The following is a 57,671-nucleotide window of genomic DNA, read 5'->3' as shown; positions in this document are numbered from 1 at the left end:
AGGGCTTAATGAGCAATCGTTACCATCGCTTAGGGCCAGATCTGCCCCCGACCCCAGAACCCCCCCCCGCCCCTCCGGCGGCTCCCCCTTCCCCTCCCATCGGCCATGGCTCCTAAACACCGCCCATGAGTATGGTAGGGAAACGCTCATTTGATCGCCCTTGTGGCATTGAGAATGGCTAATAATGCCACGCCCACATCGGCAAATACCGCTTCCCAAAGCGTGGCAACTCCCATAATCCCCAGGAGAATAAAGATTGCTTTCACGCCCATGGCTAAGGCAATATTTTGGAGGACAATTTTGCGAGTTTTTTGGGCAATTTGAATCGCTTCAGCAACTTTTGAGGGGGCATCAGTCATAATCACCACATCAGCGGTTTCAATGGCCGCATCGGAACCCAATCCACCCATGGCCATGCCAATATCGGCTCTGGCAATTACTGGCGCATCATTAATCCCATCCCCCACAAACACCACTTTACCCTGACCGGAACGGTGCAATATCCGCTCAATGGCCTCGACTTTCCCCTCCGGTAACAGTTCAGCAATATAGGCATCTAAACCTAATTGTTGGGCGACCTCTTGGGCAACCCGCTCGTTATCCCCAGTGAGCATCACGGTTTGTGCAATCCCCAGGTGTTTCAGATCCCCAATGGCTTGGGCAGCATCGGGTTTGATTTCATCGGCAATGAGGATGTAGCCAGCATAGGATTGATTAACAGCAAGATGCACAATGGTTCCTGAGGCAGCGCAAGGATCAGGGTTAATCTTTTCGCGTTGTAGGAGGCGATCGCTCCCTACCAGTAGGATTTGCCCATTGACCTTGGCCCGAATTCCATGGCCGGCAATTTCTGCATAATCTGTTACCTCTGGATCATTAATGCTCTGACCGTAGGCCTCGCGAATGGATTGGGCAATGGGATGGTTTGAATGGGATTCAGCTTGTGCTGCTAGGGTGATCAGTTCTGATTCAGAAAAACCCTTTTTAGGGACAATGGCCGTAACCTTGAAAACCCCTTGGGTGAGGGTTCCGGTTTTATCAAAAACAACGGTTTTTACAGTCGTTAGGGCATCTAAAAATGTTGAGCCTTTGATGAGAATGCCCCGTTTAGCTGCTCCGCCCACACCGCCAAAGTAACCCAAAGGAATGCTAATCACTAACCCACAGGGACAGGAAATCACAAGCAAGATTAAGGCTCGATAAACCCAGGCTTGATGGGTAGCACCGGGAATCAGGAGGGGTGGGAGGAGGGCAATGAGCAAGGAGAGAATCACTACAATTGGTGTGTAATAGCGGGCAAAGCGGGTAATCAACTTTTCCGTGGCCGCTTTTTTATGGGTGGCGTTTTCCACCAAATCGAGAATTTTGGCAATGGAGGATTCCCCAAACAGTTTGGTCACGCGCAGCGTGAGTATGCCGGTTTGGTTGATCATCCCGGCTAAAACTGTGCTGCCGACGTTAACCCGGCGTGGTATTGATTCTCCGGTTAAAGCGGAGGTGTCCACTTGAGAAGTCCCGGCTAATACCTCTCCATCGAGGGGAATTTTTTCCCCAGGTTTGACGACAATAATCTCGCCTACGGCAACGGTTTCCGGGGCAACCGCCTGGATAGAACCTTCGACTTGGCGATGGGCGATGTCCGGGCGCACGCCTAATAATGCCTTGATGGAGCGGCGCGATCGCCCCACCGCAGATTCCTGAAACAGTTCGCCAATCCGATAAAACAGCATCACCGCCACCGCTTCGGGGAGTTCGTGAATGGCGATCGCCCCTAGGGTGGCGATCGCCATCAAAAAGTTTTCATCAAAGAATTGCCCCCGTAAAATATTGCGGCCTGCCGCCTTCAAGACAGTCGAGCCGCTCACCAGGTAAGCGGGGAGCAAAACGGCGTACTCCCCCCAGCCATAGGGCGTATTTTGCAAAGATTCCCCAAAAATCATGCCGCCCGCTAACAGCGCCACCACAAAAAGCACAGGGATGATTTCTGCTGGGAGATCAAACTCCCCTGAGCCTGGCTTCAGGTCTTGGGGTTCACCATCCCCTTGGGGGGTAGGGGCGATCGCCCGATAGCCCAAACTAACTAACCGCTGGTTAATCTCTGCCTCGGTGAGAGATGCGGGATCATAGGAGATGGTCAACCGTTCCGTTGCTGCACTGACAGACACCGCCGCAACACCCGTTAGACCGGCTAACGCGGTCTCAATCTTGGCGGCGCAACTTGCACAATCCATGCCGCCGACCTGGATTTGCTGAGTTTTGAGCAAGGGAGTGGAGGCCATAGGGGGTTTGATGGTGGGTATAGTGGGATGATCAAAGCGATCCTAACAATAGCCATCGAGCCAATAGGTCGTCATTTCTCCCTTGCCTTTAATGGGAATGACACCCCTCGGTGTGAGGTAGTAGGCCGCCTTCAGGCGGTCGTAGGTGTTGGGGGTGACTTGTATGCGGCCCGGTAGCCCTTGGGATTCCATGCGGCTAGCCATGTTCACCGTATCTCCCCAGAGATCATAACTAAATTTACTCGTGCCAATTACCCCCGCCACCACCGAGCCGGTATTGATGCCAATGCGCAGGGCAAAGGGTTCGCGGCGATCGCCGTTGAGTTGCTGGATCACCTCCTGCATTTCGAGGGCTAGGTTGGCGATCGCCTCCGCATGATCCTCCCGTGGCGTAGGCAACCCCCCCACCACCATATAGGCATCACCAATGGTTTTGATTTTTTCCAAACCATACTGGGCGGTCAGTGCATCAAACCGAGAAAAAATCACATTCAACTGCTCAACAATCGCAATGGGGGGAAGCGTCGCCGCCAATTGGGTAAATCCCACTAAATCCGCAAACAAGACCGTCACTTCTTCAAAACTATCAGCGATGGTTGTCGTATCTACCTTGAGGCGTTCTGCTATGGGTTGGGGCAAAATGTTGAGCAATAACTCCTCCGTTTTCACCTGTTGCTCCTGAAGCGCCACCTCCGCCTCCTTACGCTTCATAAACTGCCCCAACTGGTTTCCCGTCGCCGCCAACATTTGCAATAAATTTTGATCCGGCGGTAATTGTTCCCGACGAAAGAACGTCATCACCCCCAACATTTCCCGACCACTTTGGAGGGGAAAACCCAAAGCTGTGCAGAGGTTAGCCTGACGAGCAAAACAATGGGGGCCAAAATCCGGATCATGGTGAATCGTTGTGATCCATTCCGGCAGCCCTGCCCCCCACACTCGCCCCGCAAACCCCACCCCTTCAGGAAAAGCGATCTGCTCTGTGGCTTGTAAAAAATCATAAAAGGCGGCGGTTGGGCTGGATTCTACCCAGAAATCTACCCGTTGTAGTTTAGGAATGGGCATGGGGCAAGGTTCCCCTGATTTTTGCCAAATCATGTCATCCCCTAGGGGGATGGCGGATTTGCGCTCGGCGGCGGTGGAAGGTAGCCACAGTTCCCCCACATCCCAATCGAGGTTTTCGCCAATGGCTTGGAGGATTTGGTGGGTGGCGGCTTCGAGGGTGTTGGCTTCCGAGAGGATGCGGGCGATCGCATATTGGGCCGCTAACCGTTGTTGTGTGCGCTGTCGTTCCGTCACATCCCGGCCAATGTAAACAATATCGGGAATCAAATGATGATCATTTTCCCCTTGGGCTTCAGTGTGAATCAGGGAACAGGAAAAAGCCACCGTTAACTTTACGCCGCTTTGATGTTGACAAACCACCTCTAAATTTCGCGATAATTCCCCATGGTTTTGAATACTGTCAAATAACTCTTGAAACAGCGGTTCAGCATCGAGAATTAACAGCGATAAAGATTGGCCAATTAACTCCTCTTGACGATAGCCAAATAGCTTTTCCGTGGCTTCATTGACGGTTTTAATAATTTGGTGAGGGGTGGTGACAATTAAAGCATCAGCAATGGCAGTAACAATGCGATCAATGTATTGTTTCGAGGCAGTGAGGGCATTGAGCAACAGGTTTGCTTCATTGGTACTCTGCACCAATACCTGTTCAAGGCGCATTTTTTCCGTAACATCTTCAATAAACAAAATTAACAGGGTTGATTGCTCTTTCCCTAGGGAATCAGGAGCCGCTTGGAGGTGAAGATCTAAATAGAAATTCTCACCGCTTGCCGTCGTGCGGGTCATGCCATTGAGGGTAAAGAGGGGCAAATTTCCCGCTAAAATATCACTAAAAATTTCTTCACAACCGAATAATTCTGGAAAATGATCGCGAATATCGCTAGCCTGCAAGGGAATATCGGAGTCCAGCCAATGCCCAAAGGCAACGGGGGGAGAATGGTCAAGAATTTGCCATTCACCATCGAGCACCACATAACAAATATGTGGTGGCACAATTAGGGTTTGGGCAAAGGCATTCATGGCAAAAAAAGACCGTAATAATTTAGGGGTCTGTGAGCATGATCGTCGCTAAGGATTGGAAGATGGTCTGCACCGCCTCGCCGGTTTTGGCCGAGGTGCTGTAGGTGGCAATCACTTGGCGGTGTTGCTGCTCAAAGGTGCAACGGGCAATTAAGGCGGCCTGTTGCTCAGGGGGCAGTAGATCAATTTTATTGAGGGCAACAATCACCCAACCCTTGGCGTTAATCTTAAAAAACAAATCGAGATGATCCTGAATATGGACGATAGTTTCTTTGCGCTTGACATCGGCGACAATAATTGCACCCTTGGCTCCCTGAAGATAGCTAGGGGCGATCGCCTTGAATTGGGTTTGCCCTTCAATATCCCAGATCAGCAATTCAACTTCTTTGCTGCTTTGGGCATCGGTGGCTAAGGTCATCACCCGTTTGCGCGACAGCTTAACCCCCACAGTGGAGAGGTATTCATCACTAAATTGATCATCCACAAAACGACGAATTAAGCTGGTTTTGCCAACACTAAAATCACCGACAAGACAAATTTTTTTCGCGATCGCCATTTTTTTTACAATTCTTGTGGTGAGAGCAATTCAAACCGTACACAACGGCTTAACCAAGCCGCCTCATTATCCGTAACACCGGGGGGACGCTCCACTGTGCCAACAACTTCCATCCGATTGACATCAATGCCTTGAGCGGCGATCGCCTCTTTCACCATATTAGCCCGCTTAAACGATAGCTCCTGATTCTGCTCCATCGGGCCACTGGCATCGACATAGCCGGTAATCCGAATCTCAATATCGGGATTATCCCGTAAAAACTGACTAATGGGAATAATTTTATCCATTTGTTCCGTTCCATTCAGTTCAGCGGAATCGCGCTCAAAGTAGATCCGTCGCGCCAAAGCTTGGGGCAGCAAATCCTGCTCGATCAGATTTTCAATCCCCGGTAGGGTTTGAAAGGCTTCAAGAATGTCCGCATAATCCTCCGTCGTGCGATAGCTCCCCGTTAAGATCACCCGTTCGGGACTGTAGGAGGCGCGAATATCCACCCCCGGATTACGGTTGAGCAACCCCGTCACCAGTTGGATCATACTCGCCACCGCCGCCGGATCCGGGGGAGCCGTCACCACTTGAATTTGATTATCCAGGGTTTTGCCCGGTGCTAACCCCTGGGCAATGGTGCTGGCCTCTTCTTTAAACCGTTCAGCGGGAACCCGGCCCGCCAAATGCACGCGCCTCCCCTCCACTTCTGAAGTGAGGGGACTATAGGCGATATCATCCAACTCTGTGGTTAACGCCGCTGCAATGCGGGTGGAGAGCCGCTGATCAAAAAAGCCCCGCACCTGGAAATAGAGCCAAGGCATGAAGATCAACAGAGCCACAACCCCCAATAAAAACAGTAGGGTTTTGGGAGACTTTCGGGGTCTGGTGGTGACGGCGGATTCTCCCAAACGCTCCAGTAACACTGTGAGCGCCGTCGGAACCGTCTCGGAATCCCCCTCGAAGCCTTCAATTAACGCACCATAGTTTTGAATGATCTGGCTGAGGGTGCGGCGGATATTTTTCAGCAAACCCGCGTTAGCACTGCCCTTCACCACCACCGCCAAATAGCAATAGCCCGCCACTTCGAGAATAATCCGCGCATCGCCGTATTCAATTTCACTCAACTCTGAAATCGTCCCACTTTGGGCAATGCAGTCATTGACAAAACTGCGGATCGCGGTGAGCATCCCCGCTACCATATTCGACTCCAGCGGGTTTTGCTCCCGGTTGGGCTGAATTTCGGCAATCACCAAACCAGAGGTTTTTTGAATCAGGAAAATCGCCTGCACCGTTACGGGGATCGACTCTTGCAAAATGAGTTCTGCTTCTGTCACCCCCTGCATCCGCGCCCGGACTTTCCGGGTTAAACCATCGACACTAAAGGCAGTTTCCACCTTGGTGTTAATCGTATTAATCGCCTCCCCAATGTAGCGGTTGACCGTGCCGCCAATCACCGGATAAAGGGCATCGATCATTGAATCTCGTTCCAGTTCAATTTGGTTTTTAATCGCCCGGCCAATGGTGGGGCCGAGGGATTTGGCGATCGCATCCCGCTCCACTAACATCTGTTCCTGCATTGCCGCCGCCACCTCTGGGCCGATAGCCTTGGCAATCCTTTGGGGATGCTTTTGAATTTCCTGCTCAATGGCAAGGGGAACCAGATCGGCGATCGCCATCGCCATCCCCGCCCGATTATCCCTCGCCCGATCCGTAATCATCTCCTCTAAAATCGGCGTCGCCATCGCCCGCACCATCTCCTGAGATGTACCCACCTTCATCTTCAGCAACTGCACCATCAACGGCACTAACGGATTAATCACCTCCGTCGGCTCATACACCTGTTGCTCTAAGCTCTCTACCTTCGTCATTAATTGTTGGAGCATCTCTGGCTCAGAGCCGTTGAGATCCAGCGGAACCGATGGCCTTGGGGGAGGCTGTGGCGGAGAAATCAATTGGGCGAGGATCGCCGCCTCTGTTTCGGTGGCCCCAACATCCGCCAGTGGCAACAGTTCCGGCGCAGCCGCTTCTGGCTCCGGTGTAGCCGGGGTTGGCGATTCTGCAACCGTGACCGGCTCTAGCTGTTCAACGGGGGGCAATTCAGGGGATGACATGGTGAGGGAATCAGTCAACGTTGCGGCCTCTGCTGTGGATGGTGGGGTGGGTTCCGGATCTGGGTCTGGCCTCAGACCCAAGGACTGCAATAAATCCTCAGTCCCAAAGGCATCCACATCAGCCCCTGGCGATGGCGCGGAATTGGCTGCCGCCTTCGTCGGGGAAGGTTTCGGTCGATCTAAGAGAAAATCACGCAACTCCCGCAGGGGGTCATCCCGCTCCAAAACAGGGCGACGGAAGAGATCCGCCAAAGCCGGATCATTCTTCAACGTTGCCACCTTGGCCTCCCCAGAATCCACTACTTTGGGGCGACGAGGCGGCGGGGGGGGTGGTGTTTTACGGATCACAGCCCGTTTCCGGGCGGGGGGCGGCGGGGTAATTTCCGGCTGAATCATGGCCGCAAACTCATTGAGGGCCGCTTCCACCTCAGATTCAAATTGATTGGGATTGGGATTGGGGTTGATCTCGGCTGGCTCTGGGGTTGCGATGGGTTCCGGTGCTGCGGGTTCTAAGTCATCAAGGGCGATCGTCGCTTCTGGGGCCTCCACGGGGGGCAGATCGGAGAAATCGATCGCCGTAAAATCCCCATGACTAAGCTCTGAGTCAGCGAAATCTTGAGCCGGGAGATCCGAGGTATTGAGATCCTCAACAGTAAAATTCTGAGCCGGGAGATCCGGAGCATCGAGATCCTCAGAACCGAAATCCTGAGCCGAGAGATGCCGAGCATCGAGATCCTGAGCATTGAAATCCTGAGCCGGGAGATCCTCAGCATCGAGATCCTGAGCATTGAGATCTAGCAGAGAAGCGATCTGTGGGAGAACATCCGTCACCTCTGACCCTGGGAGAGTCACCATTTCCGGCTCTAGTTCTGAGGGGGGCATAGCTGTTACAGGGGCTAACTCACCCACCGGCTCACCCATGGGTTGCGATGTCATCCTGTGGCCCTCCGGCAGTTCGAGGGCTTCTAAATCAACATCAACATCCTCCACCTCGGGCAGCGATTCAGAGGGGGCAGCCGGGGTCGGATCTAACTGAAGTGGGGTATCAAAATCATCCAAACCCAACATAGCTCGCAAATCGATGGATAATTCCGATACCAGGGACGGCGTTGGGGCAGGGGGGGGAACCGCTGCGTTGGGCTGAAGATGATTGTCCGATGCCAATAACTCCGGTTCATCTCCCTCTACATCATCTGGAGTCGATATTGAGGGTTGATCAAGGGTATCCACAAAGAAATCCATAATGTCCCCAGACTGCCCTTGCTCCTCCAGTGGATTAGACTGCCCTTGCTCCTCCAATTCAGGGGGAGTTAACTCTAGTGCAGGGGTGGGATCTGGGGATTTACCGTTGGTTTTGGCGTGAGCGTTGCTATTGCTGCTGGCGTTGCCCTGGTCTGCGAATCCCCCACTGGCGGCGGCTTGGGGGGTGATGGGTTCAAACTTGCTGATCCGCTGGGTGAGGGTCGCGGCAGCATTGTCGTCAATGGTTTCGAGATCATCGGGATCCTGGCCGAGCGATCGCGAATCATGATGGGTCAACAGTTCATCGAGATCAATCAATAACCCTTTAAAGAGATCTTGCGTTTCTGGATCAGATTCCGGTTCCGGTGTTGGGGGAGGCGGGAAATCAAAGGGTTCATCGGCGGCAAAAGCTTGATCCGGTGTATGGTTGCTGGGGGCCTGTTCCCCATCCCAAGGGTCAGGAAGGGGGGAAAATGCGTCAGTTGAGCGATCAGAATCGGGATGTTTTGAGGAACTCATACACCACCATGGGTACAGCAACAATAATCACGGGCTTTACTCCAGTTGACCATCTTAACATCCAGTAAAGCTATGCCCATGGTAGTGGAGAACTTTAAAGACAGACAAGGAAAATCAGCGGCGCTGTGGGATCTGGATTTTTAGCCCGGCGCACCCACGGATTGAAGTGATCTGTGGACTCAGAAGAGGCCAGGGTTAGCAGGGGAAACCCCCACCCGCAGACAGGTGGGGAGAAACTTGATGAGAGGACTAGGGGTGCGTCAGGGTGTAAACCTTAGCTTCCCAAGGAAAGATCGGCTCGCGGCCCACCCATTCCGGCAAAATAGCCCGGTCTTGGCTGACTTCGTGCCAATGATACCCCTCAGGGGTGGGGGGCCAATTGTGTACTTGATATTCTGTCACCAAGCCAAAGGGATCTGGTGTGCCATAGTCGGAAAAATTCGCCACGACGACGACGGCATTTTCCCCTAGGCCCCGCTGCCACACGATCACCTGTTTGCCTTCGTTGTAGTCTACCTGTAAAAACTGGGTGTCATTGACCGCGAGGCCAGGGGCTTGGGTGCGGAACTTCACCAACCGGGCGACATAGTGGAATAATCGCTGTCGCCAGGGATCGGCGAGGCGATCGAAGGCGACGGGATCCACCTGTTTATGGTGGCTATGTTCATCGGAGAGGTCAAAATCATGTTGATCACCAAATTCATCGCCAGCGAGGATCATCGGAATCCCGACAGCGGTGAGCAGGCAGACAAAGGCTAACTTGAGCCGCCGTTCGAGATCCGTGATCCCTTGATGCACCAGGTAATCATGGAGCCGTTCATTGCCGTAGCCCCCCACATCATGGGAGGTGAGGTAATTGATCACCTGAGTGCCATCGCTAAAACCGAGGTAGCGACAGTCGATTAATTTGCGTACTGTCCATTCAAAGCTGCGATCGCCTCCCCCCGGTTTCCCTAAAATCACCTGGCGCACCATCTGTTTAAACGTCTCATTCCACAAACCATCGAGGCGATTTTGATGGATCAGGGCAATGGGGACGCTGAGTTCTTCCCCGACGACGAGGAAACGGTCATCTGCGCCGCCGCGATCGCCCCAATCGCCCCGCGCACAATCCCGCAACTCCCGCAAAAAGTCATAATTGCCGACATTATTGACACTATCGAGGCGCACCCCATCAATACGAAAATACGCCATCCAATGGGCAATATAAAGCTTCATATATTCCCGTGCTGGCACAAACCAGTCCCTTTTTCCTGTGAGGGGATGGTAGCCCTCCACCCAATAGTTGTATTTGAATAAATCCCCCCCAAAGCCATCGCGATCGCCCTGTTCGGGATCCCCCACGCCCCACTGCACCAAAAAATCCAAAAAATTCACATGGGTATAGGGGGTATTGCGCCCAAAGGCCATCACCGCATCAATCACAAAGCGCATCCCCAACCGATGGCAAGCCGCCACCACCGCCCGCAAATCTGCCATGGCCGTGGCCACCTCCTGCCCCACAGCCTGGCCCAAATCATAATCAGGGGCAAAAAAGTTCGCCGTCCCATAGCCCCATTCCAGCACATCATCACTATCTGCCGGGGGCAATAATTCCAAGCAATTTACCCCCAAAGCCTGAAGATGGGCCTGGCCCAACCCCAAACTGGCCACCTGGGGAAAATCCGGGGCCGCCATGTCTGGATCTAACAACGCCAAAATATCCCGAAAACACCCCACCCCCATGCCATGCTCCCCCGCCACTGTCCACCGCGTCGGCAACTCATAGATCACCAATTGGTGATTGGCAGGCAAGTTCGGATCGGGATGGGGTTGGAGCCAAGGGGACGGTTCCCCGGTAGGATCGCAGGGGATTAATTGCCCATCGCGATAGCAGATCACACTGGCGGGATCTCCACTATTCACGCCCCCCACTTCCGGCGGAGTCGGGGCAGTACAGGCGGCCCGGCGGTCTACGGTGGTCGCCAAGGGGTCGGTACAGTAGAGAATTTCATGCTCCCCCGTGAAGGGATAGGGGTTAGTATTTTTGACCTTAAACCAGTAGTAATAAATCTCACCGTTAATCAAGCCACAATCCGCCGCTGCCACCTGCCAAAGTTCGGGAAACTCAGGATCGGGGCTGAGGGGGATTTCCCGGAGGCCCGCTGGGGTAGGGTAAAGGCTGGAAAATAACCCTAAAACCAATGTGGGGGCGGGGTCAACACAACCCGGCCGCCAAAGGACAAAATGGGTTTGGCGGCGACGGAGGAGATCGGGAAGCATAAGTGGGAGGGCCTAACGGGGGGGATGAGAAAATTCTACGGGAGGGAGGCTCAAATGTTGCCGGGTTTGCGGACTGAAGTCTGGACTACGAACGATCAACGATTTTGGCAGTTGTGGTTGTCCTCAATATTGGTGGGTTTTGCGTAGGATGAACGATTTTGGGGGCTGGTCTTGGCCTAACGGGTTGATTTGATCTATACTGAAGGGACATACGGGGCCGTAACGGTTTCGACGGGTTGGTGAAAGCCGCCCTGTGATGCAGGTCGAGAGCGAACTCCCTCTCGTAAATCAAGAGTTCAAAACAAAAAGTAACTGCGAACAACATCGTTCCTTTCGCTCGTAAAGCTGCACCTGTTGCTGCTTAATCTTCAAACCGGCCCTCGGGCTATTTAGGATTAAAACGAGTATTCATTAGTTGACTCCGTTAACGCTAATGAATAACCCCTAACGGATATGCCCGTGGCGTGCATCTGGTCACAAAACGGTGCGAGAACCCTACTAGAGACTCCGTGCTTACCCGGAACAATTGGTAGCTCCCGCCTTGAGGATTAGAAAGGATAAACCTGTGAATGAACAGAAGGTCAATAGCCAGTTCGGACAGCAGTTCGACTCTGCTCGGCTCCACTTAAAAAGATCCCCCCTGCCCCCCTTAAAAAGGGGGGTTCTTTTTTTGCTTAAAGTTTGAGTCGCCATTGGTGGAGTTTTTGGGGGCGATCGCCACTCACCAAAGCCTTAATTAATTCCTTGAGCAGATGGGGAATGGCCAGAAGGCTACCGAGATGAACGCGCCATTTACTCCAAGAGGTGAGGCCTCGCCCTAGGGGGACGTGCCAGAACCGATTCACCGAACAGGTGACATCCTCTGGAGTATAGAGGGCATCCCCCCTTTCCAGGAGAACATCGTAGCGGTGATTGAGGGCTTCCTGAAGGCGGGGGAATTGGTCAAAATCCGGCTGATCGGGGTAAACGCGGCTATGGCCGGCCCGGAGTTTGGGGCCATGGATCAGTTGTTTAAATAGCGAGAAGGGGTAAAGGTTATAGAGTTGGGAGGGAGGAAAGAGAATGACCCGCTTTGCGCCGTGGAACTGCATTAACACGATAAAAACTCGGGAGCTTGGTAGCCCCGTCTCTTTAGATCGGGGCGGAAAAGCGACTCGGCGGCTTTAGCCGCAATGACTATGATAGAATGGTATCACCTTCTCTATGACCCAAATGAAAGGGGCTTAACATCCCGTGAGGGCAGACTTGCATCATGCAGAAATGTCGGTAGCAAAGACGTTTCATTGGCGAGAGACAAAAGGTGGTTAAAGGAAAATAAGTAAAAGGAAGCCTTCGGGCAACCTATAGAGGCGTATTTGACTTCGCCTAAGAGTCCGACTTGTCGGAAGTTCTGAAATCCCTCCAGGGAATCCCCGTCTCTTTAGAGCGGGGACTAGTCAAATCCCCCTCCAGTTCCCGCAATCGGGCTTCTAAGGCCTGAAGACGGGCCTCAGCGGTTTCTGCCCGTTGGCGTTGGCGATCAGCTTCCTGGCGTTGGCGTTCGGCTTCTTGGCGTTGCTGTTCGGCCTGTTTCGCCAATTCCGTCGGGGTCAAAAACCGTTGACCATCGGGCCGGTAGATGGTGAACTGGTCTGTTTGGAGTTCAAAGCGAATCCCTAACCGGGGACTGGTGAAGTTTTCCGGCTGTTCAATGACCTCTAAAACACCGGCTTGATTGCGCATCCAGCCATGAAAATCAAGGCGATCGGGGTCGAAAACATAATATTCTTCAACCCCATAGCGGTTATAAAATTGTTGTTTTTTAGCCATTTCCTTGAGGCGATTACCAGGGGAAAGGACTTCAAAAACAACTTGGGGCGGTAGATCCGCCTCTTCCCATTGTCGATAGGAGCCGCGCTCTCCTTTGGGTCGTCCGATGGCAACCATCACATCAGGGGCTTGTCGGAGTTTATTGTTGCCTTGTTCGGGATACCACAGTAAATCTCCAGCGACGAAGATATTCGGATCAGCATCGAAAAGAATTTCTAAATTTTCTTTGATAACGACAATCCAACGAAATTGGCGGGTATTATCAGCCATTGGATTTCCATCAGAATCGGGGTAGATAATAGTGGAAGTTTGAGCGGCAGTAACCATGGTTGAATCGGGTGAAATTGCCTAGAATTTGGATAGGGAAGCGGACTAAAGTCCGCACTACGAACGTTTTATGAAGGTTTTTCGTAATGACTTTAGTCGTTCTACCGAAGCGGACTAAAGTCCGCACTACGAACTATGGTTATCTTCCTTGGGGGTTAGATCTAATGTAGCGTAGATTTCGCTCAGGGGGGCGTTGAGGTTGAGGCTTTCGATAGAGGCGATCGCCTCTATCCCTGCATAGGTACTTAACAACCAACGCTCGCCTTCGACACGGTGAAATACTTCCACCATATAGGCTTGGGAACTGACTAAAACATAATCTTGTAAACTGGAAATCTTACGATAACATTGGAACTTTTCACCCCGATCAAAGGATTCTGTCGAGGGGGATAGTATTTCAATAATTACCTGGGGTTGATCAACATAGTGCAGAGTCCGATCATCATTGGGATCACAATTCACCAGTAAATCTGGATAAAAAAAGCGCCGCCCTTGCTCAATCCTGACCTTTAAATCTGTGAAGTAGGTGCGACAGGGAGAGTTTTGGAGAGCGTTACGCAACAGCAGGTAAAGGTTGCCAACAATCAAATTATGGTCTTTACTGGTTCCTGCCATGGCGTAAACTTCGCCATCTATGTATTCATGCTTGATCTGGCTCTCCAACTCCATCGCTAGATATTCATCCGGGTTGAGGTAATGATCAGACTTGACAGCAATCATGGCTTTTTGTAGTTATTAGTTACTACAAATGAGTTTAGCACAGCACAACTGCACTAATAGTCTCAATTCCCCGATCATTTTTCCCGCCGCCTCCGGCTAACGTCCTCCCCACGGCGATCCATGGGCGATCGCCTCCGCCCCGTCATGATTCCCCCTTAAAATCCCTGTTTTGTGCTCTAGGCAGCATCACCACAAGCTAGACTAGGGTAAGGTGAACACAAAATGTAAAATTTTGTAACCCATTGGAGGTACAAATGCCTAACACAACCATCCCATCTTTTGCCAACGACCAAGAAGTTTGGGCCAGCCTCAAAGAGGCGATCGCCGCCAGTTCTGGTTTCGGCCGCTGGCAAAACCTCAAGGCGGCCACTGATGCCCCTTTTCCCACCAGCCTCGACGATCAAGTCACCTCCTACCTGCGGGAAACCCTCGCCACCTTAGCCTACTAAGAAGCCTACTCGGATCAATCCCAGCAATGGGTCTGCTGTCGTCAATCGGGACATTGATCATTTTGGTGTGAGGAACCCGATTACGCCCTTTCCCAACATTTAATCCATGGTTAAAATTATCCAGCGTCGCGCCCTGCCCCCCCAATCGGTTTACGATCTCGGGGTTGTGCGCGATCATAACTTTTTACTGGCCAACGGCACGGTTGCCGCCAACTGCTTCAATAAATCCCACTCCACCGCCTACGCCTACGTCACCTACCAAACCGCCTATCTCAAGGCGAACTATCCGGTGGAGTATATGGCGGCGTTGCTCACCAGCAACAGCAGCAATAAAGATAAAGTCGAAAGCTATATCAACACCTGCCAGCGGATGGGGATCAAAATTGAACCCCCGGATATTAACCGCTCTGATATTGACTTTACCCCCGATGGCGAGGCGATTTTATTTGGCCTCTCCGCTGTGCCGAGTTTAGGGGAGGGGGCCATTGAGAGCATTTTACAGGCGCGGGAAAAAGCTGGGGGCAAATTTAGCTCCTTTGCGGATTTTTGCTATCAGGTGGATAATCGCGTTGTGAATCGTCGTTCTTTAGAAACGTTGATTAAATGTGGCGCGTTTACGGCCTTTAGCACCAATCGTAATCAACTCCTGGAAAGTATTGATACGATGCTCGCTTGGGCCCAACAGCGCAGCAAAGAGCGGGATAGCGGCCAAATGAATCTGTTTGGCCAGATCCTCGGCGGCGCAACCAACGAATTTGATGCGGCCCCGGGCCTTCCTGATGTGCCGGATCTCCCAGCGGCGGAAAAACTGAAGATGGAGAAGGAACTTTTGGGTTTCTACATTTCCGAGCATCCCCTCGATGGGATGAAGCCAGCGATGAAACTGCTGGAGCCGGTGAATTTACTGGATTTGAGCAATTATAGCAAGCGCACACCCTTGAGTGCGATCGCCGTGGTGAATACGATTCGGGTGATTAATACCAAAAAGGGCGATCGCATGGCCTTTTTAGGGTTAGAAGACCGCTCCGGGGAGGCGGAAGGGGTGATCTTTCCCCGCACGTTTGAATTACTCGAAGCCTTGATTCAGGAAGATATGACGTTTATTTTTTGGGGGAAAGCCGATCGCCGCGATGATAAAGTGGCGCAATTGCTCATTGAAGATGCGGAACCCGTGGAAGCGGCGCAAATGATTCTTGTGGAACTCACCCCCCAACAGGCCAGCAATCCCCAAGCCCATAACACCCTATGCAGTATCCTCAATAGCCACAGTGAAGGGGAGAAAAAACAAGCCAAAGTCCCCATCGTGGCGGCGATCAGCAATGGCCAAGACCGCAAATTCATTCGCTTGAACCGCAAATTTTGGGTGAATAGCCCAACGATGGCGATCGCCGACCTCCAAAAACACCATTACCACGCCCAAGCGCAACCCCTGATCCCCCAACGATCTCCCCAGACCGTCTAACCCCATGCTCACCGAAATTAAAGACCTCACCGCCCAACTCACCCCCCGCCTCATCGAAATCCGTCGCCACATCCATGCCCACCCGGAACTGAGTGGCCAGGAATATCAAACGGCGGCCTATGTGGCGGGGGTGCTTTCCTCCTGTGGGTTGCAGGTGGAGGAGGCGGTGGGGAAAACGGGGGTGGTGGGCCATTGGCCCGGAGCGGGAACCGATGAGCGGGTGTTGGCGATTCGCACCGATATGGATGCGTTGCCGATTACCGAGCGCACCGGCCTGCCCTATGCCTCCCGGCAGCCGGGGGTGATGCACGCCTGCGGCCATGATATTCATACGACGGTGGGTCTGGGGACGGCGATGGTGTTGGCGCAATTGGGGGAAAAGTTACCGGGAACGGTGCGGTTTTTCTTTCAACCCGCTGAAGAAATTGCCCAAGGGGCGGGGTGGATGGTGCGCGATGGTGTGATGCGGGAGGTGTCCCATATTTTGGGGTTACACGTTTTCCCCTCCATTCCGGTGCGATCGCTCGGTATTCGCTACGGGGCCTTAACGGCAGCGGCGGATGATTTAGAAATTTTTATCCAGGGGGAATCGGGCCATGGCGCAAGGCCCCACGAAGCCACCGATGCGATCTGGATTGCCGCTCAGGTGATCACCACACTCCAACAGGCCATCAGTCGGACGCAGAACCCCCTGCGGCCTGTGGTGCTGACCATTGGCCAGATCAGCGGCGGCCGCGCCCCCAATGTGATTGCGGATCAGGTGCGGTTAGCGGGAACGGTGCGATCGCTCCATCCCGAAACCCACGAAAAACTCCCCGGTTGGATTGAAACCATTGTCCAAGGGGTCTGCCAAACCTATGGCGCGAGGGCAGAGGTCAACTATCGGCGGGGCGTGCCTTCGGTGCAAAATGATCCCGGTTTAACCCAACTGATCGAACAGGTGGCGGTGGAGGCTTGGGGGCGCGATCGCGTCCAAATCCTCCCTGAACCCTCCCTCGGGGCAGAAGATTTTTCCCTTTACCTCCAAGAGGCCCCCGGTAGTATGTTTCGCCTTGGGGTAGGCCACCCGGATCAGGCCAATCCCCCCCTCCATCATCCCGAGTTTGAAGCCGATGAGGGGGCGATCGCCACTGGGGTTGTCACCCTCGCCTATGCCGCCTGGCAATATTGGCAGCAGCGGCTTTAGAGCACACTTTCAGCCCTCACCCTAAACCCCTCTTCCAGGGTGGACTACTAAGTACGCATAAGCATGAAACCCTTTCCTAGCATTGATTTCAGCGACTTATAGCTTCTCTCAATAAATCTGGTTTATTGAGAGAAGCTAACGACTTATCAAGATTCTCAATCGTGAAATTTTGGGAAAATTAGGTTAACGATCAAGTTGTGTGTACGTAGTAGCAAACTGTGAGAGAGGGGTTGGGAGTGAGTGCTGACTCTAGGATTGATCTAGGATCGCTGTATGACACTTGCACTTCTTTAAAAAAATACCTATAGTGATCCTAAGATTTTCAACAACCCAAATAACTATGAGTAATTTACCTCAAGACGCGGTAGAGGAATTATTTGATAGAGTTGCACATCGATACTTTGAGCTTTCTCTTCCTGATGAACCCACATCAAACCAAAAACTAACTTATCAAAAGCAATTAGATAAAATTGCCAGAGAATTTATTCGTATTCAAAGGAATTTATCTGATCGGTCTGAACAAAAGTTTTTTGCTCTCTATTTTGCTGGAACGATTCGCTTCAATCAAGGAAAGTATCAGGCTGCCTATCGATATCTCACACAAGCTAAACAGCTTTATCCTGAGAAAGCTTATATATTTATGGATATGTATGCAGGATGTGTACATATTATTCTGAGTCGTAAAGAACAGTATGTAGATGCAATCAATGCAGCGCATAATTGTTTTCGTGAAGGCATTCTAGCGGCAAAGTCTAATGCCGATCAAGAAACGTACCAACGTATTCAAGAAGCATATGAATACTTTTTTAATCAAAAGTGTCCTTTCTAGATTCTAACCGGGTGCATCCCAGTTTGCACAATTTGTCCACTCTGAGAGAAGCCGCTTCGTGTGTACATCCCCACCTCCCCTTCGCCCATTTTGGGAGAAGCGGCGGGGGGATGAGGGCTAGGCTTCGAGGGGAACCGCCACAAAAGCCCGTTTAATCGGGATATCAAGGATAAATGTTGCTCCCGCGCCGGGTTGAGATTCGCAAATCATCTGGCCGTTGTGGTTTTCCGTAACAATTTGGTGACTAATCGATAGCCCTAAACCCGTACCTTTGCCGACGGGTTTCGTGGTGAAGAAAGGGTCAAAGAGGCGCGATCGCGTCGTTTCATCCATCCCCAAACCATTGTCCGCAATGGCCACACGCACCCAATACCGATCCCAAAGGGCTGTGGTGATCTGAATGACACTGGGTTTTACCTTTTGTTCAGTAAAGGAGCGGTCACGATCGCGCTCTTCGAGGGCATCGAGGGCATTGGCCAGGACATTCATAAACACCTGATTGATCTGCCCTGGGTAACATTCCACCAGGGGAATCTCCCCATAATCCCGCTGGATATGGATGGCGGCACGGTCGGGCCGGCTCTTGAGGCGATGGCCGAGGATGCTAATCGTACTTTCGAGGCCTTCATGGAGATCCACCTCTTTATAATCCGCCTCATCCAGGCGGGAAAAATTCCGCAGCGATCGCACAATTTCCCGCACCCTTTCCGCCCCCGATTTCATCGAATTCAATAACCGGGGTAAATCTTCGGCAATAAAATCCACTTCGAGATCTTCAATTTCTCCCCGTAAATCCGTTGGGGGATCGGGGTAGCAGCGTTGGTAGGCCGCAATCCCGGTTAGGAGGCTATCGGTATATTCTTGGGCCGGTTGGAGGTTGCCGTAAATGAAGTTAATCGGGTTGTTGATTTCGTGGGCCACCCCTGCCACCAATTGGCCCAGGGCAGACATTTTTTCACTTTGCACCAATTGCAATTGGGTGGATTGGAGGGCGTTGAGGGTTTCTTGTAATTGGATTTCAGCAGCTTCGGCCCGCTGGCGATCGCGGGTTTCCTGCATCAGCCGCTCGTTGGTTTCCGTTAGTTCAAGGACTTTGGCTTCCAAATCGTGGTAGAGGTGTTTTAAATGATCCTCCGCCCGATGGCGATGGCTCTCGGCTTCATTGAGGGATTTGGCTCCCCAGAGAATCGTTGCACCCATGGCCAGCACACTGGAAACGGCAAACAGGGCTAACCCCACCTCGGAGGCATAAAACTGATGACGGTAGCCCGTTAACACCAACCAACCGAGGGCAAGAAGAACAAATGTACCATTGAGTAAGAATTGCCGAGCCATGATCCCCCCGGCGAGGGGCGAGGTGAGAATGGCCTTGATGCCGCGATTGGGGCGGGCGAGGAGGATGCCAATGGCGAGGTAGAAAAAGGCGATCGCCGTATGCACCGCCATTTTCGTATAGGCCCCAACCCCATAAAATTCTGAGGTGTTGTAGGCATAGCCCACCAACCCCAGGCCGGCGATCGTCCCAAAGGCCAGGGTCAACCCCTGCACTAGACCCACGGGGGAACGGCGGTAGGGAAAGAGGGTGAGGGCAATCCCCAGCAGGATAAAGTTAAATGCAGTATTGGCGGCCATCCGGCCGGGGTTGGCGGTTCCCACGGCGGCGGTATTGTCGAGAAAAATGGCTTCGTCAATGCCGAAATTGACATTGAAGAGATATTGCGCCAGCGAGAGCGCCCCAATCATCACCACCACGCCCCCTAAGCCGGTGGCGATGATGGTATGGTGACGACGGCGGCGGGGCAGGCAAAATAAATAAAGGGATAACCCACTGGCCACAAATCCCAGGGCCGTATTCACCTTCATACTCACCCAGATCGGCAGGATGCTTTTGAGGAGGGCCAGATCAAACATCCAACCGAATAACACCGCAATCCCCGTGAGGGCAATGGTGGCACCACAAAAGCGCGATCGCGCTAAGTTGCGATCGCGCCACCGACGACTCTGAGCTAGGGAGCGTAAGCGAGCAAAGCCGTTGAGTTGTCCTGGTTGCCAAAACGCCACGGGCCAAATCCTCAAGCTGTAAAGTGTAGCCGCAACGCTAACAACTTTTCAAGGGATCGACAATGGTATTGGTCAGGGGATCTTGATAATTTTAGATAGCTGACGCTTTGGGGAGTGGGTAGTGGGTAGTGGGTAGTGGGTAGTGAGGGAGAATGTTAAATATTTCTCTCTTCTCTATGCTCTTTCCTTCCCCGGAGGAGCCGGATTCAAAGTCCCTCTCCCGACCTAAAAGAGGGATTGAGGGTGAGGGAAGACTTAACCCAAACTGGCTAAGACATCTTCGGCGTGGGTGGCGGTTTGTACCGCTGCATCCACATGGCTGATCACGCCATTGGCATCGATGATGTAGGTGACTCGTTTGGCATAGCCGCCGCCATCCACATCGTAGGCTTGAGTAATCGCCCCATCTACATCGGTGAGCAGTGTAAAGGGCAGACCATATTTTTCTTTAAATTTCGTGTGGGAAGCCTGATCATCTCGGCTCACCCCTAACACCACCATGTCTTTTTCTTGATAGGTGGTGTAGTTATCCCGGAAGCTCTGGGCCTGTTTCGTGCAGCCGGGGGTGTCGTCTTTGGGGTAAAAATACAGGACGACAATTTTGCCCGCGAAATCACTGAGGGAGACCGTATTGCCTTGGTCGTCGAGGGTGGTGAATTGGGGTGCGGTAGTGCCAACAGTTAAAGCCATAATTTTCGCTTGTGAATCCAAGGTTCTAAACATTCTGCCTCCTGATTTTAGAAGATTCCGCTCCGGGTTGGGAATTGCGCCCCGTTACCCTCGGCCGCTCTGGGTGGGATCATGGCACAATGGTCTCTGAGATCCCCCCCCATGGAGCGATGAACCTATCCACCGCCGTTGTTTATCCCCCCAAAACCTGCGATCGCGCCGCCCGCGCCCTGCGCTGCTCCCCCTTCACCATTGCCCTCCTCCTGGCCATGGAAACCGCCGGTATTCCCCTCCAAGCCCTGACGGGTCAGGCGGCCATGGCTCAAGGCTACACCCGCAAACCCCTGTTAGATGTGTGGGCAGAAAGTGAAATGTTGTGGTTGATTCAGGTGGGGTTGGTACGTCGAGAAGTCGATGGCCAGGGCATTACCGATAGTTTCCGCCTCACCCCCTTGGGGCGGCAATTTAGCCAAGATTGGCAACAGCAGGGGATTCCGGCGGCCAGTTGGGGCGATCGCCTCCTCAACTTCCTCCAGCGTTGGCTGCGGTGGCCCGCATGAAAGCGATCATGGTAGTGGGAACCACCTCCCACGCAGGCAAATCGATGTTAGCTACCGCCTTATGCCGCATCCTCAGTCGGCGGGGCAAACGGATCACCCCCTTTAAGGGGCAAAACATGGCCCTCAATGCCTACGTGGCCCCCTCCGGCGGCGAAATGGGCTATGCCCAGGCGGTGCAGGCCTGGGCAGCGGGGATCAGTCCTTGGGTGGAAATGAACCCGATTTTGCTCAAGCCCCAAGGGGACAGTACCTCTCAAGTGATCATCCGGGGCAAGGCCGTCGGCACAACCACCGCTGCGGCCTACTATGAACAATATTTTGAGCGGGGTTGGCAGGCCATTACCGAATCCCTCCACCGATTAGCGGCGGAATTTGATGTCATTGTCTGTGAAGGAGCGGGCAGTCCAGCGGAGGTCAATCTCAAGCACCGCGACCTCACCAATATGCGCGTTGCCAAATACCTCAACGCGGTAACGGTTTTAATTGTCGATATTGACCGGGGCGGTTGCTTTGCCCATGTGGTGGGAACGTTGGCGTTATTAGACCCCGAAGAACGCGCCCTGATCAAGGGGATTGTGATTAATAAATTTCGGGGACAACTGTCGATTTTGCAGCCGGGGATTAATTGGTTAGAAGAATATACGGGCATTCCCGTCTTGGGTGTGCTGCCCTGGAGCGAGAACCTACTCCCGGCGGAGGATTCCCTGAGTTTGTTGGAGCGCAAAGCCAGGAAGGATCAGCAGGAGGTGAGCCTAGCGATTATTCGCCTCCCCCGCATTGCCAACTTTACGGATTTTGATCCCCTCGATGCGGAGCCGACGGTGGGGGTGAAATATGTGGGGTTAGAGGATCGTTTAGGCTATCCCGATGCGGTGATTTTACCCGGCTCAAAAACCACATTAAGTGATCTCAAAGCTCTCCATGACAGTGGTATGGCCAAGAAAATTCAAGATTTTGTCGCCGCTGGGGGAACGGTGTTTGGGGTTTGTGGCGGCTTCCAAATGTTGGGCGATCGCATTGCCGATCCCCAAGGATTAGAAGGAGAAGCGGGGGAGCAAATCGGCTTACAGTTATTGCCGGTGAAAACGACCATCACCCCTGATAAAGTCACCCGCCAACGCACCTGTTTATCCCACTATCCCCACGAAGGGCTAGTGGTGGAAGGCTACGAAATCCACCAGGGCCAAACCCAATGGCTCACCCATCGCCGCACCAAACCCGTCGATCTCCCCCAAGCCCTCTTTGATGATCTCAGCTTGGGGATGGTGGATGCTAGCCATTCCGTATGGGGCTGTTACCTCCATGGCATTTTTGACAATGGCCCCTGGCGACGCACCTGGCTCAACCATCTCCGCCAACGGCGGGGGCTGCTCTCCCTCCCGACCGGCGTTCCCAACTACCGAGAGCAACGGGAAATCATGCTCAATAGCCTTGCTAATTTGGTGGAAGAGCATCTCGATCTCACACCGATTTTAGGTTGATGGGTTCGTACTGTGAATTGGAATCCGCTCCCTCAACAGTGGGTTAAAACTGTTAGCACCTTCACTATCAGAGAGCATCAAACCGAGATTTTGATCCGACCGCGACAGGCATGATTGGACAACGTTGGTATACGACCCTGTGGAGCACAGCAACGGCCCAGAAGTTAACCCAGTTATTGCTGTTGTCTGTCACGATCGCCACCCTCAGCATTATGGGGCTGGTGGTGGGGAGTTCGTTGTTTTTAACAACGGTGGGGCCCCAGGGGTTGCCGGTGGCCTATGTGGCCATGGGCATTGTCTCCCTACCCATTTATCTCGGCCTCTCCCAAATTGTCGATCGCATCGATCGCCCTCGGTTGGTGCGCAGGGTCTTGGGGATGGCGATCGCCCTAACCCTCCTCCTGCGCCTCCTGTTATGGTGGGGCAAAAATCCGGGGCATTGGCTCGATTACCTGCTTTACATTGGCTTTTATATCCAGTGGATTTTGCTGTTGGAGGTGCTCCTCCCCAGCTTGGTGACGGACTATTTCACCAGTTTAGATTGGAACCGCTATGCCTCCTGGCTACGGATGGCGATGGCGGTGGGGGGGGTCATCGGGGGCGGCTTGGCCACGGGGTTGGCCCGTTGGTGGGCGACGGTGGATCTGCTCTGGATCTTGCCCCTATTGGCGGCATTGGCAGCGGCTCAGGTGTGGGGGATGGAGCGATCGCTCCATCCCATCGAAAACCCCAAGGATGAATCAACCCCCGAAGGGCCCCGCCTCAGTTGGGCCGCCCTGGGGGCCTATCCGATTATTGTCTTTCTCGCCGCCAGTACATTCCTCTTCATCCTGCTTTACTGCATGGCGGAATACCTCTACTTCGCGGTGTATCTCGATTACTTTGACATTAGCGCCGCCTCTCCCCAGGAGAACCGCGACGAACTCACCCAATTCATCGGCACAGTGCGGATGATCAATAATGTGATCCCCTTCGTCGTCCTCTACTTGGTGACACAACCCCTATTGAATTATTGGGGCGTGGGCGTGATGAACCTGGTCTATCCCCTGCTGACGTTGGGGGCCTTTGGGGGATTAGCCTATCAGTTCACGCTACCTTGGGCATTGTGGGCCAATGTCAATAACGATGGGTTAGATGATAGCCTCAACCAACCCATCCATAGCCTCAATTACAATGCTGTACCCTACGGTTGGGTGGGCCAGGTGCGGGCGATTAGTAATGGTTTGGCCTATGCCTTGGGGTTGGCGGCGGCGGGGTTGCTGTTGATGGCGGCCCAATGGGGGCTAACCCCGCCCCAAATTGCCCGTGGGGGAGTGGTGTTAAGTGGTGTTTTTGTTCTGGTGCGCTACGGCATGGGCCGCAGCTATGTGCGATCGCTCCTGCAAATGTTGCGTACCGGCAGGGTGCAATGGGAGGAAGTGGGGGCAGGGATGGGCCGCCTCCCCAAACAATACAGTGGCGAGATTGATGAACTCCTCACCAGTGGCGATCGCTCCAGTCAAATCCTCGGCCTTGCCCTCGCTACCCGCCTCCACAATCCCCAGAACTGTTTCCCAGAAGTAGAACCCCTCCTGGCCACCGCCGATCCCGTCTTACGGCGCAACCTGATCCGCTTTTTTTCCCAAAACCCCCACCCCACCCTCAGCCATTACCTCTACCGCCATTTAGAGAGTGATCATCATACAGGAGATGGCCATTCCTCCCACCTACCGCTGATTCTCGAAGCCCTCCTCGCCCGCCGCTCCCCCCTCAATGCGGCCCAATTGACCCGGCTTTTGGACTGCCCCGATACCACTGTCCAAGCCCTCGCCTGTGTTGCCGTAGCTGCCCAGGACAATACCCAGTTTGCCCCCCAATGTCAGCGGATTTGGCAAGATCCCCTCAATGAACAGGAGCGGCTGACGGTGATTGGGGCCATTCGCCATACCCGTAATCCCCGCTTGATTCCGATTGTGCAGCAGTTGCTCGCAGAAGGTTCTGTGGAAGTGGTGCGGGCGGGGTTGGAAACCTTAGCCCGGTTGGCGCGGCCGGGGGAAACGGCCTTAGTGGCCTTGGTGGAGCGGGAATTAACCACGTTTGACCCTTTGGTGCGGGCCATTGCCCTGCAATTGGTGGGGGTGTTGCAGAATCCGCGTCTGCTGTTGGATGTGGCGGTGGGCTTAGAGCATGAATCCTTGGCGGTGCGGCTCTGGGCGGCCCAAGCTTTGGGGAACTATGGCAATAAAAGCTTGCGGGTGGCGAAGGTGTATTTAGCCTCACGGCGGTTTGAGGTGGTGGAGGCGGCGATCGCCGCCATTGGCCGGATTAATAGCCGCCAAGCCAGTGATACCCTCTACGACTTCCTGCGCCCCGATTACCAGCGGGCCGCCCAAATCCAGCAATGGCTCTTGCAACTCCCCGATGATCAACCGATTTGGCGGGTGGTGCAGGTGATGTTAGCCGATGCCCAGGAGCGGATCATTGCCCGCGTCTTTGCGGTGTTGCGGGCGATGGATCGGGAAGGGTTGCTCCACCGTTTGGAAAAGGCCCTCCATGATGGCGATCGCCGTCGCCGGGCCAATGCGATCGAAACCCTCGCCGCCGGCCCCCTGCGGCGGTTTATCGTGCCGATTATGACGCTGTTGGAAACGGAAGATCGCCTCAGCCCTGCCCCCAACGCCAATCTCCTCACCAAACGGGGGCCATTAATCGAAGCCCTTTTAGCCTCCGATGATCGCTGGTTGCGGGTGGCGGGCATTTTTGTCCAATCCCAACAGCAACAACCCCTGCCGGAGGCCCTTCTACAGGATCCCAATCCCCTAGTACAACGGTTAGCGATTTCCCTTCAGGATGGCCAACAAACCACCCTCCCCGATGAAGATTGGTTTTTAAAACAACTGCTATTTTTAAAAACCCAATCTTGGCTGCAATCCCTCTCTTTAGATGAATTGGAAACGATTAACTGGGCCTTTAATCAGCGAGATTTTCGAGCCGGGGAAGTGATCTGTGCGCCCCCAGAGGATCAATCCGCCAAGGTTAATCCCCACCACCAACAGCTTTACCTCATCTATGATGGCGATGTGCTGCTGGCCTCCCATGGGGTGATTTTGACCGTGGGGGAAGGGTTTGGCGTGATGCACCTGTGGGAGGATACGGCGGTGCAGTTTAAGGCCATTGCCCATACGGAATGTAGTTTGCTCTCCCTCTCCCGGGCCCGCTTTAATCGCCTCGTGGATCGCTGTCCCCGGCTTTTGGGCTGTATTGCCCAGGTCGCAGATATTACGGAACTACTTTGATCCGACATCAGAAAAACCTTGTGTTAGCCTTAAAGACAATGATTGCGATCGCCCTGGGTTGCTCATCCCCTAGCAACAAAGCGAAGCGCATTCACTTCCCCAGATCATTACTATGGAAAAGCAACAGGGTCTTCCGGACTTTCACAGTAGCGAACACCGCTACCGGGAACAGTCTCAAATGCTCGCCCACTTTAGCCGCAGCCTCAAGGAACTCCATCGTCTCAGCACTGGAGTTTATCAATCCTTTGCTGAATGCAGCGATGCTTATCTAACTGCTGGCCGGCATTTACTAGACTTGCCCATCGGCATGATCTTGCAACGCCACGGCCCCCGTTATTCCATCCACCATATCCAAAACCCCCAGGGGGAACCCTTAGCGGGCTTCCAAGTCGATGCCCTAGATGCCGAAAACGACCCATTGATCCGCCAAACTTGGATCGGGGATAGCCAGGAACAATCTTGCCGGCATCCCCTGGCGGCCCATCTGCCGATTCAAACGGCAATTACGACACCGATTTGGGTGGATCAGGAGGTGTACGGCATTTTGAGTTTTGTGTCACTGACGGCGCGGGAGATGCCCTTTGCGGATTATGAATGTGAAATTTTAGAACTGATGGCGCGGGATTTGGGGCGGTTTATGGCGGCCCATCGGGGGGAACTCCATCGTCAATCGGTGGAATCGGCCCTGCGTTATAGCGAAATGAAGTATCGCAGTATTTTTGAAAATATTACCCAGGGGATTTTTCAAACCACGTTAGATGGTCGTTATCTCAATGCGAACCCCTTTTTAGCCCAACTCTATGGCTATGATTCCCCGGTGGATTTGATTATGAATCTGACGGATATTGGCCATCAGCTTTATGTGGATCCCCAACGGCGGCAGGAGTTGGCGGCCCGCACCCAGACAGAAGGGATTGTTTACCATGCGGAATCTCAGGTTTATCGGCGCGATCGCACGATTATTTGGGTCTCAGAAACCCAGCGGGCGGTGCGGGATCAACAGGGGAATTTGCTCTATTTTGAGGGGACGGTGGAGGATATTACTGCCCGTCGCCATGCGGAAGAACAACTGCAATACAACGCCTACCATGATCCCCTGACGGGGCTGCATAATCGCACCTGGTTTACGGAGCAATTGCAGAGCCGCCTTGATCAAGCGATGGAGGAGGGGAAGGAGCATAACTATGGCGTGTTGTTTATTGATCTAGACCGCTTCAAGATTATTAATGACGGCCTAGGGCATATTGTGGGCGATCGCCTTTTACAAGCAGTGGCCCAGCGGCTTCAGGAAACCCTCCCCCCCACCGCCAAGTTAGCCCGGTTTGGTGGGGACGAATTTGCGGTGCTGTTGCCCGCTGTGGGGAATACGGAGGCGGCGCAGGCGATCGCCGCCCACTTAGTCACCCAAATGCAGGAGCCGATTTTCCTGGAGCAGCGTAGTTTTTCGGTGGGGGCGAGTGTGGGGATTGTCTTGGGCGATCGCACCTATCAACGCCCGGATCAACTGCTGCGGGATGCGGATCTGGCCATGTACCGCGCCAAAGCCGAAGGAGGCAGCACTAGCGCCCTGTTTGAACCCTCGATGTTACCCGTGGCTCTAGCACGGTTGGAACTGGAGCATGATTTAAAACGGGCCTTGGAATTGGCGGAACTCCACCTTTACTATCAACCGATTTTCAACTTGAAAACCGGCGAACTCCATAGCCTAGAAGCCTTGGTACGGTGGCATCATCACCAACGGGGTTGGATTGGGCCGACGGATTTCATTCCCGTTGCGGAAGAAACGGGCCAAATCCATGTCATTGGCTGGTGGGTTTTAGAGCAGGCCTGTGAACAACTCCAGCAGTGGCGAGCCTCCCACCCAAATCTGGTGAATTTAAGTGTCCATGTCAATGTTTCGGTGTTGCAACTCAAGGAAACAGATCTTGTCCCTCGCATTATGGCGTTGTTGCAACGGCTGAAGTTACCGCCCCAGGCCTTAAAGCTGGAAATGACGGAAACCAGTTTTCTGGAAACCGCCAATTTTGACAGTTTGATTTTTCAAGAGATCCAACAGTTGGGCATTGGGTTTTGTATTGATGATTTTGGCACGGGCTATTCATCCCTGAGCCGGTTGCACAATTTGCCGATTAACACGATTAAGGTAGATCGCACGTTTGTGATGGGGGTGGATCAAGACCCGACCAAAATGGCGATCGCCCAAACCATCATCAACCTCGCCCATAATTTGGGGGCCAATGTCGTCTCCGAAGGCATTGAAAGCGAGGCCCAACATCAAAAGTTACAGCAATTGGGCTGTGAGTTGGGCCAAGGCTATTGGCTCTCGCGCCCCATGGATGTTGCCACCGTTCAACAGTTATTGAATCGGAGCAGCCAGAGCCAATGGATTCAAGGCACAGCGGACAACCTAAACCACCACAACCCAGAACTACGGATCTGGGTGTAATCGCCTAGGAGCGTGCCGCTCGCCAGCGCCACAGTTCCCCCAACCACAGCACCAACGAGGTACTGCTAATAATCAGGAACCAATCCCTGAGGCTTAGGGGTACAGTGCGAAAAATATCGCCGCCCCACTGGATAATCAACACTTGCCCCACGCAAATCGTCAGGGCAATGAAGACAAACCCTTTATTGGCCAACAACCCGGTAAATGCCGATTGGGACATCCCTAAACAACGGGCATTAAATAGATTCCAAAATTGGAGGAAGACAAACACCGCAAAAAACACCGACAGTTCATAGGGACTGATCCCATCTCGATCCAAGTACAAGAGGAATCCGACTAAAAACACCAAAAAGGTTAAGCCCATGCCGACAATATTACGCACCATTGTGGGGGTGATAATGAAAGCCGTCGGGGAACGGGGGGCTTCCTTGAGGACGGATTCCGAGGGGGGTTCTGTGGCCAGAGCAAGGGCCGCAAAGGTATCCATAATTAAGTTGACCCAGAGCATTTGTGTCACCGTCAGGGGTAACGATACGCCAATGAACGGCCCCAAGAGAGCAATACCCAAGGCAACGACGTTGATCGTGAGTTGAAAGAGGATGAACCGTTGGATGTTTTTATAGAGCGATCGCCCCCACACCACAGCGTTCACGATACTTTGAAAGGAATCATCGAGGAGGATAATATCGCTGGCTTCCTTGGCGATCGCTGTGCCGCTGCCCATGGCCAGGCCAACCTTGGCCTGCTTTAAGGCCCCCGCATCGTTAGTGCCATCGCCAGTGACACCCACCACAGCCCCCGCTTCCTGCAACAGTCGCACCAGCCGCAGCTTATCGAGGGGAACAGCACGGGCTAAAACCTTGAGGCTTTGCACTGCCTTACGAGCTTCCTCATCGGGAAGGGCGCGGAACGCTTTCCCCGTCATCAGGGCATAGGGATCCGTTTCATCCCCCTGCCAGAGGCCAATTTGGCGGGCAATTTCCTGGGCGGTTTCGGCACAGTCCCCAGTGATAATTTTCACGCCAATCCCGGCGGCTAAACAGACGCGGATCGCATCGGGGACTTCCGCCCGGAGGGGATCGGCGATCGCCACAAACCCCAACCAAGTCAACGCATCAGGCACTTGTTGCCCATCCGCCTCCGGCAGAATCAAATTATCGGGCAATTCCTTATAGGCAAACCCCAGCGTCCGCATCCCCCGCGCTTGGTATTCATAGAGCAACTCTAGAATTGGCTGCTTATTATTGAGGGGAAACCGGCCATATTCCGTCAAAATGTGAGAACACCGTTCGAGTAAAACCTCCGGCGCACCCTTGAGGTGCATCACCTCCTGCTTCAAAGCCGCCGAATGGCCCAGCGTCGCCATATATTTTGTCTGGGTGGAAAAGGAGAGGCGAAATTTAATTTCCAAACCCCGCCGCAGGTTGAAATAGTCCATGTGTTGATGATGGAGCCAGAGCAAGAGCGCCCCTTCCGTCGCATTACCAATCACCACCGGCAGTTTACCCGGCTCCTCATCCAGGTCAGCGGTGCTATTGCCCGCCATCGCTTCCCCGATTAACTGGGTTGCCAAATCAAGATCCGCCACCTTGCGACTGTGCAAACTGGGAAAATTCACCTCATAAACCCGCATTTGGTTCTGGGTCAATGTCCCGGTTTTATCGGAACAGATCACCGTCGCCGCCCCAATGGTTTCGCAGGCATGCATCCGGCGCACCAGATTATTATTCTGGGCCATGCGCTTCATACTGTAGGCCAGGGAAAGGGTGACACTCATGGGCAAACCCTCCGGCACAGCGACGACGATAATCGTCACCGCCACCATGAAATAGCCTAAGAGGGTTTGCCCCACCAGAGTCGGCAACCATACCCCCCCAGTGGGGGGCAAAATCCCCAAGCCCCAACCCACACCAATACCCAAGCCAAGGGCAGCGATGCCGCCGACAATCGCCTTCAGCCAACTCTGCCACTCACCCCCATCGAGCCAATCGGGGGCTTCTAAGTCTTCGTTGACCAGTTTCAAACCGTCATACACCACTGGCAACCAGACGGGAATCAAGGCCACGACAATGGTGATCATGACAACAGCAAGGAAATAGGTTTGCGCACCATTGAGGTTAATTTCCTGGGTGAGCCAGCCCCTCAGGAAGAGCGCAATAAAGATCGTCACGGCAAAGCTGAGGCCCACCACGCCGATTAATTCACTGAGCCGCTCTAGTTGTTGGTTGAGGGGGGTTTGATCCCCCGGTTCAACGGTGGCGACGGCGGTGGCCAGTTTACCAATTTCTGTCTGATCCCCCACGGCGGTAACGCGATAGAGGCCGTTACCTTGATCGACAATCGTGCTGCGGTAGAGACAATGGGGGGGATAGGTTTCATCGAGGCCGGATTGACCGAGGAGTTCATCCCGGTTAAATTTCTGCACCGGCTCACATTCCCCCGTCAGTTTGGATTGATCGATCAGCAGGGAAACGGCTTCAATCACCTCGCCATCGGCGGGGATTTCCTCTCCCTGCTCCACATAGATCCAATCCCCCACGACCACATCTTTGCGGGGGATGGTGGTGGGGTGGCCATCGCGGATCACCCGGACGCGCACACCATCAACATATTGGTTGAGGATATTAAAGGCTTGGTTAGCGCGGTATTCGTTGAGGAAGGCAAGGATTGTGGCCAGGAGGATGGCGATTAAAATCCCGACCCCTTCGATGAATTGGCCATCTAGGGTGCCAATGGCGATCGCAATCACAGCGGCAATAATCAAAATCCGAATTACCGGATCTTCAAACTTGGCGAGGAACAGCAACCACCAGGGTTCACGGCGAGGGGGAGTGAGTAAATTACTGCCGTGAGTTTCTCGGCTGCGCTCTACTTCAGCGGTAGTTAACCCTTTAGGGGGTGAGAGGGGCGATAGGTACGCTTCGCGGATCGCATCTTCGGTCATTATCGTTGCAAGCCAGAGGAGTGTTGCCCTTTATTTTAAAGCACTGACTACCCTGGTTTTCTATGGAGGGGGGAGTGGGGAGTAGGCAGTGGGAAGTGAAAGATTCTAGAGAATCCCAATGGGGTGTAGGGGCGAAAAATTTTTCGCCCCTACATGAACTTCACTCTCTCCTCTCTCCTTTTCCCTCTAAACCGTCTGGGGTTGCCCTTGGGGTTGGAATTGGAAGAGGGAGTAAACGACATTGCGCCGAATATCTACCATGGTTTCCAGGAACATTTCATAACCTTCCTGTTTGTATTCAATGAGGGGATCTTTTTGGCCGTAGCCCCGCAGACCGATCGCTTCCCGCAACGCATCCATGGCTTGCAGATGTTCCCGCCAAAGGGTGTCGATCTGTTGGAGGATAAAGAACCGCTCCGCTTGGCGCATTAGCCCCGGTTGGATTTTGTCGATTTGGTTTTCCTTGAGGTCGTAGGCTTTGCGCACCTCTTCGTAGAGGAAGGTTTTAATTTCCCCGATGGTCATATCTTCGAGGTGTTTGGGTTGGAGGTCTTCGAGGAGATAGACAAATTCCTTGGTTTTGCCGATCAACTCCGCTAATTTCCATTCTTCCGGCGGTAGTTCGGGGTTGGTATAGGCATCGGTAATATCATCCATGGTGCGTTCCGCATAGCCAATTACCTGCTCCTTGAGGTCGAACCCCTCCAGCACCCGCCGCCGCTCGGCATAGATGGCGCGGCGTTGGTTGTTCATCACTTCATCGTATTCAAACACCTGTTTCCGGGTGTCGTAGTAGAAGGTTTCCACCTTTTTCTGTGCGCCTTCTAATGAGCGGGTCAGCATCCCCGATTCAATGGGCATATCCTCTTCAACGCGGAAGGCATTCATTAACCCGGCAACGCGATCGCCCCCGAAAATCCGCAATAAATTATCCTGCAAACTGAGGAAAAATTTTGTCGAACCGGGGTCGCCTTGACGGCCCGCCCGCCCCCGCAATTGGTTATCAATGCGGCGGGATTCGTGGCGCTCTGTGCCGATGACGTGCAACCCCCCCGATTGAATCACTTCATCATGCTCGCGGCTGGTGAAGGCTTCGTATTCCTTGCGGATCGTGTTATAAACTTCCCGCAATTTTTGCAATACGGGGTCATCAATGGGAGCACTTTCAGCGGCGATCGCAATTTTTTCCTCCGCTTCCAATTCCTGCAAACTCTGCTCGCCATACTGCTGCACCGCAAAGGCCACCGTATCCTTGAGCAGCGTTTCCGCTGCTGCTGAGAGCGTCGTGGGGAAAATATTCGAGGAAGCTTTCCAGCTTTTCACCTTCTTCTCTTCCCCCCCGAACCCTTGGGGAGCCTTGCGGGGAGCCTTCGCCGCCCCCACCGACATCATCAATTGCTTATTATCCTCCGGCATCACAATCCGGGGCATCAGGTATTCCCGCAGCTTGAGCCGCGCCATATAGTCGGAGTTCCCCCCCAAGATAATGTCTGTACCGCGCCCGGCCATGTTGGTGGCGATCGTCACCGCCCCCTTCCGCCCCGCTTGGGCGACAATTTCCGATTCCCGCTCCACGTTTTCCGGTCGGGCATTGAGCAAATTGTGGGGAATATTTGCCTGTTGTAGTAACCGAGAAAGCACCTCTGATTTTTCAACACTCGTCGTTCCCACCAATACAGGCCGCCCCGTTTCGTGCATCTCCTGGCATTCCTTAGCCACAGCGATCCACTTGGCATCTTCGGTTTTATAGACCACATCCGCCAAATCGCGGCGACGGGTGGGCAGGTTCGTGGGGATAATCGTCACCTGGAGGTTATAGATTTTCTCAAATTCCGCCTCTTCGGTTTTCGCCGTCCCCGTCATCCCTGCCAACTTGGGATAGAGGAGGAAAAAGTTTTGATAGGTAATCGTTGCTAGGGTTTGGGTTTCGTTTTGGATCTTCACCGCTTCTTTCGCCTCGATCGCCTGATGCAAGCCATCACTCCAGCGGCGACCCTTCAGCACTCGGCCCGTAAACTCATCAACGATCACCACCTCTTCATCGCGGACAATATAGTTCACGTCTTTAGTAAACAATTCCTTGGCTTTGATGGCGTTAAAGATATAGTGCGCCCAAGGGTCTTCAGGATCATAAAGATCCGTGACACCGAGTAATTCCTCCGCCTTGGCAAAGCCTTCATCATTGAGCAAGACGTTACGGGCCTTTTCATCCACCTCATATTCCCCTGTGCCATCCTCTTCATTTTGGGGATGGAGGTGGGTGGCAATTTCCGCTGCCCGGACGTATTTTTCCGTGGGCCGCTCAATTTGGCCGGAAATGATCAATGGTGTGCGGGCCTCATCGATCAGCACTGAATCTACTTCATCAATCACACAATAGTTAAAGGGCCGCTGTACCACATCTTCAATGGAGGTGGCCATATTATCCCGGAGATAATCAAACCCTAGTTCGCTGTTGGTGGCGTAGGTGATATCACAGGCGTAGTTTTTGCGCCGTTCAGCGGGGGTCATCCCGGCTTGGATCAGTCCCACCGTTAACCCTAAAAAGCGATGGACCTGCCCCATCCATTCCGCATCCCGCCGGGCCAGGTAATCGTTCACCGTGACGACATGAACGCCATGGCCGCTAAGGGCGTTGAGGTAAGCGGGGAGCGTTGCTACCAAGGTCTTGCCTTCCCCGGTGCGCATTTCGGCAATCTGGCCATCGTGGAGTACCATGCCGCCGATCATCTGCACATCAAAATGGCGCATCCCCAACACCCGGAGGGCCGCTTCCCGCACCACTGCATAGGCTTCCGGGAGGATGTCGTCAAGAATATCTGCCCGTTCACCATCGGTGCGGGCCTTGGCCAGTTGAGCCTTAAACTCCAAGGTTTTGCCGCGCAGTTCATCATCGGAAAGGACTTGAATATCTTCCTCGATTGCATTGATATCCGCGACAAAGGGCTGATATCGCTTGACTTTACGGGTGTTGGGATCGCCAAATAGATTTTTAAACATAGGGTGCTAAAGACAAGACCAAGGGGAATGAAGATGTTGAGCAACAATGAACCGAGACGGCCTAGTTAACCATGGTATCATCACAAGCTTTGGTACAGGGCAACTGAAAGGGGGGATGATGGAGTTAAACAGTGTAGCTCAAGGCTCATGATGCGGATTGATACGACGGCGATTATTGAGGGGTATTCCCAGGGCTATTTCCTGATGGCGGATGATCAGGGGGATTTGGGATGGTATACGAGTCAACAGCGGGCTTTGATTCCCCTGGATCATCGCTTTCGGTTTCCGAAATCCCTACGGCGATCGCTCAACCAAAATCGCTTCACTGTGGCAATTAATCGGGATTTTACGGCGGTGTGCCAAGGCTGTGCGGCCCGCGAGACTACTTGGATCTCCCCGGAACTGCAAAAAATCTATCATCAACTGCACCGCGATGGCTGGGCCCATAGTTTTGAGACTTGGCAGGGGGATGAGTTGGCGGGGGGAATTTTGGGGTTGGCGATTCGCGGGGCGTTTATTGGGGAATCGATGTTTTTTCGTATCCCGGAAGGCTCAAAGGTGGCGATGGTGAAATTGGTGGAGCATTTGCGATCGCGCCAGTTCACCCTCTTTGATGCTCAATTACAAAACCCCCATTTACAACGGTTCGGGGCTTATATTGTGGGCGATCGCACCTATCAAACGTTGTTGAATACGGCTTTGGCGCAACCTTGTCAGTTTGTGGGGGGGTAGGGAATGGGGAACGGGGAACGGGCAACGGCTAAGACTGGTGGGGCATGGCACGAGTAGCACTCTACTCTTCCGGTTCGACTCCTAGCGCCCGCAACTGGGCTGCTAGTCGTTCGGCTCGTTGCTGTTGCTGTTGTGCCTGTGCTTCTGCTGCATCGGCTCGTTCCCGTTCCGCGTTACGGGCGGTGGCGAGTTCGATGGTGGTGAGAAAGCGTTCCCCGTCGGGGCGGTAAATGGTGAGGTTTTCGGGGGTGAACGCGAAGCGAATCCCCAGGCGGGGGCTAGTCCAGTTTTCCACGGTTTCGATCGCCGTTAATGTGCCATCAATGCGTTGGAGGCCGGCCAGATCGTGACCGTCGGGATTGTAGATGTAGTATTCTTCGACCCCGTGGCGATCGTAGAACTGTTGTTTTTTGAGCATTTCCTGAAGCGTATTGCCAGGGGAGAGGATTTCAAACACCACTTGGGGGGCGATGTTGTCTTCCTCCCATTGTTTGTAAGAACCTCTATCCCCTTTGGGCCGGCCAAAGACCACCAACACATCGGGGGCAACGCGGGTTTTGGGGTCGCCTTGGATGGGATACCAAAGCAAATCCCCCGCGATAAATACCTGGGGATCATCAGCAAAGATCCATTCCAGATTTTCTTTAATTAAAACAATCCATTGGAATTGGCGGGTGTTGTCTGCCATGGATTGGCCATCACGATCGGGGTAAAGGAGAGGGCGATCGACGGAGAGGGTCATGGTGATGTGGGGATAACATTCATAATTACCAATAATACATTGTCACTATAGCAATTTTTTTTGCGTTGATATCAAAAATGAGTAGGGGCGAAAAATTTTTCGCCCCTACGCAGAATCATGACCCTCAGTTCGTAGTGCGGACTGAAGTCCGCTCTTAGAGATTTTAGAAATTAATCCCCTTGGCTACGGCTATAGGTTAGGCGTGGTGGGCGTTGCCCACCCTACTAATACATTTTCACTCTTATTTAAGAAGAGAAACTTACTGTTGAACGAAGGAAACCGGCTCAATGGCATCATCAGCGGTTTTGGTTGCTGTCAAAAGCTGAAGAATGGAAGCCTTTTCTAGTAATCCGAGGACAACCCCTTCCTCATCCACCACCACTAAAGCCGGTTGGGGCTTTTCCTCCAACTGTTTCACCACTTTTAACAGGGAGGTGCTGGCGAGGACGGTGGCCGGGAGATTATCGGTTATGACTAACTGCTTTAAATGGGTTTCTGCCCATAGGGAAGTGGGGATGGTTTTGAGGGCATCGGTGGCTAGGGTTCCCCAGAGTTTGCCATTGTTATCGGTGATCACAAACTGTTGCCATTGGGGTTGGCCGATGATGTAGTTGTTGACGAATTCCCGGAGATTCATCATTGCGGGGGCAACGGGGCTATGGGGGATGATCGCATCTTTAGCGGTGTAGTGGTCGAGTTTATCCTGAACTTGGGCGGATTGGGCAGACATCCCGGCATTTTGGAGGAGGAACAAACCGATAAAGGCTGTCCAGAGACTCCCCACTTGGCTAATCCCCAAAACCGCCAGAATGCCTAAACCGACCGCTAAAAAGCCAAAGGCTTGGCCGACGCGGCTGGCGTAGAGTAACCCTTTGTTGGGGTTGCCGGTGATTTTCCAAATGATTGCCCGGAGGATGTTGCCGCCGTCGAGGGGCATACCGGGGATGAGGTTGAAGAGGGCTAAGGCGAGGTTAATGGTGGCGAGGGGAGCCAAAACCAACAACACTGGCAGAGGTAGGGGGAGACCCGCACCCCCTAGGAGGGTGAATAAAATAAACAGGGCAACGCTTACTAGGGGGCCGGCAATGGCGATCGCCAAAGACTGCCAAGGGGTTTCTGCGTCTTTTTCCAACATGGCCAACCCCCCGAAAATAAACAGGGTGATGGACTTTACCTCAATCCCTTGGGACATGGCCACTAAGCTATGGCCCAACTCATGGGCCAACACGGATGCAAAGAGGAGGAGTGTGGTGAGCAACCCCAATAGGGTGGCTCCAACGCCTGTGATCCCTGGTACATTGCTAAAGCCTCCCCCAAAGGAATAGGTTCCTAACAGGAGGATTAAGAACCAAGAGGGGTTGATAAAAAAGGGAATGCCAAACAATTGGCCGACGCGGATATTACCGTTCATCAAAAACTCCTTGTGGAAACCCCCACCTCGCACCGCAGGTGGGGGAGGAAACAATCGTCAGGCAGCGGGGTTCAATACCCCACTGACTGACAATCTCTACGGGCAACTCACCAAAATGCCCGTGGCGCGATAAAGTAGCTCAACCTTGGTCGCACTGAACTGGTCAATGCGCTTCCAGTTGAATGGAAGATAATTCCAAAACTACAGGTCTCTTCAGCCAGTTAGCACGGTGTTTCTGGGCTGACCCCACTCCCTGAGATTCCAGGGCCTTACAAATAGTCCGATTTAGAGAAGCAACCGGAAGTGTTGCCGTACTAACCTGAGTGGCCTATTCGCAGCTACGACCGGGTTATCTCCGGTCACTCCCCCACCTCGGCAAATGCCAGGTGGGGGTCATTGAAGATGCTTGCGTGGGTGAGTAATCTGCTCTGGCTTTTATTGTATCGGGAAGGCGGGAAGGGGCGATCGCCCCTTTGGGGGAGTTTTCCGCACTTTCCCCTGGTCGCATTTCCCGGCTAATTGGCGATAATGGGGCCAGGCGTTTAACCGTGGCGATGATGGCACCCACCACCTACCAAGCTGACGATGTGCAGCAAATCCTCCAATTAGCCCTAGCTCGCCAAGATGAGGATGGCGAGTTTACTCGTGAGCAATTGTTAGAAATTGCCGAGGAATTGAATATTTCTCCCGATTGTCTCGCCGCCGCTGAAACGGCTTGGCTGACGCAAAAACAACAGCAAACCCAACAAACAGAATTTGATCTCTATCGGCGCGATCGCTTCCGTCACCGAGCCGTGCGCACGACGATCATCATCGGCCTCTTAGCAGGGTTAGATCTCATGGCCGGCGGGGGTTTAGGGTGGTCACGCTATACGCTGCTGATGGGGGGAACGGTGATTCTTTGGCGGGCTTGGCAAACGTTTCAGCCCAAGGGAGCGGCGTATTTTCGGGAATTGGAACGGTGGGAACAGCGCCGCCAATTAAAAAGTACGGTGCGCAACCTTTGGCAATCCTTTAAAAAACAGTTACAGGCCTAAAAATGCCGACGGAAATCGCCAAGCGTGCGGATTTTTCCCAGATTCGCTATGGGCAATGTTGGGAAGATACGGATGTGTTGCTGAAGGCGTTGGCGGTGGAGCCGGGGCAGGTGTGTCTTTCGATCGCCTCAGCGGGGGATAATACTTTAGCACTGCTCACCCAGGAACCCAAGCAGGTGATTGCAGTGGATCTGAATCCGGCCCAGTTGGCCTGTTTAGCCCTACGGGTGGCAGCCTATCGGCAACTCAACCATGATGAACTCTTGCAACTCTGGGGGGCAAGGCCCGCAACCCGGAGCCAACGGTTCGCCCTCTATGGTCGTTGTCGGGGGGTTTTAACGGATGGGGTGCGGCAATTTTGGGATCGGCGAGGGGGGGCGATCGCCCAAGGTTTCGCCACCCTGGGTAAGTTTGAACAATACTTAGCCGCCTTTCGCCGCTATGTTTTACCCCTCCTCCATTCCCCCCAGGACATTGAGCAGTTATTGCAGACTAAACCCCAAGGGGAGCGGGAAGATTTTTATGATCAGGTGTGGAATCATCGCCGCTGGCAATGGGGGTTTAGGCTGTTTTTTTCCCGGCCAGTCTTGGGCCGTTGGGGGCGTGATCCGCAATTTTTCCGCTATGTGGAGGGGGATCCCATCGCGCAACTCTGCCAACGGCTCCGCTATGCCCTGACGACCCTCAACCCTGTGGAAAATCCTTATCTCCAATGGATGTTAACGGGAACCTACCGCACGGCTCTCCCCTATGTCCTTCGGCCAGAACAGTTTGAACCGATCCGCGCCCATCTCGATCGCCTCCAATGGCATTGCGGTGCGGTGGAGGATTATCTTCAGGAACGGCCGGCGCTCAGGGTGGATCGGTTCAACCTCAGCAATATTTTTGAATATATGTCTGAAGCCAATAGCCAGCGGGTTTTAGGGCAAATTATCAACCACAGTGCCATCGGCGGGCGGTGGGTCTATTGGAATTTATTTGTGCCGCGTCATTGTCCGGAACAAGCGGGGGTGCGATGGGTACGCGGTCAGGAATCCCACCGCGCCTACAGTGAAGTATTACAGGGGGAGAATCGCACCTTTTTTTATCGAGATCTGGTGATTGAGGAAAAAATTCAATCCTCGGTGAGGGGTGCGTAGTTACGCGGAGGTGAGGCGAAACCGATAGGATGGAAGGGTTGCGTTTTTTTTAATCACAGCCCGGTTCATGGCCTTAGTTTTGCTCAATGGCGAGGGCGACCTTAATCGCCCGCTCACCCTCACCCTCACGATTGAAATTGAGGGACAGGGTAAGGTGGCAGAGGCCCGGGGGATATTGCCCCCGCAACCGGCGTTATTGGAGCAGGATCATCAATGGCGATCGCTCTATCGTGATTATCAAAACGATTATGCCCAAGGCTCTGAACCTAGCCCGGAGATACTGGGGCAATGTCATCAGGCTCTCCATCGCTTGACGGCGACGTTTAACGATTGGCTTCACCATCCGGCCTGCCGCGAGTTTTATACCCAATGGGCTAAGACGCTCAAGGTTAGCGATCCGATCTTGGTGATTTTACGGTTAACCCATCCCCAGTTACAGCAATTGCCTTGGCAGCGGTGGGATTGGTTGCAACGCTATCCCCAGGCAGCGATCGCCCATTTTTCCCCCCACCATGACCCCAAGGAGGAGCGCAGCGGTGGGGGCGATCGCGATCGCCTCCGTCTCCTCACTGTCTTGTTTGCGGATCTACCCCAACCGCAACATCACATTCCCTTTCCCCATGTCGAAACCTGTGTATTGCAAGGGCCGACCCCTAGCCAACTGGAGCAACAGTTTTGGGATGCCCAAGGCTGGGATCTGCTCTATTTTGCTGGCCGCCATTTTCCTCCCGACAATTTCAGCCATGGCTTAAAAAAAGCGGTGAAACAGGGGCTACGGCTGGTGATTCTCAATAGTGAACCGGAGATGGGTTGCTCTCAACGCTTCAAAGCCTTGGCACTGCCCTACTTGATCACGATGGCGGAACCAATGCCGGAACCCTTAGCCCAAGGTTTTCTCAAGGTTTTCCTCCATCATCTCCACCAAGGCCATGCCCCGGCCTTAGCCCTACGGCGAGCAGTGGAGCAGTTACCCCAACTTGAACCCAACTATCCCGGCCAGGGGCCGCTCCTCTGGCAACATCCGGATATAGATCTGGCGATCGTCCCAATTCCTCACCATGCGCCGCCGCTCCCCTGTCCCTACACCACCACCCTCACCCCCAACCATGGCCATGCCCTCTATGGCCGACAGGTGGATCTCGAACAGTTAGCCTATGGGATTTATCGTCAGCCGTTGGTGACATTGATTGGGGCGAAGGGGAGTGGTAAATCGGCTTTGATTGTGGCGGGGTTAATTCCTCAGTTTGTCCGGGAAACGGTGATCATTTTGTTTCGGCCGGGCCGTCATCCGCTGGAAAATTTGGCCGCGGCCCTCAACCCTTGGCTGCCGGAGCCTGACCCCCAGTTGGCGGCGAATTTGCAGACGGGGGAGACGAGTTTATTGGCGGTGATTCGGGCGCTGTTGCAGCACCAGGGCCGCCCCCGGTTGTTGTTGATTGTGGATCAGTTTGAAGAACTCTATCGGTTGGGCGATCGCTCTACGCAACGGGATTTTTTAGAGCTATTTTTAGCCCCTGTCCATGCAGCGGATGCGGCAACTTCTCCTTGGCATGAGCCAAAGTTTACGCTGATTTTGGTGGCGCAGGCAACGGGATTGGAGGTGATGTTGGGCGATCGCTTCCTTGCCCCCCTCCTTGTCCATCATCGCCCCAACTTTCTTGCCCCCTTAAGTTCCAAAGCCTTACGACAGGCGATTACGGAGCCGGCCCAAAGTTGGGGGGTGATGTTTGCGCCGGGGTTGGTGGAGCGGATTTTAAATCCGTTGTTGGCAGAGCCGGAGCAATTATCTCAGTTAGGGGTGTTGTTAACGCAACTCTGGGAGCAGCAGCGCGATCGCGAACCGGGGGGTTTAAGGGCGGGGTTGCTAACCCATGGGGCCTATGAGGCGGTGATGGGGGCGATCGCCCTGCCCCCACCAGCAGCGGAGCCATCGGCTTTGCCCTTACCTCAGCGGCAGCGGAGTCAGTTAAGCAAATTACCTTTTGTGTTGTGGTTTGGGCTGCTGATGGCTTGCGGATTCTTGCTATTGTTGGCCTTGATGTTGTGGCATCATTGGACACAGCCCTTGGAGCCGCCGCCGTTGCCCAATTCCATGCAACCGATTCCCCAAGATCTGCCCACCCAACGCTACGAAACGCCGGATTAGGCTAACTGCCAAGTCCCCGGTTTTGCCTCCATAATTAGGAATACTCTTAACAAATGGCTCTATGGCTCAAATCTATACGCTTCAACGGTTGAATCAGTTGGATCAATCGGCTTTTACGGTGGTGTTGGGGGATATTTTTGAGGAAACGCCGGGCATTGCGGCTCAGGCGTGGTTTGCGCGGCCCTTTGGGACGATTGGGGATTTACATGGGGCGATGGTGGGGGTGGTGCGATCGCTCCCGTTGGCGGAGCAATTGGCGTTGATCCAAGCCCACCCGGATTTAGGGAGTCGGGCGCAAATGGCGACGGCTTCGGTGCAGGAGCAAGCGGGGGCGGGTTTAAATCAATTGAGTGAGGGGGATTATCAGCGGTTGTTGTCGTTGAACGAAGCCTATCAAGCCCGGTTCGGTTTCCCCTTTATCATTGCGGTGCGCAACCATACCCAAGCCAGTATCTTTGCAACGATGGAGGAGCGGCTTGAGAACGATCTAGATCAAGAACGGGAGCGGGCATTGGCGGAAATTTTTGAGATTGCCCGGTGGCGGTTGGGCGATCGGATCACGTCCTAAACAATAGTGAAATAGGGGAGGGCGAAAAATTTTTCGCCCCTACAAAGATTTATGCCCCTATGCCATATTTGCCCCAATTGATGCGGTTGCGAATTTCTAAGCCTACCTTACGATAGAGGGGAATTTTTTCGCCAATAATTTCGACGGAAACCTCTTGATAGGGGCGAAATGTTTGGTTGGGATTATCCAAATTAGCACGAGCAATCAATAACTGCTTTTGTTCAGTTTTATCAGTTTGGAAAGTAATTTGAATATCGTAGATTCGGCTGGTATGTACGCCATGGCCAGCATCGCGAAACCGCACCTTAATCAGTCCATCCGTCTTAACCAAAGGCGAATCAACCTGCGGAACCTGCATCACCACATCAAGGTTATTAATATCAGCAACCTCTAAAATTAGTTCATTCTGTTGCATTTTACGACCTCGCATTTCATTCAAATTTTCGGTTAATACCCAACCCCCTTTACCCGTTGTCAATGTACGACTTTCTTCCCGCTTTTCATGAAGTTCTTTTAATTCTGATTCTGAAGCTAAAACTAGTTGCTGAAGATGAATTAGTTCCCGCTCAACAGCTTGGTATTCTCGCACCACTGTTTTTTCACTAGCTTGAGTTTGTTGAGTACGTCCAGCATTAATCAGTGCTTCATCTTGCCAGTTATTGCGTAAAGCATGAATTTCTGCATCCTTAACATCAAGTTCATTTTGAAGTTCAAGGATTTCACTTCTTTTGCCATTAATGAGCATTTGAAAATTACTTTTTTGTAATTCTTGTTGATGAATCAGGTTTCCACCAATTACAGAATTCTCTCCTCCACCTTTTTGATTGACTTCAGCATAATCTGTTAAAATTTTAATCGTTGAATTATATTGTTTTTGCAATTCCATTAACTGAGCATGGCTGCCTTGAATACGCTGACGAATCCGATTTTTTTCATGCTCTAAGCGGCTAATTTCCGGAGGTTCCCCCGTTGCTCGCTGGGCGAGGATAGCCGTTTGAGTTTGGGCGGTTTGGGTAGCAAGTTGAGTTTCCATCAGACGACTATCAAGAACAGGTAAACGCTGTATTGCCTGGGTATATTGACGTTTTTGTTCTTCTAAACGCTGCTCTTTCGTGATGATTTCTTGATCGAGATCGGTAGTATCCACACGGGCAATAGCTCCCTGGGGATCAATATACTCTCCCTGCTCCACCAAAAACTCAGTAATGGTTCCTGGTACTTGCATATAAACAGGATCGGGCTTCTTGGGTTCAAGGCTGCCACCGACGTTGATGTTGTTGGGGACGGGAATCAAACTAATTGCCCCCACGGCTACACAAACCGCACCAATTTTAAGACTTTGTTTCACCCAGCCGAAGGGATCTTCACTGTTGGGGTCGAGGGTGGAGGGCATTGGGCCTTTGGGGGTATCTTGAGGCGCGGGCGCGGTAGGTGAAGGGGCTACCGGAGCTTGGCGTTGGGGGGGAACCACTTTCAGGGGAGCGGTGAATTTTGTAGGTTGAGAATCAGAAGATGTCATGGTAGATTTTTCCGTGAAAAAGTAGAGGGTGGATGGGGAATAGGGAATAGGGAACGGGGAACGGGGAATAGTTAAGTTTGGAGGGTTAGGCGGTTTGTTTGCTCTCCGGCCAATAATAGTAAATCAGCCAAATTAATAACAATAACAACGCCGTCATGGGTGCATTGAGCAAAATCCAATTCAACAGACTCCAAATCAAAAAGCCAAAAATACAAACCACATACAACAAACTAACGGGGGCATAGATGGCCATCACCAAAGCATCTTGGGGGTCTTCTTCTGTGGGCTTTCCGGTGAAGAGATTCATGTACCACAGGAAAGAGCGACTGCGTAGATTGTTAATGCCGGTCATGGCCACAATTAGGTAATAGCCGTCAAATCGTGCTAAAGGATTTAAGTTTACTAATACGGTGAATAAACCTGCGGCCATGATTAAAAAGCTACTGGTGTGTAGGGCAGTTCCGGGGGTAATCCATTGCCACATCCAGAAACCGCCAGCGGCGATCGCCACCTGCACCACCAAACCCGCCCCCACCACCGCAATCCGTTGCGATCGCTTCAAACAATAGGAATCTGTGGAATCGGTATAGGCCGCCGGGAATAAGCACATCCACAACAGCCCCATTTCGCAAACATCACCGCCATAATGTTTCAGCGTCAAGGCATGGCCCAATTCATGGAACGTCACCACCGTCACCGCAATGATCCCAAACGGTAGCCACAAACTCGAACCATAGGCTGTCATGATCTGCTTGCCTTCGTGGAAGATCAGCCCCCGCTCCGACATCCCAACCACGAACGTTAACCCCAGGAAGGCCCACAAACTCCATAAAAATGCCCCACTCCACAGCCAACCGAGGGCGGGAGCAATGGCCGTTAGGAAGCGATCGGGGTTGATCAGCGGCATTTTGTAAAAAAGCAACTGCATCGGTGTGAACTTTTTCTTGGGGGGCTTGGGGGGATCAATGCCCTCTAGCATTCCCGTCACCGCCAGACCGCGCCAAAATTCCTGAAATTCTGCGGCCTCTAGTCCCGTTTCTGCCAACAGTTGGGCGATGGGTTTTTCACCGAGATGATCCATTACAGCCTTATGGGGATCGCCCGCTTGCATATAGGTTTTATGGATGGGATTGCGCAAAACCCAATAGCCATCGGGGTGTGAACGCCATTCCACCCCTTCCCGCAGGCGCGGCCCCTCGCCACGGACAGGGGCTGGCTCCTCCACTGGGTCATCGAAGGACAACACGCCGCCATCGAGGAGCTTGGTCAACACATGGGGGATCAGCGTCGGATGACAACCGCAGTGTTTGGGAATTTCGCCCAAGGTGGTTTTGCCGTTGAAGTACCGCAACACCTGGCATTCTTCGGGGGTGAGGGGAATTTGCAGGTTCCCCCCCATCAGCAGGTAGGTTTCGTTTTCGCGGTGTTTGCCCAAGCGCCAATGATCTGCGAGGGCAGGGGCGATCCAGGTTTGCCAATCGTCGAGGGGTTCCATGGTAGATGCGGGTTGAATGACGCTTCAGAAGTGATCTAGGGCGATCGCCCCTTTTTTATGCAAGTCTGACTTAATTTTGGGGGATTAACGCAGTCGTGGCGCAAAAATCCGAAAAATTACGGAGGTGTTTCAACGGCTTTGATAACAGCTAGATCCGTATTTCTACAGATAAATGGCGAATTTTCAAATTTTAGATTACATCAAAAAGTTATCCGGAAAACTTCATCAAAACTTTACAAACAAATTGAAACAAGGGTGTTATGTTGACGGTGGGTTGGTTCTCAGGGGCCGCCCCCCAAAAGTTTTTTTTCGGAAAATTGCATAAAAATCACTTCCCCGTCCTATAGAAAGAATAGCGTCCTCCGGGGAGGGCGATCGGATCACAGTCAACCCTCGCACCTAGTATCTACCATGTTTAACCGCAAATCCCCCAAAACCAAGTCTCGCCGCCATTCCAAGTCTTTCATCCTGGAGCCAATCCTCACCCCTAGCAGCATTGTGGATACGGGTTTTGACGATGGGCTGGATGTCCCGGATGAGGGGTTTTCTTTGCCAGCCGAGCCTTTAATGAATGAGGGTGAGGGCATGACGGAAGGGGAAACGGGTTTCCCCGATGACCCTGGTTTGCCCGATGGGGAGACAGAAATTCCTGGTGTTGAGTCCGGTGATGTGAGTGCAGGTGATCCGGGTTCTGAATTTGAAGAAATTCCCTATTTCCCCAATGATGCCTTCATTTCAGAAACAGCAAATATTGAGTTTACCTCTGGGGTTTTCACCGTCGGTGAATCTGGGGAGGTGGAGATTGATTACCTCTTTGATGGCGGTAAATACGACCGGGGCGAGTTAGCGATTTTCAGTCTTGAAGGCATGGAATCGGAGCCGGGAACCCGTGAGTTTATCCAGGAAGCGGCTCAACGCGCCCTCTCTACTTCTGAACAGGGCTATGTGGTGATCTCCGATGCCACCGATGGGGCGCGGTTCAGCAATACCGCTGGGAAAGATTTCAACAGTGGGGAATATCGGGGCGTGCAGACATTTCAGATGAAGGCGGGCGATCGCTTTGGCTTCATGCTCGTTCCCAACCAATCCATTGAAGAAGCTGCCGCCGGTCGCGCCTGGGGTACGGTGTTCTCCATGGCCACCGCCAACCCCGATGATCAGTTCCAATTCGGCCAAATCGCTGACGTAACCGGCGATGGCAACACATTCACCCTGGAAGATATCAGCCTCGCGGGCGGCAAATCCGACCGCGATTACAACGACATCATCTTCCAAGTGCGGGGGGCAACAGGTGATGTTCCCCTCATTGATAATTTAATTGAGCCTGAACATGATTGGCGAAATGGGGAACTTGGACAAAAACTGATAGCCTATGCTCAAGAGTCGGTGGATCCTATCGATGAGGTGGATCCTATCGATGAGGTGGATCCTATCGATGAGGTGGATCCTATCGATGAGGTGGATCCTATCGATGAGGTGGATCCTATCGATGAGGTGGATCCTATCGATGAGGTGGATCCTATCGATGACACAGATTTCGCGTTTGACCAAGAACTCTGGGATCTCATTACTAGTCGGGAGACAGAAGCAGAACCTCTGCCAGAAGAAATCGAGTTGCCCAATAGTTCCAACCCTGTATGGATCGAGCAATTAGGTAATTCTGCACTAGAGCGACCTCGCGGAATAGCAGTTGATGGCAGTGGAAATGTTTACATGGCTGGCGGAACGTTGGGTTCCCTTGATGGTTATGTAAATGCTAGCGGGAACAACTCTAATCAGTCTGATCCTTTCTTGACTAAATATGATGCCAGTGGCCATAAGCTATGGACTCGTCAATTGGGATCTACGGGTTGGGATTTTTACACCGATGTAACAGTTGATGAAGCCACTGGTGATGTTTATACAGTCGGTGAAGACAACGGTTATGGGACTATGAATGGTGGTGTTTCCTTAACTAAGTGGGATGCTAGTGGGAATCGAATCTGGAGCCAATTTATCGATTCTTCTGCCTATGATTGGGCGAGCGGCATCACTACTGATCGATTTGGAAATGTTTATCTGGCAGGGTTGACTTATGGGTCTCTGGGAGGCTTGAATGCTGGTCAGAGTGATGCTTTTGTTGCAAAGTATGATCGCCATGGCAACAAACACTGGACGCAGCAATTGGGAACTTCAAGTCATGATGTTGCGCGATCAGTGACAACTGACAACTTTGGGAATGTTTACGTTGCCGGCCTTACCGAAGGTGCTTTGGATGGGAATATTAGCTCGGGTAGCTCTGATGTATTTTTGACAAAGTACAATTCTTCTGGCTCTAAGTTATGGACTCGTCAATTTGGGTCATCTGCTTCTGAGGGATCAGTATTAGAGCCAGAACGCAATGTCAATGTCTCGGTCGATAGTAACGGAAATATCTACATATCAGGAACGACTGAAGGCTCTCTCCATGGTAACACTCACGCTGGTGGGGAAGATGCATTCCTTGTTAAGTACAGTTCAAGTGGAAACCGATTGTGGACTCAACAACTTGGGACAACAGGTGCAGATCGCTCTATGGGTGTCGCAGTTGATCCTGATGGCAAAATCTACATCTCAGGATGGACAACTGGTTCACTTGATGGCAAGACAAACGCCGGTGGTACGGATGCTTTCATTGCCAAGTATGACGGTTTTGGTAACAAAATTATTACGTCTCTCCTAGGAACATCAGCAGCTGATGCTTCGCGAGATGTGGTTACGGACAGCGCAGGCAACGTCTACATCTCAGGATGGACGGATGGTTCTCTTGCTCGGCTCGCGGGGGGCAACCATGATGCTTTTGTTGCTAAATACCAATCCTTACAAGCCAACCGAGCGCCCATCGTCAGTGCCAGCAATCAAAGTGTCAGCACGAATCAAACCATTCAACCGGTGTTCAGTGTTAGCGACCCCGACGGTGACACCATTACCCATTATCACTTCCAGGACAATAACTCCAATAGCACGAGCGGCTACTTCGAGCGTTTTGTCAATGGTCAGTGGGTCAAGCAAAGTAGCAGTTTTAGTATTGTTGCGAGTGACCTGAATAACGTCCGCTTCCGTGGTGGCAGCGTTGCAGGTAGCGATAGCGTTCGCATTTGGGCTTATGACGGTCAAACATGGGGCTGGAAAGACATTTCCATTGAAACCAAAGCTACTAATCCCATATTTACTGGTTTTAGTGTCACAGATGCTTCGGGTGACAGTACAGCTAACTCTGTTTTCCAAGGTGGGGCGATCCGCCTAAACTATAGCCTGACAAATGCAGCTAATCTGTCTAACGTCCGCTTGGAAGCTGTCAAGAACGGTAGTGTGATCAACTTAGGGAGCTGGAGTGGTTCTAGTGCATCAGACAAGTTGATTAATTTGGCAGGAGTTTCAAGCCTGATTGGAGGAGATTATCAACTCCGGGCTGTCGCACGGACGACGAACGGACAGGAGATCGTCTCTAATGCAACATCCATGAAGGTGTTATCGAATAGCATGACGAGCTGGCAAGTCGGTACATTTGCAGCAGAAACGCTTTCGTACACAGGCAGCAATGGGTCAGGCGGTGTAATTATTGGTCGCGGTGGAACAGACACGTTAAATCTTTCAGGAATTCGTCGTTCTGATGTGACGAGCATCAACGGTATCAGCCTGAATTCGTTTAATCCCTGGTCGGGTTCGACAACTAGCCAAGCTATTTTCAAAGGCAATGCTTTTGATTACTTGACTCTTGCTGACGGACGCGAGGTTTACTTCCAAGGGATTGAACGATTGCGATTCAGTGATGGCTCAGAAATAGATTTGCAAATTCGTCCAAATGATGAACACTTTGCTAAACAGTGGAATTTGCACACTACTGATGTCGCAGGGGCTTGGCGCTTTACTACCGGAAGCAAGAATATTCTTCTGACCTCGTTAGATTCAGGAATTTCCACTGCTTCGGGTCGCATTGGTAGCATCGTTGATATTGCAACAAGTCGCTTACCAGTTGCTGATGATGACAACCAGATTGATACCAATAAAGATCGTGTTCCTCTTTACAATGGAACTTACGGTCATGGACATGCAGCAGTCAGTGTAATGGCATCAACTGCTAACAATACTTCTGGTGTAGCTGGAATTAATTGGAACAGCGATGTTATTGTTCGGGATGTTTATGGAGAACGGAACGAACAAGGGTACCTCACTGGAGTGTCACGTGTCAGTCTTTTTGATGCAATCAAGAGTTCTATTGATTATGCACGCAGCAAAGGGCAAAAAGTTGTATTTCAAGGGGGGGTACAAGGAGAATCCTGGCTGCGTGATGGAGCTACTCAATCACAACTCGAAGAATTAATTCGGAATAACTCTGACATTGCTTTATTTGCCGTAGCGGCGGGCAATGGTGGACCCGGAGGAGAGCCTTTCAAGGATCCCAACTATTTAACAAGTGTCAGTGGTGTAGCTAAGCTAGAAACTAATCATCAAAATGTGATTTCCGTAGGAGCGTTAACCTTTCTCGCCGACAATCGTGATAATCGTGCTTGGACAAACGGCTTAGTTAACACGAGCGATGTGGATATTGCAAGCTATTCCAATCGGGGTTCAAACTTGACTCTAGTAGCTCCCACTGATTCTCCTGCAATGACTAAGTTGGGCAATATGACCTACTTTGGTGGTACTTCTGCCGCGAACCCCAATATGGCTGGTATTGCTTCCCTTGTTTGGAGCGCAAATGCAGATCTCAGTGCTGGTGACTTGCGCCAGATTCTAATTGATACATCAATGGACTTAGGCGCAACTGGTCGAGACAATACCTTCGGTCACGGATTAGTCAACGCAGAAGCTGCCGTGCGTCGTGCATGGGCATTGAAGAAAGATAAAGAAGTAGCCCAACTCTACTCTGGAGACTCTGTTGCAGCATAGCAAGTGCTTGCCAGCAGCCAAAGTATGATCGCTTTCTTGGCATGACTCAAGGAAGCGATCATACATTCCAAAACTTATATCCATCTCGGTGAATTTTATGGACTCTATCCCTTTTTTGACCGTTGACAACGAACTCATTACCCTCAGTCAGGCTTTGAAATATTGGAAAAACTCAGGTATTTTCTCCAGGATGTTACAGGAGGTTTTACAGCAACATTGTCTAAAAAAAGAACTTGATTTAAGAGAAGATCTTAAAGTAGACAATTTCGAGCTTGATCAAGCCTGTGTTGAATTTCGAGTTCAAAACCAATTAACCGATGGGGATATTTTTCAAAAATGGCTTTCCTCTAATAACTTTACCTATAAAAAATTTCAAGAGCGAATTGCTTTTGCTCTAAAGCTTGAACAATTAAAGTCTGAAATTGTTGAGCCACAACTAGAGGAGTATTTCAAGAAGCAAAAACCGTTTCTAGATTGTGTCATTCTCTCTCGTCTAATCCTCGGTGAGCAAGATCTAGCCGAAAAGCTCAAACAGCAAATCATTGAAGATCGTGGTCAATTTGAACCCCTAGTTCAAGAATACTCTCTAACAGATGACCGTACGGCTAATGGCATGATGGGAGCTGTACCCAAAGGTCAAATGCCCGATATTCTCAGAACAGCACTTGACTCGGCAAATCCTGGTGAATTGATTGGGCCGTTAGAAATTGACGGGCGTTACTGCTTATTTTGTGTGCATCAATTTCTTCCTGCTTCATTAGAAGAAGAGCCTCTAAAACAAGAACTTAAAAACCAGCTATTTGACCAGTGGTTGCAAGAAAAAATAAAGTCTCTTGATATTCGACTAGAAGTTAAGTGAATATTGCTAATTTCATGTTTCATGTGAGTAGCGACGTAGCGACATGACTGGCTTTCGAGTAAAGTTGGTAGTGCTCACCCCAAGGCTACTTCATAGAGTGCGATTACCTCCTACTTCCAAAGTACAATTGCCCTTCCATTTGAGACAATACCAGAGGCGATCGCTCTTCCCTGTTCTAGAGAATGTGAGGGGTGATCGCTCTTCCCAACTCTCCCAACACATCACAGCCCCAAATCCCGGCAGTGGTGCATTTTCATCTGGGCGGAGACACAAGCCTTGCCTAAAACTGTAAAATGAAAAACTAAAACCCAACATCTGGCTCAATGTCCGACATTTTTATTAGCATTCGCAACCAAGATGGTTATGCAATGCCCTCTACCCAGGGAACTCTTTTCGTCGCAATTTTGCAACAAGATGGAACCCTGATCAGCCAAAAACCCGTTAACTGGCGTTGGGCAGATGCTCAATTTCCAGATTTGCCACCCGGAGACTATACCGCGATCGCCTTTCATCAATCCGTTAATCCGCCCGAAGCTCGACAGAATGTTACCCTGGCAATAGATACACTTCTTGAAGTTCAGTTCATCTATCTTGAACCAGAACAACAACTTCTCAAGATCACCGTTGCGAGTATTCCCCTTGACCTATGAAACCCAGTATCCACACCCTTGATGATTCCGAGTCAATCCGTGCTTACCATAATCGCATCCGGATTTTTAGCCACCATCTCAGCCGGGAAACTGATCCTAAAAAACGGGCAATTACTGCACTCTATCTTGCCGAAGCCGCAACAACCCTCGCCCGCTTAGAATCAGAGCAACGTTGAACCTGCCCCGCAAAGCTAACGCCATTGCGCAAACCTTCCGCACCACAGCCCCAAATCCCGCTAGTGGTGGGCTTTTCATGAATTTATGCTCAATGGGCGATCGCTCTTCCCGGCTCTAGAGACTGTGGGGGCGATCGTTTTTGTGGGGGGCGATCGCTCTTCTGGTTTGGAGGGAGTGTTGGGGGCGATCGTTTTTGGTGAGGTGCGATTGGGTTGTAGGGAATATGGGGGGCGATCGTTTTTGGTGAGGTGCGATCGCCTCTTCCCGGCTCTAGAGAATGTGGGGGCGATCGCTCCCCACCCAGCCGCGCAAAATGCCATAATAATACCCGTACCTAAACCGGAGTTATTCCCATGCAAATCACCTTAAAGCCAGAACAAGAAGCCTTTATTCAAACCCAACTCAATCAAGGTCACTATCAAACCGCAGAAGATTTACTCGATCAAGCCCTAGCATTACTGCAAAAACAACTCGATCATGAACAGTGGCTTGTTGAAACACGCCAGAAAATTGCTGTGGGCATTGAAGCATTATCGAAAGGAGAAGGAATTGAAGGGGATGTCGTGATTGCCCAACTGCGCCATCAACTTCACAATACTCAATCAGCATAGAAAATGAGAGCTTATGTCATTTCACCACCTGCAATTCAAGATTTACAAGCAGTGATTGACTATTTTGCCAAAAACAACGTCGAAGCAGGTGAAAAATTTTTAGAGCAATTTACTGCATGGTGTCAAAAATTACGCCAATTCCCCATGATTGGAAAACCCTATGATGGTCTTTCTATTGGATTAAGAGGGGTGCTGATTGGTGAGTATATTTTGTTTTATCAAGTCTCAGAAGATGTGATTGAAGTTGTCCGCGTGGTTTACGGAAAGCGTGATTTAATCGCCTTGTTTAAACCCGATGATTGATTGTAAAGGTCAATAGCATCACAGCGATCGCTCTTCCCGGCTCTAGAATTGGGGGGCGATCGTTTTTGTGGGGGTCGATCGCTTTTCTCTGCTCTAGGATTGAGGGGCGATCGCCCTTCCCGATTCAAGGCAATGCGAGGGGCGATCGCCCTAACCCCATAAACCCAACACATCACAGCCCCAAATCCCGGCAGTGGTGCATTTTCATCTGGGCGGAGACACAAGCCTTGCCTAAAACTGTAAAATGAAAAACTAAAACCCAACATCTGGCTCAATGTCCGACATTTTCATTAGCATTCGCAACCAAGATGGTTACGCAATGCCCTCTACGCAGGGAACTCTTTTCATCGCAATTTTGCAACAAGATGGAACCCTGATCAGCCAAAAACCCGTTAACTGGCGTTGGGCAGATGCTCAATTTCCAGATTTGCCACCCGGAGACTATACCGCGATCGCCTTTCATCAATCCGTTAATCCGCCCGAAGCTCGACAGAATGTTACCCTGGCAATAGATACACTTCTTGAAGTTCAGTTCATCTATCTTGAACCAGAACAACAACTTCTCAAGATCACCGTTGCGAGTATTCCCCTTGACCTATGAAACCCAGTATCCACACCCTTGATGATTCCGAGTCAATCCGTGCTTACCATAATCGCATCCGGATTTTTAGCCACCATCTCAGCCGGGAAACTGATCCTAAAAAACGGGCAATTACTGCACTCTATCTTGCCGAAGCCGCAACAACCCTCGCCCGCTTAGAATCAGAGCAACGTTGAACCTGCCCCGCAAAGCTAACGCCATTGCGCAAACCTTCCGCACCACAGCCCCAAATCCCGCTAGTGGTGGGCTTTTCATGAATTTATGCTCAATGGGCGATCGCTCTTTCCTGCTCTAGGATGGGGGGGCGATCGCTTTTGCCGGGTTAGAGATGAATTTCCCTCTTCCCAACCAATAGCCTCACAATAATAAGATCGCCTATACTGTGAAATTGATACTGTTTAGTCTGGTAAGCCATGGAAGCCCTAGAAATTGCCGCCATTGTTGATTCCCAAGGAAATTTACAGCCTGAATATCCCCTCAACCTCGCTACCCATCGTCGTGTTCGCGTGATCATTCTCCTCGAAGATGATCCAGACGATGAACCCAAAGCCGCTGTTTTAGAAAATTTACGTCAAGCTTGGCAGGAAACGAAAATGGGAGAAACCTTGCCCCTCTCAGCCCTTTGGGAAGAGGAGTCAGAATATGACTGATCCGTTATGGCAAGTTGAATTATCCCCGACCTTTATCCGTAAAGTCCGAACCCTAAAAAAGCGGTATCCCAGCATACAACAAGACCTTGAACCGATTATTCAACAACTGCAAGCGGGTGAAATGCTTGGAGATCAGATCCCAGGTGTTGGTAATCCCGCCTTTAAAGTCCGGATTCGGAACCGGGATATTCAAAAAGGAAAAAGTGCTGGATATCGCTTGATTTATTATGTGAAAATGAGTCAAAAAATTGTGCTTTTAACCCTTTATTCAAAGTCGGATCAAAGCGATATTACGCCTCAAGAAATCCGAGAAATTTTAGCAGAGTAATGATTCTGAAGGGTTATGAATCTATTACCCATTCCCCGCTAGGGGTAATGCGAGGGGCGATCGCCCCCTTCCAGCCTCTAGGCAATATTGAGAGCGATCGCTCTTCCCGGCTCTAAGGAATATGGAAGCGATCGCTTTTTTGCTCATTGCAATGTCAAAGATTGCCGCTATATTCTAAATTGTGGTTAATCTCTTCCTCAGTGACAGGAGTACCATTTTTCCATAACTCATATTCACTAATATCAATATCCTCAGTCCAAACCAAGGCATATCCTCCCACTTCAATCGTAAAATTCCTGAAAAACTGAGGATTTTTGAGCAAAGAAAATAAGGGGTTTTCTGACAGCCGAGAAATATCATATTTTCGGACATCTTGATTAGAAAACTTGAGAAGTAATGTGTAATCATCGATTGCTTTGGCAGAAATGATATGAGGAGGTTTCATATATTTTATGGTAATTATTTTAGGGGTGGAAGTTTAACAAACTTTTGACTATTCCAAATATTGAGCAAATCCTTCTGGTACAAAGTTGCCCACTCCAAGACCATTTTTCAGCACGATTAGGAAAATCCCCCTCAATAATCCCTAGGGATTCAATACCGACTAAAGCATTGTACTCACCATAAACTGCGTGAAAATGAGGTGGAGAATGATCTCCAAAAAACATTTTGATAACAATCCCGTAAAATCGCGTGATTTCTGGCATGAGATGTGATTATAAATTTTGCCGATTAAAATTGTAACTCAAACCCGCTGCGACACAATACCCCGCAAGAAACCAAACCTGATGGGCGCGAATGCGAGGGTGCAAGCGTTGCACCCCTACGATATATTTTTGGTTAGGGGGCGATCGTTTTTGTGGGGGGCGATCGCTCTTCCCTGCTCTAGAGAATGTGAGGTGTGATCGTTTTTGTGGGGGGCGATCGCCCTTTCCAGATTCAAGACAATGCTAGGGGCGATCGCTCCCCTCTTGGCAAGTGCGATCGCTCTTCTGGGTTGTATGGAATATGGGGGGCGATCGTTTTTGTGAGGTGCGATCGCTCTTCCCGGCTCTAGAAAATGTGGAGTATGATCGCCCCCTAAACAAACCAGTTCTCAATCACTAATCCTGCAAAATCCGCAAAATCTGAAACATTCCGAGTCACCAGAATCAAATGATTGACCTGAGCGATCGCAGCGATCTGCCCATCTGGGTATGAAGGCATTCGACCTAACGCCGTGAGTCTAGCCCGTTCAGCCGCAAACCATCCGGCGGCAGCATCACAGTAGGGCAAGATGATCATTCTGGCTTGGATCACCTCCGTTAAGTAATCAGACAAATTTTGTTTGCGCCGGGACTCCGGTAATCGGTACAAACCATAAAGCAATTCATGCCAGGTCACAGAGGCGATCGCCGACGCTTCTAAATGCCGCCGAAAACGTTCCAGAAAAATAGCATTGGGCTGGAGTTTGATACTTTCTGAAATAATATTGGTATCCAGGAGGAATTTTGTATTCATCACCAGCAAGGTTGTTCAGGAGTTGGAGTATAGTCCCGAACATTGGCAAAAATTTCATCACTATCTAAATCCATTTCTTCTGAAATAATTCTAGAGCGAAAAGCATCAAAAGCTTCTAAAATTCCTTCAGATTGAGCCGAAATAATTTTTGCAATCGGTTGGTCTGCTTGAAAAATCACAAAACTTTCTCCAGCCTTAACCCGTTGAAGATAGTTGATTAAATCCTGAGTAATTTCTTCTACAGTAACCTTATTCATCTATGAACCTCCCGCTAAAATTGTACAATCATCCTAGTCTAACTATATCTCAAGCCACCGTGAGATAAACCATTCTGTTGAGAGCCTAGCTTTTAGCGTTGAGCGGGGCGATGGGTTGTAGGATAACAGGCGATCGCTCTTCCCTGCTCTAGAGAATGTGAGGGGCGATCACCTGTTCCTTATTCTAGCGAATATTGGGGGCGATCGCCTTTTGTGAGAATTTTTTGAAAATAGGTATAATGAGGAAAAGACTGATATTTTGCAAATGGCAAAACTTCCCATTGAAATAACCAATCTTGTAAACTCATTAAAACAACAAGCTTTAAGTATCGTTGATGAATCTCTAGCTCTAGAACTCAAGATTTTTGAACAATTTGGAGAAACTGAAAACACCCTCCCTGCTTTAGATGAAATGAAAAATGCAGGAGAAGATGCCGCATCTGCTTATTCACAACTTTCTCTCCTTCAGTTGCAAATTGCTAAGATTCAGCCTGATGCTCCTTCAGATGTGCTAGACTTGCTAGCAAAGGCAATTGAGAAAACACAACTCCGAATTCCGGCTTTAGCGAGAAGCATTCAAGAAGTTCAACAACAATACGATAGATAAACCACCATGGTCAACCCGATTGAACTCCCCAAAACAGAAATATCTAAACGCTTATTACAAAATCTTCGTAGAACTCGTTTAGAGGTTCAAGAAGTGAGTTTAGAACTTGCAGAAATCAATGTAAAACTAGGAGAATATATTCGACAAAAACAATTAGAGAGGGTCAGGGAAACATTAATTGGCTAATTTTTGCTTCCTAAAAAATTGTCTCTCCATGTCAATATTGCGGAGCATTTCCTCTTCCCTGCTCTAGAAAATGTGGAGTGCGATCGCTCTTCCCTGCTCTAGGATAGGGGGGCGATCGCTCCCCCCTTGGCAAGTGCGTTCAGGAAGTGCTGGGAAGCGATCGCTAGAGTCCGACTATAATGAGAAACGCCTGTACAACCCTAAGCCCATGCTCCTCACCATTACCCTTGACCCCATTACCGAAGCCCAACTTCTCGCCAAAGCTGAAGACCAAGGGCAGGATATCAATACCCTCGCCACGCAACTCCTCACCGCCTTACTCGCTTGGGAAACCCAAGAAACCGAGGCGGCGATCGCTGGAATCCAACAAGGACTCAATGACTTTGAGAGCGGCAACTTCCGCAATTTTGATGATTTTGTCGGAGAGCAACAGGAAAAACATGGACTTTCTGATCAGTGATGAATTGCCAGATTCAGATTTCTAGCGTTGCTGAGTCAGAAGCAGACAAAGCCTATTTGTGGATCGCGCAGCATCTAGGAACAGAACCAGCCAAGGTCTGGTACAGTCAATTGCTCAAAACGATTCAATCCCTTGCCATCATGCCGAACCGCTGCACTTTAGCACCGGAAAATGCAAAGTTTAGCCAAGAAATTTGGCAACTTATTTATGGCAAAGGGAGAAATTCATACCGAATTTTATTCACAGTTCTCAATGAGCAAAATTCCCCTGTGATTAGAATTTTACACATTCGCCACGCGGCTCGCCCACCTTTACTCGATATAAATTAAGGAAAAATTTTCCCTATTGCCTAGTTGAGATCACCTTTGCAGATTTGAGAGAATGTTAGAAGCGATCGCTCTTCTCTGCTCTAGGCAATGTGGGGGGCGATCGCTTTTGCCGGGTTAGAGATGAATTTCCCTCTTCCCAACCAATAGCCTCACAATAATAAGATCGCCTATACTGTGAAATTGATACTGTTCAGTG

The 57,671-nt window shown here is 51.5% G+C and carries 49 protein-coding genes, 1 other RNA gene and 1 pseudogene (1 of these 51 running past the window's edge); 31 read left to right on the top strand and 20 right to left on the bottom strand.

All coding sequences use genetic code 11. The features are described 5' to 3' along the window. Positions 1-116 carry the 3' end of a stomatin-like protein gene (locus tag VB712_RS14250; protein ID WP_323255831.1) on the top strand. It extends 754 nt beyond the left edge of the window, so only the last 116 of its 870 coding nucleotides appear in the window; the start codon falls outside the window, past its left edge; its stop codon occupies positions 114-116. Between the two features lie 30 nt (positions 117-146). On the opposite strand, the gene VB712_RS14245 is transcribed toward VB712_RS14250, so the two are convergent. From VB712_RS14245 to VB712_RS14225, 5 genes are all read right to left on the bottom strand, one after another. Beyond that, positions 147-2,279, bottom strand: a complete 2,133-nt coding sequence (locus VB712_RS14245; protein WP_323255829.1) for a heavy metal translocating P-type ATPase — start codon at positions 2,277-2,279, stop codon at positions 147-149. A gap of 42 nt (positions 2,280-2,321) precedes the next feature. Then, positions 2,322-4,364 (bottom strand): adenylate/guanylate cyclase domain-containing protein, encoded by a 2,043-nt coding sequence (locus tag VB712_RS14240; RefSeq protein ID WP_323255827.1) that lies wholly within the window; start codon positions 4,362-4,364, stop codon positions 2,322-2,324. A 22-nt stretch (positions 4,365-4,386) separates the two neighbouring features. Then, positions 4,387-4,920, bottom strand: coding sequence for a Rab family GTPase (locus VB712_RS14235; RefSeq protein ID WP_323255825.1), 534 nt, complete (start codon positions 4,918-4,920; stop codon positions 4,387-4,389). A 5-nt stretch (positions 4,921-4,925) separates the two neighbouring features. After that, a complete protein-coding gene (locus VB712_RS14230; RefSeq protein WP_323255823.1) occupies positions 4,926-8,777 on the bottom strand; it encodes an OmpA family protein in 3,852 nt (1,283 codons plus the stop codon). A gap of 249 nt (positions 8,778-9,026) precedes the next feature. Next, on the bottom strand, positions 9,027-11,039 hold the full coding sequence (locus VB712_RS14225) for a hypothetical protein (RefSeq protein ID WP_323255821.1): 2,013 nt from the start codon (positions 11,037-11,039) through the stop codon (positions 9,027-9,029). A 213-nt stretch (positions 11,040-11,252) separates the two neighbouring features. Here VB712_RS14225 and ssrA point away from each other — a divergent pair. Further along, positions 11,253-11,666, top strand: a transfer-messenger RNA (tmRNA) gene (ssrA, locus tag VB712_RS14220). A 47-nt stretch (positions 11,667-11,713) separates the two neighbouring features. Here the strand turns inward: ssrA and VB712_RS14215 are convergent. The 3 genes from VB712_RS14215 to VB712_RS14205 form a co-directional block, all read right to left on the bottom strand. Beyond that, positions 11,714-12,130, bottom strand: a complete 417-nt coding sequence (locus VB712_RS14215) for a cupin-like domain-containing protein (protein WP_323256066.1) — start codon at positions 12,128-12,130, stop codon at positions 11,714-11,716. A 274-nt stretch (positions 12,131-12,404) separates the two neighbouring features. Then, positions 12,405-13,175: a Uma2 family endonuclease gene (locus tag VB712_RS14210; protein WP_323255819.1), complete on the bottom strand. Its 771-nt coding sequence runs from the start codon at positions 13,173-13,175 to the stop codon at positions 12,405-12,407. A 126-nt stretch (positions 13,176-13,301) separates the two neighbouring features. After that, on the bottom strand, positions 13,302-13,895 hold the full coding sequence (locus tag VB712_RS14205) for a Uma2 family endonuclease (protein WP_323255817.1): 594 nt from the start codon (positions 13,893-13,895) through the stop codon (positions 13,302-13,304). A gap of 254 nt (positions 13,896-14,149) precedes the next feature. Here VB712_RS14205 and VB712_RS14200 point away from each other — a divergent pair, with 254 nt between their 5' ends. From VB712_RS14200 to VB712_RS14185, 4 genes are all read left to right on the top strand, one after another. After that, positions 14,150-14,344 (top strand): hypothetical protein, encoded by a 195-nt coding sequence (locus VB712_RS14200; RefSeq protein WP_323255815.1) that lies wholly within the window; start codon positions 14,150-14,152, stop codon positions 14,342-14,344. Positions 14,345-14,450: 106 nt separating this feature from the next. Beyond that, positions 14,451-15,806: an OB-fold nucleic acid binding domain-containing protein gene (locus tag VB712_RS14195; protein ID WP_323255813.1), complete on the top strand. Its 1,356-nt coding sequence runs from the start codon at positions 14,451-14,453 to the stop codon at positions 15,804-15,806. 4 nt (positions 15,807-15,810) lie between these two features. Next, positions 15,811-16,992: a M20 family metallopeptidase gene (locus VB712_RS14190; protein WP_323255812.1), complete on the top strand. Its 1,182-nt coding sequence runs from the start codon at positions 15,811-15,813 to the stop codon at positions 16,990-16,992. Positions 16,993-17,332: 340 nt separating this feature from the next. Beyond that, positions 17,333-17,821, top strand: coding sequence for a hypothetical protein (locus tag VB712_RS14185; RefSeq protein WP_323255810.1), 489 nt, complete (start codon positions 17,333-17,335; stop codon positions 17,819-17,821). A 117-nt stretch (positions 17,822-17,938) separates the two neighbouring features. On the opposite strand, the gene VB712_RS14180 is transcribed toward VB712_RS14185, so the two are convergent. Both VB712_RS14180 and VB712_RS14175 read right to left on the bottom strand, forming a co-directional pair. Next, positions 17,939-19,882 (bottom strand): sensor histidine kinase, encoded by a 1,944-nt coding sequence (locus VB712_RS14180; RefSeq protein ID WP_323255808.1) that lies wholly within the window; start codon positions 19,880-19,882, stop codon positions 17,939-17,941. Between the two features lie 255 nt (positions 19,883-20,137). Beyond that, positions 20,138-20,572: a peroxiredoxin gene (locus tag VB712_RS14175; RefSeq protein ID WP_323255806.1), complete on the bottom strand. Its 435-nt coding sequence runs from the start codon at positions 20,570-20,572 to the stop codon at positions 20,138-20,140. Between the two features lie 149 nt (positions 20,573-20,721). Between VB712_RS14175 and VB712_RS14170 the strand changes: the two genes are divergently transcribed. The 4 genes from VB712_RS14170 to VB712_RS14155 all read left to right on the top strand — a co-directional run bounded on the left by VB712_RS14170 (position 20,722) and on the right by VB712_RS14155 (position 28,313). After that, positions 20,722-21,111: an Npun_F0494 family protein gene (locus VB712_RS14170; protein ID WP_323255804.1), complete on the top strand. Its 390-nt coding sequence runs from the start codon at positions 20,722-20,724 to the stop codon at positions 21,109-21,111. After that, complete coding sequence (gene cobQ / locus VB712_RS14165; RefSeq protein WP_416236357.1) at positions 21,108-22,592, top strand: cobyric acid synthase CobQ; 1,485 nt, start codon at positions 21,108-21,110, stop codon at positions 22,590-22,592. Before VB712_RS14170 ends, cobQ begins: the two co-directional genes overlap by 4 nt. Positions 22,593-22,702: 110 nt before the next feature. Beyond that, positions 22,703-25,867: a hypothetical protein gene (locus tag VB712_RS14160; protein WP_323255800.1), complete on the top strand. Its 3,165-nt coding sequence runs from the start codon at positions 22,703-22,705 to the stop codon at positions 25,865-25,867. A gap of 112 nt (positions 25,868-25,979) precedes the next feature. After that, positions 25,980-28,313 (top strand): putative bifunctional diguanylate cyclase/phosphodiesterase, encoded by a 2,334-nt coding sequence (locus tag VB712_RS14155; RefSeq protein ID WP_323255798.1) that lies wholly within the window; start codon positions 25,980-25,982, stop codon positions 28,311-28,313. 4 nt (positions 28,314-28,317) lie between these two features. On the opposite strand, the gene VB712_RS14150 is transcribed toward VB712_RS14155, so the two are convergent. Both VB712_RS14150 and secA read right to left on the bottom strand, forming a co-directional pair. After that, entirely contained in the window at positions 28,318-31,257 is a 2,940-nt protein-coding gene (locus VB712_RS14150) for a calcium-translocating P-type ATPase, PMCA-type (protein ID WP_323255796.1), read from the bottom strand. 186 nt (positions 31,258-31,443) lie between these two features. Continuing rightward, on the bottom strand, positions 31,444-34,257 hold the full coding sequence (secA, locus tag VB712_RS14145; protein ID WP_323255794.1) for a preprotein translocase subunit SecA: 2,814 nt from the start codon (positions 34,255-34,257) through the stop codon (positions 31,444-31,446). A 150-nt stretch (positions 34,258-34,407) separates the two neighbouring features. Between secA and aat the strand changes: the two genes are divergently transcribed. Further along, positions 34,408-34,989 carry a leucyl/phenylalanyl-tRNA--protein transferase gene (gene aat, locus VB712_RS14140; protein WP_416236356.1) on the top strand — a complete coding sequence of 194 codons (582 nt, stop codon included), beginning with the start codon at positions 34,408-34,410 and terminating at the stop codon, positions 34,987-34,989. Between the two features lie 61 nt (positions 34,990-35,050). On the opposite strand, the gene VB712_RS14135 is transcribed toward aat, so the two are convergent. Together VB712_RS14135 and VB712_RS14130 are read right to left on the bottom strand one after the other, a co-directional pair. Next, positions 35,051-35,731, bottom strand: a complete 681-nt coding sequence (locus VB712_RS14135; RefSeq protein ID WP_323255791.1) for a Uma2 family endonuclease — start codon at positions 35,729-35,731, stop codon at positions 35,051-35,053. Between the two features lie 259 nt (positions 35,732-35,990). Continuing rightward, a complete protein-coding gene (locus VB712_RS14130) occupies positions 35,991-37,142 on the bottom strand; it encodes a site-2 protease family protein (RefSeq protein WP_323255789.1) in 1,152 nt (383 codons plus the stop codon). A gap of 557 nt (positions 37,143-37,699) precedes the next feature. Here VB712_RS14130 and VB712_RS14125 point away from each other — a divergent pair. The 4 genes from VB712_RS14125 (at position 37,700) to uraD (ending at position 42,032) form a co-directional block, all read left to right on the top strand. Next, a complete protein-coding gene (locus VB712_RS14125; RefSeq protein WP_323255787.1) occupies positions 37,700-38,179 on the top strand; it encodes a 2TM domain-containing protein in 480 nt (159 codons plus the stop codon). A gap of 2 nt (positions 38,180-38,181) precedes the next feature. Beyond that, positions 38,182-39,318, top strand: coding sequence for a DUF3419 family protein (locus VB712_RS14120; RefSeq protein ID WP_323255785.1), 1,137 nt, complete (start codon positions 38,182-38,184; stop codon positions 39,316-39,318). Positions 39,319-39,385: 67 nt separating this feature from the next. Further along, entirely contained in the window at positions 39,386-41,464 is a 2,079-nt protein-coding gene (locus VB712_RS14115; RefSeq protein WP_323255783.1) for an ABC transporter ATP-binding protein, read from the top strand. Between the two features lie 61 nt (positions 41,465-41,525). After that, complete coding sequence (uraD, locus tag VB712_RS14110; protein WP_323255781.1) at positions 41,526-42,032, top strand: 2-oxo-4-hydroxy-4-carboxy-5-ureidoimidazoline decarboxylase; 507 nt, start codon at positions 41,526-41,528, stop codon at positions 42,030-42,032. A 49-nt stretch (positions 42,033-42,081) separates the two neighbouring features. On the opposite strand, the gene VB712_RS14105 is transcribed toward uraD, so the two are convergent. Next, complete coding sequence (locus VB712_RS14105; RefSeq protein WP_323255779.1) at positions 42,082-43,380, bottom strand: hypothetical protein; 1,299 nt, start codon at positions 43,378-43,380, stop codon at positions 42,082-42,084. Between the two features lie 256 nt (positions 43,381-43,636). Next, the gene (locus VB712_RS14100) at positions 43,637-45,046 is read right to left on the bottom strand and encodes a hypothetical protein (RefSeq protein ID WP_323255777.1); all 1,410 of its coding nucleotides are present in this window, start codon (positions 45,044-45,046) and stop codon (positions 43,637-43,639) included. Between the two features lie 411 nt (positions 45,047-45,457). On the opposite strand from VB712_RS14100, the gene VB712_RS14095 reads away from it, so the two are divergent. The 11 genes from VB712_RS14095 (at position 45,458) to VB712_RS14045 (ending at position 54,136) form a co-directional block, all read left to right on the top strand. Then, entirely contained in the window at positions 45,458-49,957 is a 4,500-nt protein-coding gene (locus VB712_RS14095) for an SBBP repeat-containing protein (protein ID WP_323255775.1), read from the top strand. A 97-nt stretch (positions 49,958-50,054) separates the two neighbouring features. After that, positions 50,055-50,816, top strand: a complete 762-nt coding sequence (locus VB712_RS14090) for a peptidylprolyl isomerase (RefSeq protein ID WP_323255773.1) — start codon at positions 50,055-50,057, stop codon at positions 50,814-50,816. A gap of 323 nt (positions 50,817-51,139) precedes the next feature. Beyond that, entirely contained in the window at positions 51,140-51,466 is a 327-nt protein-coding gene (locus VB712_RS14085) for a hypothetical protein (RefSeq protein ID WP_323255772.1), read from the top strand. Then, positions 51,463-51,642 carry a hypothetical protein gene (locus tag VB712_RS14080; protein WP_323255763.1) on the top strand — a complete coding sequence of 60 codons (180 nt, stop codon included), beginning with the start codon at positions 51,463-51,465 and terminating at the stop codon, positions 51,640-51,642. Before VB712_RS14085 ends, VB712_RS14080 begins: the two co-directional genes overlap by 4 nt. Before the next feature lie 85 nt (positions 51,643-51,727). Next, on the top strand, positions 51,728-52,012 hold the full coding sequence (locus VB712_RS14075; protein ID WP_323255770.1) for a hypothetical protein: 285 nt from the start codon (positions 51,728-51,730) through the stop codon (positions 52,010-52,012). After that, positions 51,997-52,254, top strand: coding sequence for a type II toxin-antitoxin system ParD family antitoxin (locus VB712_RS14070; RefSeq protein ID WP_323255768.1), 258 nt, complete (start codon positions 51,997-51,999; stop codon positions 52,252-52,254). The genes VB712_RS14075 and VB712_RS14070 overlap by 16 nt, the downstream gene beginning before the upstream one ends. 3 nt (positions 52,255-52,257) lie before the next feature. Then, complete coding sequence (locus VB712_RS14065; RefSeq protein ID WP_323255766.1) at positions 52,258-52,557, top strand: type II toxin-antitoxin system RelE/ParE family toxin; 300 nt, start codon at positions 52,258-52,260, stop codon at positions 52,555-52,557. Between the two features lie 319 nt (positions 52,558-52,876). Continuing rightward, positions 52,877-53,158, top strand: coding sequence for a hypothetical protein (locus tag VB712_RS14060; protein WP_323255764.1), 282 nt, complete (start codon positions 52,877-52,879; stop codon positions 53,156-53,158). Beyond that, complete coding sequence (locus VB712_RS14055) at positions 53,155-53,334, top strand: hypothetical protein (protein ID WP_323255763.1); 180 nt, start codon at positions 53,155-53,157, stop codon at positions 53,332-53,334. The genes VB712_RS14060 and VB712_RS14055 overlap by 4 nt, the downstream gene beginning before the upstream one ends. A 237-nt stretch (positions 53,335-53,571) precedes the next feature. After that, positions 53,572-53,808, top strand: coding sequence for a hypothetical protein (locus tag VB712_RS14050; protein ID WP_323255761.1), 237 nt, complete (start codon positions 53,572-53,574; stop codon positions 53,806-53,808). Then, positions 53,801-54,136, top strand: a complete 336-nt coding sequence (locus VB712_RS14045) for a type II toxin-antitoxin system RelE/ParE family toxin (protein WP_323255759.1) — start codon at positions 53,801-53,803, stop codon at positions 54,134-54,136. The genes VB712_RS14050 and VB712_RS14045 overlap by 8 nt, the downstream gene beginning before the upstream one ends. Before the next feature lie 154 nt (positions 54,137-54,290). Here VB712_RS14045 and VB712_RS14040 read toward each other — a convergent pair whose 3' ends face one another. Both VB712_RS14040 and VB712_RS20525 read right to left on the bottom strand, forming a co-directional pair. Continuing rightward, positions 54,291-54,581 carry a DUF2442 domain-containing protein gene (locus tag VB712_RS14040; RefSeq protein ID WP_323255757.1) on the bottom strand — a complete coding sequence of 97 codons (291 nt, stop codon included), beginning with the start codon at positions 54,579-54,581 and terminating at the stop codon, positions 54,291-54,293. A gap of 14 nt (positions 54,582-54,595) precedes the next feature. Next, positions 54,596-54,843 (bottom strand): annotated as a pseudogene (locus VB712_RS20525) (DUF4160 domain-containing protein). A gap of 194 nt (positions 54,844-55,037) precedes the next feature. Here VB712_RS20525 and VB712_RS14035 point away from each other — a divergent pair. Further along, positions 55,038-55,193 (top strand): hypothetical protein, encoded by a 156-nt coding sequence (locus VB712_RS14035; RefSeq protein WP_323255755.1) that lies wholly within the window; start codon positions 55,038-55,040, stop codon positions 55,191-55,193. Between the two features lie 23 nt (positions 55,194-55,216). Here the strand turns inward: VB712_RS14035 and VB712_RS14030 are convergent, their stop codons facing one another. Together VB712_RS14030 and VB712_RS14025 are read right to left on the bottom strand one after the other, a co-directional pair. Beyond that, on the bottom strand, positions 55,217-55,636 hold the full coding sequence (locus tag VB712_RS14030; protein ID WP_323255753.1) for a type II toxin-antitoxin system VapC family toxin: 420 nt from the start codon (positions 55,634-55,636) through the stop codon (positions 55,217-55,219). Then, positions 55,636-55,893, bottom strand: coding sequence for a hypothetical protein (locus VB712_RS14025; protein WP_323255751.1), 258 nt, complete (start codon positions 55,891-55,893; stop codon positions 55,636-55,638). Before VB712_RS14025 ends, VB712_RS14030 begins: the two co-directional genes overlap by 1 nt. A 265-nt stretch (positions 55,894-56,158) precedes the next feature. Here VB712_RS14025 and VB712_RS14020 point away from each other — a divergent pair, with 265 nt between their 5' ends. The 4 genes from VB712_RS14020 (at position 56,159) to VB712_RS14005 (ending at position 57,475) form a co-directional block, all read left to right on the top strand. Continuing rightward, positions 56,159-56,500 (top strand): hypothetical protein, encoded by a 342-nt coding sequence (locus VB712_RS14020; RefSeq protein WP_323255749.1) that lies wholly within the window; start codon positions 56,159-56,161, stop codon positions 56,498-56,500. Positions 56,501-56,506: 6 nt separating this feature from the next. Beyond that, positions 56,507-56,686 (top strand): hypothetical protein, encoded by a 180-nt coding sequence (locus VB712_RS14015; RefSeq protein WP_323255747.1) that lies wholly within the window; start codon positions 56,507-56,509, stop codon positions 56,684-56,686. 208 nt (positions 56,687-56,894) lie between these two features. Continuing rightward, complete coding sequence (locus tag VB712_RS14010) at positions 56,895-57,146, top strand: hypothetical protein (protein WP_323255745.1); 252 nt, start codon at positions 56,895-56,897, stop codon at positions 57,144-57,146. Next, complete coding sequence (locus VB712_RS14005; protein ID WP_323255743.1) at positions 57,146-57,475, top strand: type II toxin-antitoxin system RelE/ParE family toxin; 330 nt, start codon at positions 57,146-57,148, stop codon at positions 57,473-57,475. The genes VB712_RS14010 and VB712_RS14005 overlap by 1 nt, the downstream gene beginning before the upstream one ends. Positions 57,476-57,671: the final 196 nt, after the last annotated feature.

The organism is Spirulina sp. CCNP1310 (assembly GCF_034932185.1).
Taxonomy (GTDB): Bacteria; Cyanobacteriota; Cyanobacteriia; order Cyanobacteriales; family Spirulinaceae; genus Spirulina.
The sequence above is the reverse complement of the archived record's forward strand: the minus strand, read 5'-3'. Positions and strand labels throughout refer to the sequence as shown.

Coding starts and splice junctions, on each gene's coding strand:
- VB712_RS14245 (WP_323255829.1), bottom strand. CDS start 2,279: ATGGCCTCCACTCCCTTGCTCAAAACTCAGCAAATCCAGGTCGGCGGC.
- VB712_RS14240 (WP_323255827.1), bottom strand. CDS start 4,364: ATGAATGCCTTTGCCCAAACCCTAATTGTGCCACCACATATTTGTTAT.
- VB712_RS14235 (WP_323255825.1), bottom strand. CDS start 4,920: ATGGCGATCGCGAAAAAAATTTGTCTTGTCGGTGATTTTAGTGTTGGC.
- VB712_RS14230 (WP_323255823.1), bottom strand. CDS start 8,777: ATGAGTTCCTCAAAACATCCCGATTCTGATCGCTCAACTGACGCATTT.
- VB712_RS14225 (WP_323255821.1), bottom strand. CDS start 11,039: ATGCTTCCCGATCTCCTCCGTCGCCGCCAAACCCATTTTGTCCTTTGG.
- VB712_RS14215 (WP_323256066.1), bottom strand. CDS start 12,130: ATGCAGTTCCACGGCGCAAAGCGGGTCATTCTCTTTCCTCCCTCCCAA.
- VB712_RS14210 (WP_323255819.1), bottom strand. CDS start 13,175: ATGGTTACTGCCGCTCAAACTTCCACTATTATCTACCCCGATTCTGAT.
- VB712_RS14205 (WP_323255817.1), bottom strand. CDS start 13,895: ATGATTGCTGTCAAGTCTGATCATTACCTCAACCCGGATGAATATCTA.
- VB712_RS14200 (WP_323255815.1), top strand. CDS start 14,150: ATGCCTAACACAACCATCCCATCTTTTGCCAACGACCAAGAAGTTTGG.
- VB712_RS14195 (WP_323255813.1), top strand. CDS start 14,451: ATGGTTAAAATTATCCAGCGTCGCGCCCTGCCCCCCCAATCGGTTTAC.
- VB712_RS14190 (WP_323255812.1), top strand. CDS start 15,811: ATGCTCACCGAAATTAAAGACCTCACCGCCCAACTCACCCCCCGCCTC.
- VB712_RS14185 (WP_323255810.1), top strand. CDS start 17,333: ATGAGTAATTTACCTCAAGACGCGGTAGAGGAATTATTTGATAGAGTT.
- VB712_RS14175 (WP_323255806.1), bottom strand. CDS start 20,572: ATGGCTTTAACTGTTGGCACTACCGCACCCCAATTCACCACCCTCGAC.
- VB712_RS14170 (WP_323255804.1), top strand. CDS start 20,722: ATGAACCTATCCACCGCCGTTGTTTATCCCCCCAAAACCTGCGATCGC.
- cobQ (WP_416236357.1), top strand. CDS start 21,108: ATGAAAGCGATCATGGTAGTGGGAACCACCTCCCACGCAGGCAAATCG.
- VB712_RS14160 (WP_323255800.1), top strand. CDS start 22,703: ATGATTGGACAACGTTGGTATACGACCCTGTGGAGCACAGCAACGGCC.
- VB712_RS14155 (WP_323255798.1), top strand. CDS start 25,980: ATGGAAAAGCAACAGGGTCTTCCGGACTTTCACAGTAGCGAACACCGC.
- VB712_RS14150 (WP_323255796.1), bottom strand. CDS start 31,257: ATGACCGAAGATGCGATCCGCGAAGCGTACCTATCGCCCCTCTCACCC.
- secA (WP_323255794.1), bottom strand. CDS start 34,257: ATGTTTAAAAATCTATTTGGCGATCCCAACACCCGTAAAGTCAAGCGA.
- aat (WP_416236356.1), top strand. CDS start 34,408: ATGCGGATTGATACGACGGCGATTATTGAGGGGTATTCCCAGGGCTAT.
- VB712_RS14135 (WP_323255791.1), bottom strand. CDS start 35,731: ATGACCCTCTCCGTCGATCGCCCTCTCCTTTACCCCGATCGTGATGGC.
- VB712_RS14130 (WP_323255789.1), bottom strand. CDS start 37,142: ATGAACGGTAATATCCGCGTCGGCCAATTGTTTGGCATTCCCTTTTTT.
- VB712_RS14125 (WP_323255787.1), top strand. CDS start 37,700: ATGGCACCCACCACCTACCAAGCTGACGATGTGCAGCAAATCCTCCAA.
- VB712_RS14120 (WP_323255785.1), top strand. CDS start 38,182: ATGCCGACGGAAATCGCCAAGCGTGCGGATTTTTCCCAGATTCGCTAT.
- VB712_RS14115 (WP_323255783.1), top strand. CDS start 39,386: ATGGCCTTAGTTTTGCTCAATGGCGAGGGCGACCTTAATCGCCCGCTC.
- uraD (WP_323255781.1), top strand. CDS start 41,526: ATGGCTCAAATCTATACGCTTCAACGGTTGAATCAGTTGGATCAATCG.
- VB712_RS14100 (WP_323255777.1), bottom strand. CDS start 45,046: ATGGAACCCCTCGACGATTGGCAAACCTGGATCGCCCCTGCCCTCGCA.
- VB712_RS14095 (WP_323255775.1), top strand. CDS start 45,458: ATGTTTAACCGCAAATCCCCCAAAACCAAGTCTCGCCGCCATTCCAAG.
- VB712_RS14090 (WP_323255773.1), top strand. CDS start 50,055: ATGGACTCTATCCCTTTTTTGACCGTTGACAACGAACTCATTACCCTC.
- VB712_RS14085 (WP_323255772.1), top strand. CDS start 51,140: ATGTCCGACATTTTTATTAGCATTCGCAACCAAGATGGTTATGCAATG.
- VB712_RS14080 (WP_323255763.1), top strand. CDS start 51,463: ATGAAACCCAGTATCCACACCCTTGATGATTCCGAGTCAATCCGTGCT.
- VB712_RS14075 (WP_323255770.1), top strand. CDS start 51,728: ATGCTCAATGGGCGATCGCTCTTCCCGGCTCTAGAGACTGTGGGGGCG.
- VB712_RS14070 (WP_323255768.1), top strand. CDS start 51,997: ATGCAAATCACCTTAAAGCCAGAACAAGAAGCCTTTATTCAAACCCAA.
- VB712_RS14065 (WP_323255766.1), top strand. CDS start 52,258: ATGAGAGCTTATGTCATTTCACCACCTGCAATTCAAGATTTACAAGCA.
- VB712_RS14060 (WP_323255764.1), top strand. CDS start 52,877: ATGCCCTCTACGCAGGGAACTCTTTTCATCGCAATTTTGCAACAAGAT.
- VB712_RS14055 (WP_323255763.1), top strand. CDS start 53,155: ATGAAACCCAGTATCCACACCCTTGATGATTCCGAGTCAATCCGTGCT.
- VB712_RS14050 (WP_323255761.1), top strand. CDS start 53,572: ATGGAAGCCCTAGAAATTGCCGCCATTGTTGATTCCCAAGGAAATTTA.
- VB712_RS14045 (WP_323255759.1), top strand. CDS start 53,801: ATGACTGATCCGTTATGGCAAGTTGAATTATCCCCGACCTTTATCCGT.
- VB712_RS14040 (WP_323255757.1), bottom strand. CDS start 54,581: ATGAAACCTCCTCATATCATTTCTGCCAAAGCAATCGATGATTACACA.
- VB712_RS14030 (WP_323255753.1), bottom strand. CDS start 55,636: ATGAATACAAAATTCCTCCTGGATACCAATATTATTTCAGAAAGTATC.
- VB712_RS14025 (WP_323255751.1), bottom strand. CDS start 55,893: ATGAATAAGGTTACTGTAGAAGAAATTACTCAGGATTTAATCAACTAT.
- VB712_RS14020 (WP_323255749.1), top strand. CDS start 56,159: ATGGCAAAACTTCCCATTGAAATAACCAATCTTGTAAACTCATTAAAA.
- VB712_RS14015 (WP_323255747.1), top strand. CDS start 56,507: ATGGTCAACCCGATTGAACTCCCCAAAACAGAAATATCTAAACGCTTA.
- VB712_RS14010 (WP_323255745.1), top strand. CDS start 56,895: ATGCTCCTCACCATTACCCTTGACCCCATTACCGAAGCCCAACTTCTC.
- VB712_RS14005 (WP_323255743.1), top strand. CDS start 57,146: ATGAATTGCCAGATTCAGATTTCTAGCGTTGCTGAGTCAGAAGCAGAC.